The organism is Paradesertivirga mongoliensis (assembly GCF_024436395.1).
Taxonomy (GTDB): Bacteria; Bacteroidota; Bacteroidia; order Sphingobacteriales; family Sphingobacteriaceae; genus Paradesertivirga; species Paradesertivirga mongoliensis.
In genome coordinates, this window is the sequence record NZ_JAFMZO010000001.1 from 717,552 (window position 1) to 775,222 (window position 57,671).

General features: G+C 42.8%; 45 protein-coding genes (2 of these 45 cut by a window edge). 30 read left to right on the forward strand and 15 right to left on the reverse strand.

Features of this window, described 5'->3' with window-relative positions:
• Window positions 1-133: the end of a carboxymuconolactone decarboxylase family protein gene (locus J3P43_RS02800; RefSeq protein WP_255898775.1), read on the forward strand. 452 nt of this gene lie to the left of the window's left edge; only the last 133 of its 585 coding nucleotides appear in the window; the start codon falls outside the window, past its left edge; the stop codon is at window positions 131-133.
• Between the two features lie 242 nt (window positions 134-375).
• The gene (locus tag J3P43_RS02805) at window positions 376-558 is read left to right on the forward strand and encodes a hypothetical protein (protein WP_255898777.1); all 183 of its coding nucleotides are present in this window, start codon (window positions 376-378) and stop codon (window positions 556-558) included.
• Between the two features lie 125 nt (window positions 559-683).
• On the opposite strand, the gene cphA is transcribed toward J3P43_RS02805, so the two are convergent.
• On the reverse strand, window positions 684-3,308 hold the full coding sequence (gene cphA, locus J3P43_RS02810; RefSeq protein ID WP_255898779.1) for a cyanophycin synthetase: 2,625 nt from the start codon (window positions 3,306-3,308) through the stop codon (window positions 684-686).
• A 210-nt stretch (window positions 3,309-3,518) separates the two neighbouring features.
• Here cphA and J3P43_RS02815 point away from each other — a divergent pair, with 210 nt between their 5' ends.
• The 9 genes from J3P43_RS02815 (at window position 3,519) to J3P43_RS02855 (ending at window position 15,637) form a co-directional block, all read left to right on the forward strand.
• Window positions 3,519-4,427 (forward strand): cyanophycinase, encoded by a 909-nt coding sequence (locus J3P43_RS02815; RefSeq protein ID WP_255898781.1) that lies wholly within the window; start codon window positions 3,519-3,521, stop codon window positions 4,425-4,427.
• A gap of 1 nt (window position 4,428) precedes the next feature.
• Window positions 4,429-5,277 (forward strand): isoaspartyl peptidase/L-asparaginase, encoded by an 849-nt coding sequence (locus J3P43_RS02820; RefSeq protein ID WP_255898783.1) that lies wholly within the window; start codon window positions 4,429-4,431, stop codon window positions 5,275-5,277.
• Complete coding sequence (locus J3P43_RS02825; RefSeq protein ID WP_255898785.1) at window positions 5,277-6,509, forward strand: tetratricopeptide repeat protein; 1,233 nt, start codon at window positions 5,277-5,279, stop codon at window positions 6,507-6,509. The genes J3P43_RS02820 and J3P43_RS02825 overlap by 1 nt, the downstream gene beginning before the upstream one ends.
• Window positions 6,510-6,566: 57 nt before the next feature.
• A complete protein-coding gene (locus J3P43_RS02830; RefSeq protein WP_255898787.1) occupies window positions 6,567-7,631 on the forward strand; it encodes a tetratricopeptide repeat protein in 1,065 nt (354 codons plus the stop codon).
• A gap of 154 nt (window positions 7,632-7,785) precedes the next feature.
• Complete coding sequence (locus J3P43_RS02835) at window positions 7,786-10,023, forward strand: carboxy terminal-processing peptidase (protein ID WP_255898789.1); 2,238 nt, start codon at window positions 7,786-7,788, stop codon at window positions 10,021-10,023.
• A gap of 92 nt (window positions 10,024-10,115) precedes the next feature.
• Window positions 10,116-11,198, forward strand: a complete 1,083-nt coding sequence (locus J3P43_RS02840; protein ID WP_255898791.1) for a ligase-associated DNA damage response exonuclease — start codon at window positions 10,116-10,118, stop codon at window positions 11,196-11,198.
• Complete coding sequence (locus tag J3P43_RS02845; protein WP_255898793.1) at window positions 11,195-12,805, forward strand: ATP-dependent DNA ligase; 1,611 nt, start codon at window positions 11,195-11,197, stop codon at window positions 12,803-12,805. The genes J3P43_RS02840 and J3P43_RS02845 overlap by 4 nt, the downstream gene beginning before the upstream one ends.
• Window positions 12,806-12,841: 36 nt before the next feature.
• The gene (locus J3P43_RS02850; RefSeq protein WP_255898795.1) at window positions 12,842-15,325 is read left to right on the forward strand and encodes a ligase-associated DNA damage response DEXH box helicase; all 2,484 of its coding nucleotides are present in this window, start codon (window positions 12,842-12,844) and stop codon (window positions 15,323-15,325) included.
• A gap of 120 nt (window positions 15,326-15,445) precedes the next feature.
• The gene (locus J3P43_RS02855; protein ID WP_255898797.1) at window positions 15,446-15,637 is read left to right on the forward strand and encodes a hypothetical protein; all 192 of its coding nucleotides are present in this window, start codon (window positions 15,446-15,448) and stop codon (window positions 15,635-15,637) included.
• A gap of 59 nt (window positions 15,638-15,696) precedes the next feature.
• Here J3P43_RS02855 and J3P43_RS02860 read toward each other — a convergent pair whose 3' ends face one another.
• The 3 genes from J3P43_RS02860 to J3P43_RS02870 form a co-directional block, all read right to left on the reverse strand.
• Window positions 15,697-16,227, reverse strand: coding sequence for a C40 family peptidase (locus J3P43_RS02860; protein WP_305121706.1), 531 nt, complete (start codon window positions 16,225-16,227; stop codon window positions 15,697-15,699).
• A gap of 252 nt (window positions 16,228-16,479) precedes the next feature.
• Window positions 16,480-17,325 (reverse strand): transglutaminase-like domain-containing protein, encoded by an 846-nt coding sequence (locus tag J3P43_RS02865; protein WP_255898800.1) that lies wholly within the window; start codon window positions 17,323-17,325, stop codon window positions 16,480-16,482.
• A complete protein-coding gene (locus J3P43_RS02870; protein WP_255898802.1) occupies window positions 17,322-18,074 on the reverse strand; it encodes a proteasome-type protease in 753 nt (250 codons plus the stop codon). Before J3P43_RS02870 ends, J3P43_RS02865 begins: the two co-directional genes overlap by 4 nt.
• A 153-nt stretch (window positions 18,075-18,227) precedes the next feature.
• Here J3P43_RS02870 and J3P43_RS02875 point away from each other — a divergent pair, with 153 nt between their 5' ends.
• The 14 genes from J3P43_RS02875 to J3P43_RS02940 all read left to right on the forward strand — a co-directional run bounded on the left by J3P43_RS02875 (window position 18,228) and on the right by J3P43_RS02940 (window position 34,887).
• Window positions 18,228-18,446 (forward strand): hypothetical protein, encoded by a 219-nt coding sequence (locus J3P43_RS02875; protein WP_255898805.1) that lies wholly within the window; start codon window positions 18,228-18,230, stop codon window positions 18,444-18,446.
• 257 nt (window positions 18,447-18,703) lie between these two features.
• Complete coding sequence (locus J3P43_RS02880; RefSeq protein ID WP_255898807.1) at window positions 18,704-20,086, forward strand: undecaprenyl-phosphate glucose phosphotransferase; 1,383 nt, start codon at window positions 18,704-18,706, stop codon at window positions 20,084-20,086.
• Between the two features lie 97 nt (window positions 20,087-20,183).
• Window positions 20,184-20,951, forward strand: a complete 768-nt coding sequence (locus J3P43_RS02885; RefSeq protein ID WP_255898809.1) for a polysaccharide biosynthesis/export family protein — start codon at window positions 20,184-20,186, stop codon at window positions 20,949-20,951.
• Between the two features lie 8 nt (window positions 20,952-20,959).
• Window positions 20,960-23,314, forward strand: coding sequence for a GumC family protein (locus J3P43_RS02890; protein WP_255898812.1), 2,355 nt, complete (start codon window positions 20,960-20,962; stop codon window positions 23,312-23,314).
• Between the two features lie 144 nt (window positions 23,315-23,458).
• Window positions 23,459-24,988, forward strand: coding sequence for an O-antigen ligase family protein (locus J3P43_RS02895; RefSeq protein ID WP_255898814.1), 1,530 nt, complete (start codon window positions 23,459-23,461; stop codon window positions 24,986-24,988).
• A gap of 58 nt (window positions 24,989-25,046) precedes the next feature.
• Complete coding sequence (locus J3P43_RS02900) at window positions 25,047-26,585, forward strand: hypothetical protein (RefSeq protein WP_255898816.1); 1,539 nt, start codon at window positions 25,047-25,049, stop codon at window positions 26,583-26,585.
• A 2-nt stretch (window positions 26,586-26,587) separates the two neighbouring features.
• Window positions 26,588-27,778: a glycosyltransferase family 4 protein gene (locus tag J3P43_RS02905; protein ID WP_255898818.1), complete on the forward strand. Its 1,191-nt coding sequence runs from the start codon at window positions 26,588-26,590 to the stop codon at window positions 27,776-27,778.
• A gap of 21 nt (window positions 27,779-27,799) precedes the next feature.
• On the forward strand, window positions 27,800-28,864 hold the full coding sequence (locus J3P43_RS02910) for a glycosyltransferase family 4 protein (protein ID WP_255898821.1): 1,065 nt from the start codon (window positions 27,800-27,802) through the stop codon (window positions 28,862-28,864).
• A gap of 39 nt (window positions 28,865-28,903) precedes the next feature.
• Window positions 28,904-30,091: a glycosyltransferase gene (locus J3P43_RS02915; protein ID WP_255898823.1), complete on the forward strand. Its 1,188-nt coding sequence runs from the start codon at window positions 28,904-28,906 to the stop codon at window positions 30,089-30,091.
• Window positions 30,092-30,177: 86 nt separating this feature from the next.
• Window positions 30,178-31,140 (forward strand): aldo/keto reductase, encoded by a 963-nt coding sequence (locus tag J3P43_RS02920; RefSeq protein ID WP_255898825.1) that lies wholly within the window; start codon window positions 30,178-30,180, stop codon window positions 31,138-31,140.
• 16 nt (window positions 31,141-31,156) lie between these two features.
• Window positions 31,157-32,767: a GMC oxidoreductase gene (locus tag J3P43_RS02925; protein ID WP_255898827.1), complete on the forward strand. Its 1,611-nt coding sequence runs from the start codon at window positions 31,157-31,159 to the stop codon at window positions 32,765-32,767.
• Window positions 32,768-32,777: 10 nt separating this feature from the next.
• Complete coding sequence (locus J3P43_RS02930) at window positions 32,778-33,353, forward strand: LbetaH domain-containing protein (RefSeq protein WP_255898829.1); 576 nt, start codon at window positions 32,778-32,780, stop codon at window positions 33,351-33,353.
• A gap of 10 nt (window positions 33,354-33,363) precedes the next feature.
• Window positions 33,364-33,984, forward strand: a complete 621-nt coding sequence (locus tag J3P43_RS02935; RefSeq protein WP_255898831.1) for a class I SAM-dependent methyltransferase — start codon at window positions 33,364-33,366, stop codon at window positions 33,982-33,984.
• A gap of 12 nt (window positions 33,985-33,996) precedes the next feature.
• Window positions 33,997-34,887 carry a glycosyltransferase family 2 protein gene (locus J3P43_RS02940; protein WP_255898833.1) on the forward strand — a complete coding sequence of 297 codons (891 nt, stop codon included), beginning with the start codon at window positions 33,997-33,999 and terminating at the stop codon, window positions 34,885-34,887.
• Here J3P43_RS02940 and J3P43_RS02945 read toward each other — a convergent pair.
• Both J3P43_RS02945 and J3P43_RS02950 read right to left on the reverse strand, forming a co-directional pair.
• A complete protein-coding gene (locus tag J3P43_RS02945) occupies window positions 34,880-35,962 on the reverse strand; it encodes a glycosyltransferase (protein ID WP_255898835.1) in 1,083 nt (360 codons plus the stop codon). The two genes, J3P43_RS02940 and J3P43_RS02945, sit on opposite strands and share 8 nt — an antisense overlap.
• 1 nt (window position 35,963) lies before the next feature.
• The gene (locus J3P43_RS02950; RefSeq protein ID WP_255898837.1) at window positions 35,964-36,932 is read right to left on the reverse strand and encodes a glycosyltransferase family protein; all 969 of its coding nucleotides are present in this window, start codon (window positions 36,930-36,932) and stop codon (window positions 35,964-35,966) included.
• Window positions 36,933-37,103: 171 nt separating this feature from the next.
• Here J3P43_RS02950 and J3P43_RS02955 point away from each other — a divergent pair, with 171 nt between their 5' ends.
• Together J3P43_RS02955 and J3P43_RS02960 are read left to right on the forward strand one after the other, a co-directional pair.
• On the forward strand, window positions 37,104-38,468 hold the full coding sequence (locus J3P43_RS02955; protein WP_255898839.1) for a lipopolysaccharide biosynthesis protein: 1,365 nt from the start codon (window positions 37,104-37,106) through the stop codon (window positions 38,466-38,468).
• A 95-nt stretch (window positions 38,469-38,563) separates the two neighbouring features.
• Window positions 38,564-39,820 (forward strand): DUF418 domain-containing protein, encoded by a 1,257-nt coding sequence (locus tag J3P43_RS02960; RefSeq protein ID WP_255898842.1) that lies wholly within the window; start codon window positions 38,564-38,566, stop codon window positions 39,818-39,820.
• Window positions 39,821-39,860: 40 nt separating this feature from the next.
• On the opposite strand, the gene J3P43_RS02965 is transcribed toward J3P43_RS02960, so the two are convergent.
• From J3P43_RS02965 to J3P43_RS02975, 3 genes are all read right to left on the reverse strand, one after another.
• Window positions 39,861-40,265 carry a GtrA family protein gene (locus J3P43_RS02965; RefSeq protein ID WP_255898844.1) on the reverse strand — a complete coding sequence of 135 codons (405 nt, stop codon included), beginning with the start codon at window positions 40,263-40,265 and terminating at the stop codon, window positions 39,861-39,863.
• A gap of 79 nt (window positions 40,266-40,344) precedes the next feature.
• Window positions 40,345-41,385 carry a UbiA prenyltransferase family protein gene (locus J3P43_RS02970; RefSeq protein WP_255898846.1) on the reverse strand — a complete coding sequence of 347 codons (1,041 nt, stop codon included), beginning with the start codon at window positions 41,383-41,385 and terminating at the stop codon, window positions 40,345-40,347.
• A 102-nt stretch (window positions 41,386-41,487) separates the two neighbouring features.
• Complete coding sequence (locus J3P43_RS02975; RefSeq protein WP_255898848.1) at window positions 41,488-42,219, reverse strand: HAD family hydrolase; 732 nt, start codon at window positions 42,217-42,219, stop codon at window positions 41,488-41,490.
• A gap of 228 nt (window positions 42,220-42,447) precedes the next feature.
• Here J3P43_RS02975 and J3P43_RS02980 point away from each other — a divergent pair, with 228 nt between their 5' ends.
• A complete protein-coding gene (locus J3P43_RS02980) occupies window positions 42,448-43,902 on the forward strand; it encodes an HTTM domain-containing protein (protein ID WP_255898850.1) in 1,455 nt (484 codons plus the stop codon).
• A gap of 93 nt (window positions 43,903-43,995) precedes the next feature.
• Entirely contained in the window at window positions 43,996-45,444 is a 1,449-nt protein-coding gene (locus tag J3P43_RS02985; RefSeq protein WP_255898852.1) for a phytoene desaturase family protein, read from the forward strand.
• A gap of 9 nt (window positions 45,445-45,453) precedes the next feature.
• Here J3P43_RS02985 and J3P43_RS02990 read toward each other — a convergent pair whose 3' ends face one another.
• The 5 genes from J3P43_RS02990 to J3P43_RS03010 all read right to left on the reverse strand — a co-directional run bounded on the left by J3P43_RS02990 (window position 45,454) and on the right by J3P43_RS03010 (window position 55,841).
• The gene (locus J3P43_RS02990; RefSeq protein ID WP_255898854.1) at window positions 45,454-45,879 is read right to left on the reverse strand and encodes a twin-arginine translocation signal domain-containing protein; all 426 of its coding nucleotides are present in this window, start codon (window positions 45,877-45,879) and stop codon (window positions 45,454-45,456) included.
• Between the two features lie 3 nt (window positions 45,880-45,882).
• Window positions 45,883-47,319 (reverse strand): GMC oxidoreductase, encoded by a 1,437-nt coding sequence (locus tag J3P43_RS02995; RefSeq protein ID WP_255898856.1) that lies wholly within the window; start codon window positions 47,317-47,319, stop codon window positions 45,883-45,885.
• 244 nt (window positions 47,320-47,563) lie between these two features.
• On the reverse strand, window positions 47,564-48,106 hold the full coding sequence (locus J3P43_RS03000) for a hypothetical protein (protein WP_255898858.1): 543 nt from the start codon (window positions 48,104-48,106) through the stop codon (window positions 47,564-47,566).
• A complete protein-coding gene (locus J3P43_RS03005) occupies window positions 48,103-49,302 on the reverse strand; it encodes a glycosyltransferase family 39 protein (RefSeq protein WP_255898860.1) in 1,200 nt (399 codons plus the stop codon). The genes J3P43_RS03000 and J3P43_RS03005 overlap by 4 nt, the downstream gene beginning before the upstream one ends.
• 296 nt (window positions 49,303-49,598) lie before the next feature.
• Window positions 49,599-55,841, reverse strand: a complete 6,243-nt coding sequence (locus tag J3P43_RS03010) for an Ig-like domain-containing protein (RefSeq protein WP_255898862.1) — start codon at window positions 55,839-55,841, stop codon at window positions 49,599-49,601.
• A gap of 424 nt (window positions 55,842-56,265) precedes the next feature.
• Between J3P43_RS03010 and J3P43_RS03015 the strand changes: the two genes are divergently transcribed.
• Window positions 56,266-57,534, forward strand: coding sequence for a WcaI family glycosyltransferase (locus tag J3P43_RS03015; protein ID WP_255898864.1), 1,269 nt, complete (start codon window positions 56,266-56,268; stop codon window positions 57,532-57,534).
• A 5-nt stretch (window positions 57,535-57,539) separates the two neighbouring features.
• Here the strand turns inward: J3P43_RS03015 and J3P43_RS03020 are convergent, their stop codons facing one another.
• Window positions 57,540-57,671: the 3' portion of an LCP family protein gene (locus J3P43_RS03020; RefSeq protein WP_255898866.1), read on the reverse strand. The gene runs 867 nt beyond the window's last position; only the last 132 of its 999 coding nucleotides appear in the window; its start codon lies beyond the right edge, outside the window — the gene reads right to left on this strand; the stop codon is at window positions 57,540-57,542.

The following is a 57,671-nucleotide window of genomic DNA, read 5'->3' on the forward strand; positions in this document are numbered from 1 at the left end:
GGTAAACGGTTGCGAGATGTGCGTAAATGCACACGAAGATTCATTGATAAAGCTGGGCACAACCGAGGAGCGTATTTTTGATGCTGTAAGGATAGCTTCTTTGATAACGGCAACAGGTAAAGTTATTTTTTAATGTTTAAACAATTTCTTACCTTAGTAGCAAGGTTAACCGTGTTTAAAGCATTATAAAATTTCCCAATTATTAATCCAGGCGATTGCTTGCGATGGGCTTTAAAGAAACGGATTTTTTAATTGTATTTTTAGGGATGCCGTCGTATATCAAACTATACGACGGTTTTTTTTGTCCCGGCTTTATTATTTTACCGGTGAAGGACATATTCAGAACAATTCTTACTTTTGAAAAAAATTAGAAAAATGGAACAGGAAAAAGATAATCAGGATTACGGAATATATTTTCTTTTGGCAGTGATTTGCGGAGTGGCTACTGCCTGGGTAGTAACAGGCTCAATCGGATGGGTGCTGCTGGGAGCCTTGCTAGGGTTATTAACCGCAGGATTCTTTGTAAACGTTATTGTAAAAGGCCAAAATAACCTCTAAAAATAAAGCGTCCCAAACTAGCCGGGACGCTTCAACCTAAACCTTATCACAATTAAACCAATTTTACTTGGTTTATATAGATAACGCGGTCTATTTCGATTTGTTTTCTAAGTTTTAAATTTTTTTCAAATTTTTTCAAGGAGCTCTGTTTCCTGGTGGCGTTTAACAGTTTGGTAAGCCTCAGCAATAGAGTTGCTGGTTATTGTCAAAAGCTCTCCCCGCTTTATTTTTCCAATTACATACTCCCAGGTTTGTTTGCTGTTTTCCATTATCCGGTACGTGATATCGGGCTTCACTTCCAATAAACCCTCTACCAAAAGGTTCATAATCTCGTCGTGGGTTCTGCCACGAAGGTATTTTTCCTGGCATATTACAACTTCGTCAAACATTTGAGCTGCTTGCCTGCCCATTTCGCGAATATCATCATCCCTGCGATCTCCCGTACCGGAGATTACACCTGTATAGAACGAAGCGTTTGCACTGTTCAGGAATCCTTGTAAGCCTTTTAAGCCGTCCGGATTATGCGCGTAATCGACCAGTATCCTGTAATCTTTGAATTCGAACAGATTCATTCGGCCGGGGGTGTGAGCGGGCGAAGGAACAAAAGTTTCCAGTGAGCTGCGAATGTCTTCCGTCTTAAAACCCCATAAAAATGCAGCCAGACTCGCCGCCAGCGCATTTTGAATCATGAAGCTTACGGTTCCATTAAATGTAATTGGAATATGTGTGGTTTTGGCAAGTTTGATCTTCCAATCGCCTTTCTTGATGGTAAAGTAACCGTTATCGCAGAAAGCCGCTACCCCGCCTGCCTTGCAATGTTCATCTATTACAGCATTATTTTCGCTCATACTAAAGTAGGCGACGTTGCAATGAGTCGTTTCTTTTCCAACTTTTACACAATATTCGTTATCTGCATTAAGGATGGCCCATCCGTCGTTTTTTACAGATTCTATAACCACTTGTTTTACTCTGGTAAGATCTTCCAGGGTGTGCACATCTGAAATTCCGAGGTGATCTTCCTGAATATTAGTTAACACAGCGATGTCGCATGTGCTGAAACCCAAACCGGATCTGAGGATTCCGCCCCGTGCAGTTTCAAGTACAGCAAACTCAACGGTAGGATCTTTTAATACGAATTCCGCGCTTACCGGGCCGGTGGTATCACCTTTTGTCATCAACGTATTCTGGATATAAATCCCATCCGATGTAGTAAATCCCACCCTGTATCCATTATTTTTAATGATGTGGGCGATCAGCCTTGTAGTAGTGGTCTTGCCGTTTGTGCCAGTAATGGCGATAATGGGGATCCGTGACGATTTTCCTGGCGGATACATCATGTCAAGAACCGGTGCGGCAACGTTTCTTGGTTGTCCTTCGCTCGGAGCTAAATGCATTCTGAATCCGGGTGCGGCGTTTACTTCCAGAACCACTCCGCCTGTTTCTTCCAGCGGCTGCGAGAGGCTATCGGCCATAATATCAATTCCACAAATATTCAGTCCGATTACTCTTGCTATTCTTTCACAGACGAAAACATTATGAGGATGAACAATATCTGTTACGTCTATGGAGGTGCCGCCGGTGCTGAGGTTGGCTGTTGATTTAAGATAGACTATTTCGTCCTTAGCAGGAACGCTGTCCAATGTATAATTGCACTTTTTTAATAAGTCAAGAGTGTCGCGATCTACGCTGATCAGAGTAAGCACATTTTCGTGCCCATATCCCCTGCGGGGATCCTGATTTTCGATCGATATCAACTCCTGGATGTTTTTTTCCCCGTCGCCGATCACATGTGCAGGTACTCTTGTAGCCGCCGCCACCATTTTATTGTCGATCACCAGAACCCTGAAATCGTGGCCAGACACAAATCGCTCTACAATAACCCGTCGGGAGAATTTCTGTGCATGTTCGAAGGCTTCGTAAGCCTCAGATTCCGTTTTCACATTAATGGTTGCCCCTTTACCATGGTTTCCATCTAAAGGCTTAAAAACAAGAGGAAATCCAAGCTCTTCTATCACTTGTTTCAAGTCTTCCTCACGACTTATGGCCCTTCCATCGGCAACGGGAATAGCTTGTTCTGTAAGCAAACGCTTGGTATCATCCTTGTTGCCCGCCAGATCGACGGCAATGCTGCTGGTTTTGTCGGTAAGCGTTGCGCGGAAGCGAACCTGATTTTTGCCGTAGCCAAGTTGTACAAGCGATGCAGAGTTTAGTCGGATAAACGGAATGTCGCGGGCGACAGCTTCGTCTACTATAGCGCCCGTACTGGGGCCAAATCGCTCCTGGTCGCGCATTTTACGCATCTCGATAATATCTGCTTCCAGCGGATAGTCTTCTCCGGCAATAAGTGCTTCGGCTATTCCTACTGCTTTTTTTGCAGCATAGATACCCACCCGCTCTTCCACATATGCGAAAACAACGTTATATACTTCCTTGGTCTTTGTGCTGCGGGTTCGGCCAAAGCCTGTGTCCATCCCCGCCAGGGTCTGGATCTCAAGTGCGATATGTTCGATCACGTGTCCCATCCATGTACCTTCTTCTACCCTCTCAAAAAAGCCTCCGTCGTAACCAGGCGAGCAGTGGTGGGTATATAAACTCGGAAGAAGCTTTTCAAGGCGATCACGGAAGCCTGCGATTTCATTTGTCGGTCGATATTCAAGGTCCTCCAGATCCAGACGCATCTGTATTAATTTTTGGCGCCGGATAGACCAGATATTCGGACCTCTAAGGGCCTGTATGTTTAATATTTTCATCAGAGAGTGATTGTTTTTTCTGCCATGAAGCTTGCATGAGCGTTCTTGTTGTCACTATGAAAGGTGCAAGCGCAGGCCTGGTTCATAATATTGTGATTGGGATTTTCTTAAATAAAAGAGATAACCAAGCTGAATCATAAACAGTTTTACTAACCGTGTAAAAACTTATTGGGCTTAGATTTGATATATTTAGGTGTATAATAACATCATATGGTTCCAAAAGGAAAGCTGGTAATTATTGGAGGGGCGGTTGATTTAGGTAGTTCATTGAGCTATAACGAAAACATTAATCACCCGCATTATGTGAAATTTTTTGAAAAGGGGATTTTGAGGCGGATCATAACTGAGTCGACAAAAGGTTCAGATTCTGTGATTGAAGTAATCACGACCGCCTCCAAAATTCCCGAGTTGGTTGGGCATGAATACATCAAATCGTTTAATCAGTTACAGGTTAATAACGTTCATGTGCTTGATATCAGGACGCGTGAGGAAGCTAACGCCGCAGATGCGCTTGAGCGGGTTCGGAAAGCGGATGTAGTGATGTTTTCAGGAGGCGACCAGCTGCGGCTGAGCGCTATTTTCGGAGGAACTGAATTCTTACGGATCCTGAAATCACGTTATATGGAAGGCAATTTTGTGATCGCCGGAACATCGGCGGGCGCTGCAGCATCTTCTTCGAACATGATTTATAGAGGAAGCAGTAGTGAGGCGCTTATTAAAGGCGAGGTCCAGATCACCGGCGGACTCGGGTTTATTGACGATGTGATTATTGACACCCATTTTGTTCAGCGAGGCCGTATCGGACGCCTATTTTATGCCGTAGCCAGTAACCCCGGAATGCTCGGCATTGGTTTAGGTGAAGACGCGGGTTTATTAATCACAGAGGGCTTTTGCCTGGAAGCAATAGGTTCGGGTTTGACAATTTTGGTAGACGGGAGATACATCAGTGAAACCAGTATTTACGATGTTGAAATAGGCTCGCCCGTTTCTATCGACAATTTGAGGGTACATGTGATGTCTATTTTCGATAAATATGATCTTCATAAACATGAGCTTATAATCAACAAAGCCATTAAAGTAGAGGAGGATGTTTATCTAAAGATGAAAAATTACGATTGAGATGGAGGCAAAGGTGATTGTTCATGGAGGGTTTTTTAGTGAATCCTCTGATAGCGAAGAAGTAAAAATTGCTAAGCAGAATGCGTTGAAAGAGATTGTAGGCAAAACACATCAATACCTGCAAAACCACAATGCTTTAGAATCGGTTGTATACGGCGTTTCTTTGCTCGAAGATTGCGACCTTTTTAATGCAGGCCTGGGCTCGCAGATCCAAAGCGATGGGAAGATACGTTTAAGTGCTTCCCTGATGGATGGGGGCAGCAAAAAGTTCTCAGGGGTGATTAATATAGAAGATGTTAAGAATCCAATTTATGTAGCCCATAAGCTTATGGATTTTGATGACAAAGTGTTAAGCGGCCAGGAAGCACTGCACTTTGCGCGGAAAAATGGCTTTAATTACTTCAATCCGGAAACACCCCAGAGAAAAGAACAGTTTTTAAAAAAACTTAACGAATCTGTTCGCACTGGAACAGTTGGTTGCGTTGCAATTGACAAAGAAGGTAAACTTGCTGCCGCTACTTCTACCGGCGGAAAAGGTTTTGAAATCCCCGGAAGGGTAAGTGATTCTGCGACGGTTGCCGGCAATTATGCGAACGATTTTGTTGGAGTGTCGTGTACCGGTGTTGGCGAAGACATTGTAAGCGCTGCCCTGGCTGCAAAAATCGCTACCAGAATGATCGACGGATTTACATTGAAAGAAGCCTGTGATAAATCAATGCAGGAATTACAGCCTTTTCATGGTTTTGCCGGAGTAATTTGCATATCTTCAACTGGCGAAATTTATCATATAGACTCTCATCCATATATGGTGTGGGCTTATTTTGATAAGGAGCCGGTTATTTTTCCTTAATGATTCGAGTTTTTGTCTTTTTTCTTCTTGTGGTTTGGTATCCAGCTTTAAGAGCACAAGATGCTACCCCCGACACTGTATCTCAGACAGTAACTGTTGAAGCGAAAGACGCACTTTACTACCAGCGGCAAGCCAAGCGGACAAAGAATCCTACCGTTGCACTTCAATTGTTAAACAAGGCGCTTTCAATACGCAGCACTACCCAGGACGATAACTGGGTGGCCGATATCCGCGTGGAGATGGCACTCGCCTTGTTGAAATCCGGGAAAACTAAACAAGCATTTTCTGAGTTTCTGACTGCCGAAAAGATTTATGTCACTACAGGCAATGCTGTCTCGCGCGCCGATATATTGACACATATGGCCCGTTTCTATGAGAAAAATTCTGCATGGAAAGAAGCCAACCAGTATTATGAGTCAGCTAAAAAAATCCGTCAGTTAAATAAAGATGTAAGCGCTGCAGCAAATGCCAGCTTGCATCTGGCCGACATCGCACTTGTTCAGAATGATCTGGGTAAAGCCGGAACAAATGTGGCATACGCTATTAAGCAGTATCAGGCCCTTGAGAATAAAACCGGGCTCGCCTTGTCGTACGTAAAGCTTGCAGAGATCTACCGGCGGAAAAAGCAATATAAAAAAGGTGAGAGGATAATTATTGATAGCGCACTGCCATTTTTCCGTTCAACGGGATATCAGGCTGGGCGAATAGACTGTTTTGACGTGCTCGGAAAGATTTATTTTAGCCAGAAGCGCTACTCTGAAGCAAAATGGTTTTTTATTCAGGCAAACACCCAATCACGTGAGTTGAATGATGTCGAAGGTATCATCAGATCTCTGACTAGCCTGTCAAAAGTTAAAATCGCGATCGGCGATTACAATTTGGCTAAACGCGATTTAAAAGAAGCTCAATCGCTGGCTTCGAGGCGAGGCAACTTATTTTTACTGGCCAATGTTAAACAAGCATATGCTTCTTTATATCAAAAAGTGGGCAATGTAGACGGCTCTGAAAATGCCTCTGAAATTTCAGACGAATTGAAAGATTCGCTCAGCAATATTCAAATTGCACAGGCTGAGTCTGCCAGAGCTGCCCGGATCAAAGTTATCGTCCCGAAAAAGGAGCATACGCCGTCTGTTTCGGCAAAACAGGATAGCGGACTGCTTATCGTTCAATTGGTTGCAGCAGCGCTTGCTATTTTAATCGTAATATTATTAATTTTAAAACGGATAAAATAAGAGCAGCGCCAAGGCGTTCAAATCCTATCTTTACAGCAAGCCTGTAGATGTTTTAGTATGATGAAAAAAATTTTATGTATCGCAGCTTTGGCCGTTGGGCTACAACCCGTTTTAGCTATTGATACAGCTGCCCTTAAAAAAACGGTTTTAATCGGCCCTCCTGAATTAGTTCTACCGCCTCCGGTTGATTCCGCACTTCTAAAGAAATTGCTGGTTACCGAGAGGTTGAAAAAGAAAGTTAGTGAGGAAGCAGATTTTAAAAACCGCCAGAACCTGTTGCTGCTAAATTCTCTTCTTATACAAACCGAAACAGCAGTTGAGCCCGATGCGAGCCTGATTGGTACGCTTGAACAGGCGCTGACAGAATACATCAGAACCCGGGATGTTAAAAGCCAGGCACTGGTGTATAATACGTATGGCGTTTATTATGGCCGATACGGTCAGCCAGAAAAAGCGACTTATTATTTTAATGAAGCCCTGAAAATAAAAGAGTCGCTTAAGGATAATGCCGGCGTCGCTAAAATAGCAGAGAATCTGACCGCTATTTACAAGATAAATGGACAATATGATCTGGCCATAAAGTGTGCGGAATATTTCGTAGCAGCAAACATGGCTCAGAAAAAAACTGCCCTCGCTGCTAAAACTTATCTCGACATCGCTTCTATGAAGTTTAAGCAAAACAAATTCAAAGAGAGCGAATACTATATTTTAAAAAAGGCCTTCCCTTTATTTCAGCGTACCGGAAATAAGCAGGGAAGGATGAATTGTTTCCAGAGTCTGGCCGACCTTTACTTCCATCAGCAGCGTTATTCTGAAGCGAAGTGGTTTTATATACAATCTCAGATAATGGCCACCAAACTATTTGATAATCAGGCCATGATAAGCAGCCTGACCGGGCTCGGTAAGGTTAAAAATGCTTTAGGCGAGCATGCAGATGCTTTAGAAAACTACAGACAGGCCGAAAGGTTGGCGTTAAGAAATAACTACCTGGTAAAGTTGGTTGAAATTAATGCAGACCTGGGCGAAATGTACAGCCGGCTAGGCGATTACCCTGCGGCAGGTGCTGCACTAGACCAGTACAACAGATTTAGAGAAAACTGGATAAAAACAAACAAGCTTTAGCTGTCGTGGAAAAGCAATATTATTATTACTGAATAAATAATACTGTTTTTTAAATACTATTTTTGAATTATACTTGTTAACAGAAGAGGCAGTAACAAAACTGTCTCTTTTTTATTAATATATAGACTCTGTTATAAATCGAGAGTTCATACAAATGGATTTTAAATCGTTCAAAGAAATGCTGAATAAAATATTTTTGGCTTTGTTTATTGTGGTAGCCTTCGCATGCAAAGCAAATTTACCGATGGGCACAGACGTAGAAGGCTCAAATAATCTTTCTCCCGAACCGCAGCATCAGATAGTTGCTAAAGAGCTGGTTAAGGTGATGGAGAACTATAACTATAAAAGAGTTAAAATAGGCGATTCATTATCGGCTGTAATTTTCGACGGCTACCTTAACAGGCTCGATCCAACCCGCACCTATCTGCTTGCCAGCGATGTAAAAGACTTTGAAAAGCACCGCAGCAATTTAGATGATTATTTAAGAGAAGGTGATCTAAATGCATTTTTTCAAATATTTAATGTATTCCAGAAACGTTACCAGGAACGTCTTAAGTTTTCTATCTCTCAGATAGGCAAACCTATGGACTTCAGCAAAAATGAGGAATATGTATACAATCGTGAAAAGCTTCCATGGCTTGCATCAACGGCCGAGGCTGATGATTTATGGAGAAAGCGCGTTAAGTACGATTTGCTGAATCTTAAAATAGCTACCGGTTCGACTTCTACAGCAGAAAAGTCGGATAAGTCAGCTAAGGATTCAACAGCCCTTAAGAGCCCGGACGTTCTACGTAAACGTTATGAGAACCTTTTATCTCAGGCTTCAAAGACTAATAGTCAGGATGCTTTCCAAATCATCATGGATTCGTTCACCCAGGCAATAGATCCGCACACCAATTACTTGGTACCAACAAGGGCTCAGGAGTTTAATGAGGAGATGGCCCGAAGCTTTACAGGTATCGGCGCTACTCTTCAGCTAGAAAACGAAGTGGTAAAAGTGGCATCTATAGTACCAGGCGGCCCGGCTTTTAAAGCTAAAACCCTACATGCGGGTGATAGAATTATCGCTGTTGCTCAGGGAAATGACGAATTTCTGGATGTGATAGGCTGGAGGCTCGATAACACCGTTCAAAAGATCAAAGGCCCGAAAGGAACCACTGTTCGCTTAAAGATAATACCGGCCGGTCAGGAGCTTTCATCGCAGCCTAAAATAATTGCTATTGTAAGAGATCGCGTTATTTTGGAAGAACAGTCTGCCAAGAAGACCATTAAAACGGTGGTATCAGAAGGAAAGACTTACAAGATTGGTGTGATTGACGTTCCGGGCTTTTATCTGGATTTCAACGCATATAGAAACGGAGATCCTGATTACAAAAGCACTACCCGCGATGTACGCCGCATTATCGATACATTAAAGCAACAAAAGGTTGACGGCATTGTAATCGACTTAAGAAGTAATGGTGGCGGATCGCTGATCGAAGCTGTAGAGTTAACCGGATTGTTTATCAAGACGGGCCCTGTGGTGCAAGTGAAAGATATGCGCAAAACTGAGGTTAATCAGGATGACGACCCTGCCATTGCATGGACAGGCCCGATGGGTGTTATGATCGATCGTTTCAGTGCCTCGGCTTCAGAAATTTTTGCTGCCGCGATTCAGGATTATAACAGAGGGATTGTGATGGGAACCCAGACTTATGGTAAGGGAACAGTGCAGTCTGCGATAGAAATGTCTAAATTTATCAGTACCATAGACGAAATAATTTTGAAGGCCAAAGGTGGCACCGCTTCTAATTCAAAGGATGGCGGCTCTGGAACCAAGATCACTGTTGGTGGTTCATCTTCTGATACCGGCGCGCCTAAGTTTGGGCAAATAAACTTAACCATGGCAAAGTTTTATCGCATAAACGGAAGCAGCACTCAGCATAAAGGTGTAATTCCGGATATTCAGTTTCCGATGATCTACCCGGCAGAAAAATATGGCGAAAGTTCTGAGCCTTCGGCTCTTCCGTTCGATATGATCAAACCTGCGCCATTTAGCCCGGTATCGAATTTAACTGCGGTGAAGGCACAACTGGCAAGGCAACATGATCTGCGGATGAAATCATCTACAGAGTATAAATATCTCTTGGAAGACATTGAGCTTTTCAAAAAACGTGAAGCGGAAAATGCTGTTACGCTTAATGAAGCTCGTTTAAAGAAAGAAAGAGATGAGCAGGAGGCAATAAACCTCGCCCGAACCAATCAGCGTCGTGCATTGCAAGGCTTACCCGCATTAAAGAAAGGCGAGGTTGCACCAAAGCAAGACAATGACTTTATTCAGGACGAAAGCTTGAAAGTGATGGCCGATTTTATAAAACTGAAAGAAGCCGGAAAATATAGCCTGCATTTTTAAACAAGCAAAAAAACATAAAGAAAAGCCTGGCCATCATTTGAGTCAGGCTTTTCTTTTTGAAACTATCCGGTGATTTTACAGGTTTACTAATCATGGGTAAACCATTGCTCCAATTTAACGATTGCGGTATCTACTGCGCAGCCGGAAACTTTTATATCGATCCATGGAAGCCGGTTGACGATGCCGTTATCACACATGCACATTCCGACCACGCACGTTGGGGGAATAAGCGGTATTTGGCACATCATCTGTCGCGCGAGGTACTCAAGTACCGGCTTGGTACCGATATTCAGCTTCAGACGGTAGAATACGGCGAACGAATCCAAAAGAATGGCGTTACAATTTCTTTCCATCCCGCAGGCCATATTATTGGCTCGGCCCAGGTGAGAGTAGAGCACAAGGGCGAGGTATGGGTAGTTTCGGGCGATTATAAACTCGAAGACGATGGACTTTCTACGCCATTCGAGCCTGTGAAATGCCACACCTTTATTTCGGAGTGTACTTTTGGAATGCCTGTCTATAAATGGAAAGACCCTTCTCTGGTCCATCAGGATATTAACGACTGGTGGCGACTCAATGCTTCTGAAGGTAGGGCAACTGTAATAGCTGGCTACTCCTTAGGAAAAGCTCAACGTATTATGCATCACCTCGATTTGTCGATCGGTAATATTTTCCTTCATGGGGTCATAGCAAACACTCACGAAGCCCTGGAGCGAAATGGAATTAAACTTCCCGCGGCCACACGCATCACTCCCGAAGTAAGCAAGGACGAGTTTAAAACCGGAATTATTATCTGTCCTCCTTCGGCACTTGGATCGCCCTGGATAAAACGGTTCCAGCCTTTTGCGTTCGGTTATTGTTCCGGCTGGATGGCTCTTCGGGGCGCCAAAAGAAGAATGGCCGCCGACAGGGGCTTTGTGCTTTCTGATCATGCCGATTGGGACGGATTGATAAAAGCAATTGACGCTACCGGGTGCGAGTGCGTGTGTTTAACCCATGGCTACACAGCCTCTTTTTCGAGATATCTTTCGGAGCGTGGATATAACGCTCACGAAGCCCATACTTATTACGGCGGCGATGAAGCTACTGAAGAGGATGAGTTGCCTGTTGAAGTGTTGAACGAGCAAGGCGGAGTTATAGGTGGCACATCAAACGAAAGCGAGGAGGTTTTATGAGAGATTTCGCCCAGCTCTTCGCTTCCCTGGATGAAACGAATAAGACTAATGCTAAGATAAACGTTCTCAAAGATTATTTCATTTCGGTTCCTGCCGAAGATAAAATCCACACTCTGGCTCTTTTTACCGGAAGGAAGCCTAAGCGGCAGATTAATGCCACTCTTGTAAAGACATGGGCTATAGAGTTGGCTAACATCCCGCAATGGCTATTTGAAGAGAGTTACCAGGTGGTCGGAGATTTAGGCGAAACCATAGCCTTGTTGCTGCCCGACGGCGAAAGCACCCACGGAAAATCTTTAGCTGAGTTTATTCGGGAAATGAACGACTTAAATACTCTTACCGAGAATGAGAAAAAAATTTGGCTAATCGATTCCTGGACGTCGATGACCCGGCAGGAGCGCTTTGTGTTTAATAAGATCCTTACGGGAAGTTTCCGTGTGGGTGTGTCGCAAAGCTTGATTGTAAAAGCGCTATCGGAAATTTCAGGCTTGAATCCGGCGGTAATCACGCATCGGATAATGGGAAACTGGGATCCTGCTACTTTCAGCTTTCACGATCTGCTACAAGAAGAAGATGGTTCGGACGATGCCTCCAGACCTTATCCTTTTTGCCTGGCTTACGCTATTCAGGAAACTTCTGATAAATCAAAATCGGCAGAGGAGATAGCTCAGGATCTTGGCGATACCATAGAATGGCAGGCCGAGTGGAAATGGGATGGGATCAGGGCGCAGGTTATCCATAGAAAAGGTGAGATCTTTATCTGGACCCGGGGTGAAGAGCTGGCAACGGAAAAGTTTCCGGAACTTCATGATTTCATCTTGTCCCTTCCGGATGGAACCGTTCTAGACGGCGAAGCAATATGCTTTGCCGAAAACAAGCCGCTTCCTTTTAATGTTCTTCAGACCCGAATCGGGCGCAAAAATCTATCGAAAAAGATCCTGGCAGAAAGCCCGATGGCATTTATAGCTTATGATTGCCTGGAGTTTGCAGGTGATGATATCCGCTCGATGCCGTTTAAGCATCGCCGTTCGGTTCTCGAGAAGCTTCATCAAATTAACCCCCATCAGGATACCTTTCAGCTCTCTGCTATCGTCCAATTTGATACCTGGCAGGAATTATTTGATTTGCGACTTCAATCGAGAGAGAACCATGCGGAAGGATTTATGTTAAAGAAACTTGATTCCATTTACCAAACCGGCCGCAAACGTGGCGACTGGTGGAAATGGAAAGTTGATCCGCTGTCGGTAGATGCGGTGATGATCTATGCACAAAAAGGCCACGGCCGCAGGGCAGATTTGTATACAGACTACACCTTCGCCGTATGGGATGGTGATAAGCTCGTCCCTTTTGCTAAAGCTTATTCCGGTTTAACCGATAAAGAAATTAAGCAGGTAGATTATTTTGTGAAACGGAACACCTTAGAAAAGTTTGGTCCTGTGCGGACGGTAAAACCAGAGCTGGTGTTTGAGATCGGCTTCGAGGGGATTAATCGCTCAACTCGGCATAAATCTGGTATTGCGCTGCGCTTCCCAAGAATTCTACGCTGGCGACAGGACAAGAAAATCGAAGAAGCAGACACTTTAGAAACGCTGAGGGCGATGTTATAGATTTGTAATAAACCACCGTGTTTGCTATTTTCCAGAATGAAGGGCGAAGAAGTAATTTCAGAATGGTTCCGAAAAAAAGAATGGCAACAATTTGCCTTTCAAAAGGATATGGAATCTGCTTTCCTGGCGGGATATTCCGGCTTACTCAACGCGCCAACCGGAAGCGGAAAAACCTTCGCATTATTTTTGCCCTTTGTGGCGGATTATATCAACATGCATCCTCAGGATTATCAGACAAGAAAAAACAATGGCTTGTTAATGCTTTGGATAACCCCCCTGCGCGCATTAACCAACGATATCCGTAAGGCGATGCAAAGCGTGGTCGATGACATGCAACTCCCCTGGACGGTAGCCGCCCGAACAGGCGACACCTCTGCCAAAGAAAAGGAAGCGATAAAAAGGAGGCTTCCTGAGGTGCTGTTAACTACTCCCGAAAGCCTTCATATCATGCTGGCACAAAAGGATTATCCCCGGATCTTTGAAAACCTTCAGGTGGTTGTAGCTGATGAGTGGCACGAATTGTTAGGGACTAAGCGCGGTGTGCAGCTTGAACTCGGCTTGTCGAAATTGAAGTTCTTAAACCGCTCTTCCCAACAGGGCGGTGCAGAAGGTGTCAAACCACCGCTCAGAATCTGGGGGATTAGTGCTACCATTGGAAACCTCGAACAGGCCGCTCAAGTACTTCTGGGGAATGATGTTCGCAATGATAATGTGAAACTTATCAGGGCCCAACTTGATAAGAAAATAGAGATTCAATCAATAATTCCCGAAAATATAGAAGAATTTTCCTGGGCCGGGCACCTGGGAATCAAGCTGCTTCCGCAGGTGATGGAAATTGTGGCCAGAAGTAAAACTACGCTCATTTTTACCAATACCCGCTCCCAAACCGAAATCTGGTACCAGAATATCCTCGAAAAGTATCCTGAATATGCGGGTATCATGGCTATGCATCATGGTTCACTGGATAACGAGTTGCGTGGCTGGGTAGAGAATGCGTTGCACGCCGAAATGCTCAAGGTGGTGGTATGCACCTCGAGTCTTGATCTGGGAGTAGATTTCCGTCCGGTGGATACGGTAATCCAGGTGGGCAGTCCAAAAGGTGTTGCAAGGTTTATGCAGCGGGCTGGCCGAAGCGGTCACCACCCTGGAGCTGTGTCGCGCGCATGGTTTGTACCCACGCATTCGCTGGAACTGCTCGAGGGCGCAGCCATAAAACAGGCAATTATCGAAGAGGTGTTTGAAAGTCGCGACCCCGTACTACTTGCCATGGATGTCCTAACCCAATATCTTGTTACCCTGGCGGTGTCTAACGGATTTCGCCCACAGGAAGTATTTAAAGAAATTAAAACCACCTATGCCTTCGCCGATCTGAGTGAAAAGGAGTTTCAGCAAACCCTCGACTTTATCACTAAAGGTGGAAAAACGCTCTCTGCTTACGATGAATATTTAAAAGTTGAGGTAGAAGACGGACTCTTTAAGGTGAACAGCCGGAGGGTAGCCATGCGCCATCGCTTAACGATGGGAACCATTGTGGGGGATGTAAGTATGCGCATCAAGTTTTTATCTGGCGGTTACCTGGGATCGATCGAGGAAGACTTTATCGCCCGATTGAAGATTGGTGATGCTTTCTGGTTTGCCGGCCGTAGCCTGGAACTGGTAAAAGTAAAGGATATGACCGCCTTTGTGAAGAAATCGCCCAAGCGAAATGGCCGGATCCCAAGCTGGATGGGAGGCCGCATACCCTTGTCATCTCAACTATCCGCAATGTTTAGGAAGAAGCTGGATGAGGTAGCCCACCATAAGGAAAAGGATGTTGAAGTAAAAACGCTTCGTCCTTTATTTGAAATGCAGGCTGCTTTATCTCATCTTCCCAAAAAAGAAGAGTTTTTAATTGAGCGTTTTGATTCACGCGACGGATATCACCTCTTTTTTTATCCATTTGAAGGCCGGCTGGTACACGAGGGAATGGCATCCTTATTTGCCTTCCGCTTATCCAGAATCCGAAAGGCAAGTTTCTCAATCGCCATGAATGATTATGGGTTCGAGTTATTGAGTGATGAGGAAATTCCGCTTGAACAAGCGCTGCAAGCTAATTTATTTACATCAGAAAATTTGCTGGAAGACATTCAACATAGCTTGAATGCGAATGAGATGGCCCGGAGGAAGTTCAGAGATATTGCCCATATTGCGGGTTTGGTTTTTACCGGTTTTCCAGGAAGGGCGATGAAAAATCGTCATCTTCAAGCTTCAACATCGCTTCTGTTTGACGTTTTTAGCGAATACGAGCCTGATAATGTGCTGGTGCGTCAGGCTTATAACGAAGCACTTCAGTTCCAGCTGGAAGAGTTTCGATTAAGAGAAGCGCTAAAGAGGATTCAAAATCTTAAAGTAATTATAAAGCAAAGTGCAAAGCCTACTCCTTTTGCATTTCCTATAATGGTAGATCGCTTGCGCGAGAAGCTGACTACCGAGTCGCTGGAGGAACGGGTTGCAAAAATGACCCGGGGTTATACGTCGTAACTCTTTAAGGACATGAAAGTGTAGGGCATTAAATACACTAATGCATTTATATCGATGTTTTCAATCGTTTTAGGCCTTGGCAGGCGCTTTGCATTGAATGGTGTAAATACTTAAACACCTATGAATTTAAAAAGAACCTTCGGGACTATTCTAACCATACTAGGTATCGTTGGATTAATATATGCGGCAGTTGGATTTGCTCAAAATTCTGAAACGGCCAGAGAACTTATTGTTTTTGCAGTGTTAGGAGTGATTTTCTTCTTTACTGGAATCGGTCTAGTTAAAGATACCAGAGACGTTGCAAAAATGTAGTTTAGCATATCGTTAAACAAAAAAACCCGCAATTTGCGGGTTTTTTGTTGACAAGGTTATTATAATTTGTCGCGTAAGGATTGAAGCAACCGTCCGCCTTTATAATAATATCGTTTCCAGTAAGGCGCATTTAGATTACTAATCATAACCCCCCGGCTGCTGGATGCATGTGCAAATTTGTTGTCGCCCAGATATACTCCTACGTGAGAAATTGCACGGCTGTTAATTTTGAAAAATACCAGGTCTCCTTCCTGTAGCTCATCTTTGCTTACAGGGTTTACTTTGCTGAAAATGTTTCTTGAGTTGTTACCGATAACGGTGTTGAACACCTTATCGTAAAGTTGATAGGCAAATCCAGAACAGTCAATCCCGCTTTCGGAGGTGCCTCCCAATCTGTAAGGCGTACCTAACCAATCGTAAACAAATTGATAAAGTTTAACATTTGACGTTGCTGAAACCGCAACACCCATTATTTGAGAAAAATAATCTTTTGCCAGATTATCCGGATCTTCAGTAGATTTTTTTGTTTGAGCCTGGGTTGACACAGACGATAACACAACTACTATTGCTAGTAAAAATTTCTTACCCATTTTTTTTCGTTTATCAGTTAAACAACAAGACTTATAAACGCCCTCTTACATTGATGTTCTAATGCCGAGCATTGCAAAACTAACTATTTAAAACTTTTGTGCAAGTGTTTCTGTCTTATTTTCTGAACTCTTAACGGTAATCGTATAGCAGAAAGTACAAACACATAGAAATAAGATAGTTGAATTCCATACTACGGCTGTGCCAAAGTTTGGTTACAAAAAAGGATATAAAATATGATGGGCCTCAGGGCTTTAAAGGTAATTAAGCCCTTTTAGCGTATCGGAGGTGTAAAAAAATGGTTCGAATTTTTTTTCCATGCATTGGGTGCTTACGCTGATGGCGCCACAAACTACGCTACCGAAAATACTTGCTATTGCGGTATCGGCAGCATCGCGGCCACTTGCTATTTTTACCAGTCCATTTAGGGGAGTAAGTCTGGTAGCATCAAAGACGATCCATTTACCTCCGAGATAAGCTTCAAAGCAGGCATGGAAATCTGGCGGATCAAGTTGAAAAGCGTAGCCTGTGAAATACCTTGCCGGGATGGTAAGTGCCCTGCACAAAGCGATACCCAGGTGGGCAAAATCTCTGCAAACACCTGCCTGCTCAGTAACGGTGTCGTATGCCGAAGTTTGTGAATTGGTAGATCCGCTAAGGTATTCCACGTTGCGATAAATCCAATCCGTAATTTCTACCACTTTAATATAAGCGTTTTGAATATGTCCAAATTTGTTATTGGCCAGCCTGTAAAGCTTATCCGACTGGCAATACCGGCTAGGATACAAATAGGGTAGTATGTCTGCGTCCAATTCCGCGACCGCAACATCGTCCAGATATTCATGGTCTATGAATTCGATGACGTTATCTACCTCGGCGCTGTATTTAATTTTAAGAGCACACGGCTCGGGGACTTCTACCCGCACAAACCGGTTTTCTCCCTGCGCAGTGATCAGCTCAACATGTTCAAGATGCGGGGTGATAGATAATGATTCTTTGTATATAGTCTGGTGGGGTGTTTTAAGCGCATGAATATTTAAAATCAGGGTACTGGACGAAAATACCTCGTATTCCATTTGGCTTGTTACCGAAAATCTCATAGGGGCTTAATGTTTTCGATGTTTTTTACCGGAAGCTTATTAAACACAAGGTCCATCCACTCTTCAGGAATATTGACAAGGGCATTTTTTAATTCTTCTGCCCATTGAGCCGATATGTGCTGCAGATCACGTTGTTCATAGCGATGTTCGACCATGCCATAGGTGTCTTTTTTATAAAGAACAACATCGATCGGAAAATCTACGTCGTTTGCGCTCGCTCGTGTCGAGTCGAAAGATAGAAATCCGGTTTTTAGAGCCAGTTTCATGCTCGAGTCGCCGTCGAGAGTACGTTGCAAAATGGGTTTGCCATGTCCGCTGTTGCCAATAATTACAAAAGGGGCACCCTGATCGAGCTCCACCCAATTTCCTTCAGGATATAATAAAAAGAGCTTATGTTCCTCATCGTCCTTCAACTGTCCGCCAATTATGGTATTCAGGTTGAATTTAAATCCCGACTTTTCCAGGGCCGCCCGATCTTCATCCGCCACCCGGCGCACTTGTTCGCCGAAGGCATTCACCGCCTTATAAAGTTTGTTATGCTCTGCACCCTCCTCTACAAGTTCACGGAAATATAAAATTGCTTTATCGCGAACAGAGCGAAGGCCGCTGCTCATGATAAACAGTGAATAGTGATCTTTCTGTTCAATTAGGATCTTCTTTTTAATAGTTGTATCGGTGCCCGAGGTGATACGGGTATCAGAAATTGCAACCAATCCTTCTTTAACTTTTATAGCCAGGCAGTAAGTCATAGCATTTCAATTATCGAGCAGCCAAGGTAATTAATTAAAAAGTCAGTTTCAGTTACATCCTTTAAACGGTCAGCATCATGGTTTGCTTTTAAGGATATATTTTTAATATCTTTACTGTCTAACCGTATAAACTGAGTAACACATACTGCTAAAATGAAAAATAATCCGTCTGGTAAATGGAACCTTACTAAAAAATGGCCGTATAAACGGGACATGAAGAAGACTCCATATTCCCAGCTAAAGGATTATACCGAATCTCTTAATCAAAGCTCTAACACATTCCTTTCGAGAGTGGTTGTTGTATCTGTTCTTGTATTCGGTAATCTCATCGTTTGCCTCCTCTTTTTACTGATCTATCTGGTACTAAAATAAGATTTCCGAAAAGTTCCAAATCATCTTCTGTCAATCTTTCTAACCATTTCATTCTAAATTAATTATCCTTTCTTGAGTGTTGCAAAACCAGGCGCTTTTGCAATTGTTCTTAATACTATACATTTCGGTGTCTGAATTTTCCGAAAGTGAGTAGTTTATTGCTCATTTCGTGTTAAAACCCTATTTTTTTTAAAAATATCTTAAAAAAAATAAACAAAGCTTATTAAAGCATGTATTAATAAGTACTTAATGAAAACATGCAAACGAGATACCTCTACCTACTAAGGTTCATTCTAGGATTGAGTGACCTGATACTAATTAACATCTGCTTTTTTGTCGGCTTTCATTTAGCCGACAAGTTTGGAAATGGTGTAGATGAAAGTATTTACCGACAGAACATTTTAACCTGTAACCTGATCTGGTTTGTAAGCACGAGTATGTTCAGGTTATACGGGCAGTACACCATTTATAAGCTCGAATTAATTTACCGGGCAACCTGGCGGAGTATTGCTGTACATGCATTTTTATTCCTTACCTACCTGTTTTTTACTAATCATATCGATTTCCCAAGGCAGTTTTTGGTGGGGTTCTACAGCTTGGTAACACTTGGTTTCATTTTAAGCAGGTTTACAGGCACATATCTTCAGGAGATGCTGATGCAAAACTTCGATATCAGAAAAGCAGTGGCAGTACTGGGTATGAACCCTGGCGGTTTAAAGCTTGCGGCCTATCTGGAACAGCAAAGCAGCGTAAACTTTGTTGGTTTTCTGGGCGACGAAGGATTTTATGTTGACCCAAACGGGCAACTATTACCCGCCGCGTCAGAACAATTGAAAAATGCAGCTAACGCCGGTGTAAAGGAGGTTTTCGTATCGCTCACTCCCGACAGAATGGAAGATATTCCACATCTTTTAAAAGAGGGGGAGAAGCAGTGCGTACGACTAAAATTTGTGCCAGATCTTACTTCCGGTTCTGCTTCCTTTAGAATCGATCATATGGGCGGGTTTCCGGTGCTGTGCGTGCGCAAAGAACCTCTTGAGGATATCGAAAACAGGTTTAAGAAGCGCTTTTTAGATGTCGTGTTCAGCCTGTGTGTAATAGTGTTTGTATTTAGCTGGCTGTATCCGATACTGGCCATACTGATCAAGCTGCAAAGCCCGGGTCCGGTTCTGTTTAAGCAGCTAAGAAGCGGACGCGACAACAAGCCTTTCTGGTGTTATAAATTCAGAAGTATGCGGATGAATAGCGCCAGTGATAAAAAGCAGGCTACAAAAAATGACGACAGAATAACCTCGATCGGCAGATTTATGCGCCGTACCAGTCTTGACGAACTTCCACAGTTTTTTAATGTGTTACTGGGGCATATGAGTGTGATCGGTCCGCGGCCGCATATGCTAAGTCATACCGAGCAATATCGTGCCCTTATCGATAAATATATGGTCCGTCAGTTCTTAAAACCAGGGATAAGCGGATGGGCGCAAGTAAACGGGTTCAGAGGAGAAACAAAAGAGCAGTGGTTAATGGAAAAACGTGTTGAGCACGATATATGGTACATGGAAAATTGGTCAGCGATGCTTGATATCCGGATCATTTTCATGACTGTTATCAACATTTTTCGTGGGGAAGAAAACGCTTACTAGAGGATGGGTGAGGTGTTTAGGTTTAGTTAACAAACTTTATTTCAACGATTGTGTTCCATATCAACATTCAATTCATAATTAACTTAAAGAAATTCATATGAAAATTCATTCTACAAAAAAAGCTTTTGTGAACAAAAGCCTCCTAGCAATCACCTTATTATTTGTATTGTCATCCTGCAGGTCTTACAGAGAGATCCCTTATTTCCAGGAAGTGAACCGAAATACTGTGTCTCAGGAAGATATTACTAATTATTCGCCGCTAACTATCCAGCCCGACGACATAATTGGTATCAATGTATTGAGCCTAAATGCGGATGCGTCTGCGGCATTTAACTACAATGCAACGAACAATCCTAACATCGGATATGTGGTAAACCAAAGAGGCGAAATCAAACTTCCGCTGGTTGGTAACATGAAGGTATCAGGACTTACTACCGACGAGCTGCGTACCCAGCTTCAGCGCACCCTGCTTACCTATTTAAGAGAACCGACGGTAAACGTTCGAATACTCAACTTTAAGGTATCGGTTTTTGGAGACGTGTTACGCCCGGATGTGTACTCGGTTGCCAATGGTGAGCGGTTAACTCTTCCTGAAGCTTTAGCTATGGCAGGAGATTTGAACATTACTGGATTGCGCGAAGTATTGCTGATCAGAGAGCGAAACGGAAAAAGGGAATACGTTCCACTTGATTTGAAATCAAAAAACATATTCAATTCCCCTTATTATTATTTGAAAAACAATGATATGATTTACGTACAGCCGCATAAAACCAAACTTGCTATTGTTGAAAACAGTAAGTTTAGTGTAGGCCTTACAGTTCTGTCTATCCTTGGTTTTGCACTAACACAAGCTTTAATACGATAATGTTAACTATGAACGCACCGCATTCAGAGACCTATCCGGTATTTGAGAATGAAAGTTCCTCCAGCTTTAGAGAAACTCTAGATAAGTATTTATTTCACTGGCCATTATTTGCCATTGGCTTGGCCTTCACCCTTTTATGCGCTTTCATCTACCTGAGAACGAGCGATCCCGTTTTCGAAGCGAGAGCAACGTTGCTAATACAGGATGAAAAGAAAACAAGCCAGGAAGAAGAGGCCTTGAAAGAGATCGATGCTACCAGCACCTCAAAGCTGGCGGAGAACGAAGTTGAGATTTTAAAATCCAGGCAGCTGATAAATCTGGTTATTAAAGATTTACAACTTGCAACAGTATACACCAAGAAGAGAAGGGTTACTGATGAAGACTTATATGGAAAAACTCCTGTGAGGTTAACACTAATAAGATCATCGGGCGACTTGCACGGACAGGTTCTTAAAGTTGTTATTAAGGATAAAAATTTCTTCTACCTTAAAAACTCTGACGGCAAACTTAAAGCGTTCAGGTATAACAAGGCTTATAAAAGCAGCTTTGGAGTATGGAAGCTGGCGCCGACCGATTTAATAGGTGATTTTAAGGATTCTGAAATAAAGATCACATTAAATAATCCGGAAGACAAGGCAACTGAAATCCAGGGAGAATTAAATGCTTCTTTACTAAATAAGCAAGCCCCGGCAGTTAGTTTAACGATTACCGATCCCGTGGCTCAGCGTGGAAAAGACATCTTAAACCACTTAATTACTCATTACAACCAGGCTTCTCTTTCTGAAAAGAACCGGATTACACAAACCACTCTCAGCTTTATTGACGACAGGCTTGATTCTTTAGCTAAAGAATTAAATGCGGCTGAAAGAGAAGTGGAAGGTTTTAGAAGTAGCCGGGGGCTTACTGATATCTCTTCTCAGTCACAGGTTTATCTTGAAAATGTTCAGAGCAATGATAATAAACTGAATGAAGTTAATGTCCAGCTTAATGTTGTGCAAGGGATAGAGCGATATGTTAATTCATCCAGAAACTCTAATAATGTCCCTTCCACATTGGGTATCGAAGACCCTGCTCTAAACAGCGCCATCGGGCAATTAGCAGAACTGCAACTTAAAAAGCAGGAATTGCTGGCCACTACTCCTGAAGGAAGCCCTTTGTTTGAACCGCTAAACAGACAGATTCAGACGACTAAGAGCGCAATCCGCGAAAGCGTACGAAATATAAAATCGTCCTTACAAACTGCTCGGGGGCAGCTTCAATCGTTTAACTCACAATTTGAGTCATCGATAAGAAGCGTTCCGGGACAGGAGAGACAATATGTTGGCATGAAGCGCCAGCAGGGAGTTAAGGAAGGATTATATATTTATTTGCTTCAAAAACGTGAAGAAATATCGTTGAGCTATGCTTCGACCTTAGCCGACGCGCGTGTTGTAGATGATGCTTATATAGGAATGGTAAAACATCCCAAAGCGCCTATGATATACGGTATGGCCTTTTTATTAGGTCTGGTATTACCTGCGTCGTTTATGTACGGCCGGGATAAAATTCATAACCGCATTACCAACCGTAAGGAAATTGAAGAGGTTATCGGAAATCCCATCCTAGGCGAGTTGTCTTATGAGAAAACCAGATCTCCTATCGTTGCTTTGGATAAAAGCAATTTTGTGATCGGAGAAGAGTTTCGAACCCTTCGTACCAATCTGCATTTTCTTCATGAGAAAAAGCAAAGTGGGCGCGTAACTCTATTCACGTCGAGCATTGCGGGCGAAGGAAAGAGTTTCGTGAGTAGCAATCTGGCGCTTACTTTGGCTGCATCGTCAAGGAAAACCATCCTGCTTGAACTGGATTTACGCAAACCGAAAGTATCACAAATGTTTAAGCTTCCGCATGCACATCCGGGTATAAGCAATTACCTCAACGGCGGATCCTCTATCGAGGATATCATTCAGCCATCGGGAGTTCACCCTAACCTGGATATTATTGGCAGCGGTCCGTTTCCATCTAATCCGTCGGAGTTGCTTGAACAGCCTGAAGTGGATATTCTTTTCGCCTGGTTGCGCGCAAATTACGACGACGTGATTGTGGATACTCCGCCGGTAAACTTAGTAACGGATGCGATGATTTTGTCTCGGGTAACCGACGTTACACTTTATATCGTACAGCAAGCTTATACGTATAAATCGTTATTGCCTTTTATTAAGAAACTATTTACAGACCAACATTTCCCTAAGATGAAAGTTGTTTTCAATGGTATTGAAAAAGGCAGATATGGGTATGGTAAAAGCTATGGAAATAATTATTATCAAACTGAAGATATAAAGAGTCGGAATTTCATCTTTAAAGATTTCGCTAAGCGGTTTTAACAGATCTCATCCAATATTTGTAAAGCTTTAACACATTATCACTCAAGGGTGATGATGTGTTTTTGAATCCTGCAGTTTCAAAATAAACTTCCGCAGGCGATTCAGTTTTTCTGAATTTTTTTAATTCAATCTATTACTTGATAAATGCACTATTCAAATGATATAATCGCCCAGCCTCTTCCAATCAGGCAGAAAGTCCATTCTGCTCAGGCCGGAGACTTAAGTGCTTTAAGCGAGCTGAAAAAAATAGCTATATCATGTCTATATGCTCAGTTTGGTGCATCATTTATTTATTTCTTTTCGTCGCTTTTTTTTCCCGATTCACATACCATGGCGGTCACCTGTGGCGTCCTGGCTATTTTCATTTCACTGACACCGCTGTTTTATGCAATCTCGAAAAAGCGATTTCAAACCCTTTTTAGCTGTATCAGTGTTTTCAACATTGCCCCAATTTGGTTTCTTTACTTAGAGGCGGTGTTGCCAGGATACGATGCCTTTGTTTACACGCCACCTGTATACAGAATGGAGGTGTTTTTCTGGGTTTCGGTATTCCTGATTTTTGCAAACCTATTTTATCTGTTTTTTTGGAAGACAGGAAGTAAACTCTCCATAAGAGCATTTTCATTTTTGGGCCAGCTTAAATTCAGCGCTTCATTGTATGGATGGCTAACGATTCTGGCATTTGTGATACCTCTTAGTGGGTTTTATTACTATTATGGTTCTGCCGAAAAACTATGGATTTGGTTGACGGCAGGCCGGTCTGAAGCGGGGCAAGAGCTGATTTCTGCATCTGTGGGCGGTTCTGGAGCCTTCTTGAATCCGCTTAATTATTTGCTGATGCTCGTCCCGATGTTTGGTGCGATAGCCTTCGTTGCGGCCAGAAAGCGCAATCGTGTGATGCCCGTATTAGCTCTTATACTTTCGTTTACGGTGATCTTCATTTTCTTTCTAAGTGGATCAAGGGGGATTATGATGTTTGTGGCAGCCCCGGTACTTTTCTTTGCCTTTTACTATAACTGGCATAAGGGTCTTGCTTTCTGGATTCCTGCCATTCTATCGCTTTTTATGCTTATCGGGGTAATGGAGTTCCAGGTTAGGTTCCGTGGAAATTTATTGCAGGTGATGGCCGATCCTGAGAAAGCTGCCAGAGAAAATGATCTGAAGTCTGTGACGACTTTCGACCCATCCGAATCTCATCGGGATAACAATACATACCTTCTTGGTTTGCTCGTCAAGGGTTATCCTGATAAGTATAAGTTTCAGGGGTTTGATGGTCTCCTGGCTATTTTGGTGAACCCCATCCCGCGAGCAATCTGGCCAGACAAACCGGTATTAGCCGGAGCTAAGGATCAACAATCACAGTTTATACTTGACGGCCCTCTTTTTATGGGTACTACCAGTTTGACTTATTCGGTTGTAGGCGAGGCGTATAGAGCTAAGGGCATCTGGGGTCTGTTGGTTTACGGTATTATGTACGCCTTTTTCCTGCTCTTTTTTGATGGGGTGGTTTATTACACCCGAAACAGAGAACCCCTGGCGGCCGGTATGTTGGGCGTAGGCGTTTTTCTGTCGTTTTGGGGATTTAGGTCATTCTTTGCCCTGATGTCATTTCTGTATCCTGTTATTATGGTGATCCTGATTTTGCGTTTTGCAAGGATGTTAAAAATGTTTTAAACTTTAAGTGCGGCTGCAATGAGTGAGTATCTGAAACATCAATTAGTGAAGATTTAAAATGGAAGCTACAAAGCATTTAATTGGCATGCCCTCTTCTTTTGCTCTTCCTGTAAACCGGAAAAGATCTGGCGGTGTTTTAGATTTGCAGGAACTAAAAAAACTTTCCAAATCTTGCCTGCTGGCCCAATTTTGTGCATCTTATGTTCACTTTTTCTCATCGTTGCTTTTCCCTGGATCGCATAGCCTGGCCGTTACCTGTGGTGTTCTTGCAATTCTCATATCTTTAACTCCCGTTTTTTACGCGTGGTCAAAAGGTCGTTTCCAGATACTTTTTAGTTGCATCAGCGTTTTCAATCTTGCGCCTATCTGGTTTCTATATTTAGAAGCAGTATTGCCCGGATACGATGCCTTTGTGTATACTAAGCCCGTATACAGAATGGAGGCGTTTTTTTGGGTTTCTGTGTTTATGATTTTCATAAACTTTTTCTACCTGGTGCTTTGGAAGCACATGACCAAAATTTCTATTAAGTCGTTTTCCTTTTTGCAGGACATCAAGTTGAAACCGCCGGTGTATGCATGGCTTACCATCTTGGCATTCGCCATACCCATGCTTGGATATTATTTCTATTATGGTTCTGGAGAAAAGCTCTGGATATGGCTAACTGCAGGTCGCTCTGAAAAGGGAGAGGAATTAACTGCTGCAGCCGTAGGAGGTATAGGTGCATTTACCGAGCCACTAAAATGGGTAATGCAATTAACACCGATGTTTGGGGCCATTGCTTTTGTATCCTTTAGAAATAAGAAACATTATCTACCTGTAATATCGCTTATACTTTCTGTCCTGGTGGTTTTTATATTTTTTCTGAAGGGCTCCAGAGGAACGATGATGTTTGTTGCTGCGCCGCTTCTTTTTTTCCTGTTCTATTATAATTGGCACAAAGGCATAAAGTTTTGGATAACAGCGGGTTTGATGCTGTTTATGATTATCGGGATAATGGAGTTTCAGGTTAGGTTCAGAGGAAATCTTCTGGACGTAATTGCCAATCCCGAACAAGCAGCAAGAGAACACGACCTGCAGTCGGTAACAACTTTCGACCCTTCTAAATCGCATCGCGACAATAACACATACCTCTTTTGTCTCATGTTAAAAGGTTATCCTGATAAGTATGAGTTCATCGGATTCAATGATTTGCTTGCCACTCTTGTTAACCCAATTCCACGGGCGATATGGCCCGGAAAACCTGTTCTCGGGGGATCGCAGGACCTGGACCACCAGGCACAATTTATTTTGGATGGTCCGCTTACTATGGGAACTACCAGTCTCACGTTTTCGGTTGTGGGCGAGGCCTACATGGCCAAGGGGTTCTTTGGATTAATGGTATACGCCCTGTTATTGAGTCTGTTTATGCTCTTTTTTGATGGAATTGCATACTATACTGCTGGCAGGGGACCTCTCGCAGCAGGAATGCTTGGGGTTGGGGTGTTCCTTTCTTTCTGGGGCTTTCGCTCCTTGTTTGCCCTAATATCCTTCTTATACCCCATTGTGTTTCTTATAGTGGCGATCCGCATGTTCCGAATGTTAAAAAAAGTACTCTAGTAATGAAAATCACTTATACCGCACCAAACAGATCGCATCACTATCCTTATGCCGAAGCGTTGCATCGCGCAGGCCACCTATTTAAGCTCGTTTCAGGATTTAGCAGATTCAGCCCCAGAGCAGGTTTACCTTCGGTTGGAGATAAGATCACAAGACATGATCTGATAAAGAACATTCATCTCGCCTGCCTGAAGTTTAAGGTTCCTTTTCCTCTTACGTCATTTATCGATAAGCTATCTGCTTTAGAACTGGATTATGCTTCATATAAATGGGCAAATCAGTCTGATGCTTTTATCTATTACCGTACCGACGGATACAAAACTACACAACGGTTGCGTAAAGAAGGATCCTCAACGCTATGCGTGATGGAAGAAGTAAACAGCCACGTTGAATTTGCGAATGAGATTTTAGAAGAGGAGTATAAAAGTTTAGGATTGAAGGGCCGGTATTATAAAGAGTCGGATTACGACCTGCGTCTAAAAACGTATGAAATTTCCGACTGCATTTTATGTCCCTCCGAGTTTGTAAGAAGTTCCTTTATCACAAAGGGGTTTTCGCCAGAGCGGCTTCTGAAGGTTAACTTCGGTTTTCCGGCCATTGAAATAGCCGATCAGGTTAAGCCGGTAAATGAAACATTCAGGGTACTGTATGTTGGCCAGATTCATTATAGAAAAGGCTTACGTTATGCCTTAGAAGCATTCAAAAAATTAAAACATCCTAAAAAGGAATTCATAATAGTTGGCCCAAGCACGCTTGTAACAGGTTTAGAAAACATTACAGTGCCCGATGGTGTTACTTTTACAGGTTCCTTAAAAGGCGAAGATCTTAAAGATCAATATCGAAATGCTAGTGTATTCATTCTCCCAAGCCTGGAAGAAGGCCTGGCATTAGTACAAGGCGAAGCACTGGCTTTTGGCTTACCTGTGCTGATCACAACAAACACAGGCGGAGCAGACTTTATAGAGAATGGAAGGGAAGGGTTTATAGTTGCTCCCGGCAAAACAGAACCTCTGGCCGAGTGTCTTCAACAAATGGCCGATGACAAATTGCTTTTGCAAGAAATGTCAGCAGCTGCTTTACATACCGCTAAAACTTTAGGGAGTTGGGATATCGCTGTAGAAAAGCTGATTGCACAACTAAAAGTGTTGACAGACGGTGAAAATAAGACTGAAATCAAAGAATTATTAATTTGAAGAAATAAATACCCGGAGACTTTGGAAAACAAAAAATTACTCCTTTTATGGGCACCTCTTGCCGATTATTCGGTAGCTTGTTTAAGGCAATTAGCTACCACGAAAGACGTTGATTTGCATATCATCTATCAAGGCGGCGAAAAGGACGCACCTTACGATCAGTTTGACCTGTCGTTCTGCAAAACGGCAGTGCCTTATTCAAAAGAAAAAGAAGCAGAACTATTCAGTTTTTGCAGCTCTCTGTCGCCCGACGTAATCATTATGTCGTCATGGAACTATGTTTTTTACATGTCGGTATCAAAAGCTTGCCGCAAAGCGGGCACTTATGTAGTTTCTACTTTTGACGGCCAATGGGCAGAAACATTAAAACAACGCTTAGGAATATTGTCTTCTCCGTTTTTCCTGAAACCTTGTATCGATAATTTTTTTGTTCCCGGTGACCGGCAAGCCAACTTTGCCCGGAAACTTGGATACAAGAATCCATTTATGGGTTATTATAGCGCCAATACCGAACGCTTCAAAGAACTTCCCGCTAAGCCCCGCAATAATAAGTTCGTTTTTGTCGGGAGGCTTGTTCCTGTTAAAGGCATTCAATTTCTGATGAGTGCTTATGAAAAATACCGTAAATCGGTTAAAAATCCATGGGACCTTATGATTTGCGGAAAAGGTGAATTACAACACCTCTGCGAAAATCGCAAAGGAGTGGAAATACATGGCTTTACCCAGCCATCAGAATTGCCTCAGCGTTTAGCGGAGGCCCGTTGCTTAATTCTGCCGAGCATATTCGAGCCTTGGGGCCTGGTAGTTCATGAAGCCGCTTTGGCAGGGCTGGCAATCATCTCATCCTATGCTTCCGGCGCTTCAACTTTTTATGTGCGGGATGGTCAAAACGGATACATAATTAATCCGGATGAAGAATCATTATTGCGCGCCATGATTTTAATGTCGGAGGCCGGAGAAGAGAAGCTCGATGAGATGTCGTCAATAAGCAGAGAGCTGGGCTTGCTTTGGACCACCGAAAAATGGGCCGACTATGTTTACCGATATATCTGCTTAAGAGAAAATCAATTACAGGCCGCAGTATAATGCGGGTCTTGCTATCTACTATTAACTATATCCATTAAGATGAAAGTACTGATCCTCGGAAGCACAAATTCCAGAAATGCGGGCGGTGTTTTTAACAGCGTAAGAATGCTCGGGCACAGTCTTAATGCTTTGAATGAAGCCGAGATCAATTTCCTGATGCACGACGATGAATACTCGGCCGAAGACAGGAAATATTACGCGCCGATGAACCTTTATAACTACACCATTAAGGGCCCAAGAAACCTCGCGTTCTCTACCGATATGTACCACCAGCTCAGTACTATAAAACCGGATGTGATACATACGCAGGGAATCTGGATGTACTTTTCATGTATAAATAAAAGATATCATTCAAGAACCAAAACTCCGTACGTGGTAACACCGCACGGCATGCTGGATCCTTGGCAGCTTAAGCAATCGTTCTCAAAAGATCTGAAAAAGAAAGTGGTACTGTACTTATATGAACAGAAGCACTTGCAACAGGCTTCGTGCATCCAGGCGCTTTGCAAATCTGAGTACGAATCCATCAGAGCCTTCGGTTTAAAAAATCCGGTTGCAATCATCCCTAACGGCATTGATCTTCCGCTGCTTACTCAACGGACTCCAGATCATAATCCACCGCGTAGGTGGGAATCTGCTGAAAAACGTAAAACTTTATTATTCTTAAGCAGGATTCATCATAAAAAAGGCCTCGATAATTTATTAAAAGCCTGGGCGCTTACCAAACCAGAGCAGCATAGCTGGCAGTTGGTCATAGCGGGAGAGACGAAGGATACAGAATATATGCAATCCCTGGTTGATGCCGCTTCCAAACTAAATATCTCAGACACAGTCAAATTTATCGGTGGTCAGTTCGGCGCTGATAAAGAAACATGTTTTATCGATGCCGACGGGTTTATTTTGCCTTCCTTTAGTGAAGGGCTACCCATGGCTATACTCGAAGCCTGGGCCTACAAATTACCTGTAGTGATGACTCCCTTTTGCAATATTCCCGAAGGTTTTGAGAAAGAAGCCGCGGTACAGATAGAACCGAACCCTGAGAGTATTTGCGCCGGAATTAAACACCTTATTTTGTTACCTGACAGTAAAAGACTCAGAATGGGTGAAAACGGCTACGCGCTGGTAAAAGAGAAGTTTACCTGGGAGCAGGTTTCTGCATCGACTATGCAATTATATAAATGGTTAACCGGCAAAGGCAGCAAACCTGATTTTGTTATTTCAGATTGAGTGATGCTCATCTGAAAAGAGTTTAAACTATGGAAAGCTCTCACTGTTAAGAATTTAAAGTTTAACTGTTGCAAAAATCATCTTACATGAAAATTGATCTACCACGACTTGGCTTTGGCCTCTCAAGTATAGCCGGAAGCGGAAATTTTTCGCACCAGGAAAAGCTTATCCGAACCGCAATTGATTCGGGAATTACCCATTTCGATGTGGCTCCCTATTATGGCTCGGGTGATGCAGAGCGTATTCTCGGTGATATCCTGGTAAATTGTAAGGAACAGGTAAGTATTACCACCAAGTTCGGTTTGACGCCTTTAAGCGGAGGTGTCGGCGGAAGTATGCTTCGTTCGTTATTGAGGCCGGTTTTCAGACGAATGAGCGCTCTTAAAAAAATTGCATCCTCGGTAGTGAGCAAAACACATCAGCCGAAACCATTGGAGTATAAAGCCGGCGACCTGACAAACTCGATGGATGCCAGTATTAAAAAGCTTCGCCGGCCCGTTGATATTTTTCTGCTTCATGACCTTGAAATCGACCTTGCCAGGAATACAGATTTATTAGAAGAACTTCAGACTATTAGAACGGATAGTAAAACGCGTTTAACAGGAATATCCGGCGAGTCGGAAACATTGCTTCAAATGGTAAAATGGCGCCCGGAAGTTTACGAGGTTGCTCAGCTCGAAAACAGTTTGAAGAGCCCCGCTCCGGTAGAGATTTTGGAGGCGGCAGGGGCAGATGTTATCACGCACCGTGCTATTCAGGGAGGCCTGGAAGAGTTAATATTTCTTTTGAAGAATCGCCCCACCTTCAAAACGGTTTGGGAGAGAGAAATTGATATAGATCCCTCAGGTAAAGAAGATATCGCTCATGCACTCATCGAGCTGGCTCTTTATGAAAATCCCGGGGGGACAATTCTTTTCTCCAGCACCAATCCCGAACGGATTAAAAAGGTGGCGAATGTATTGCACACACCAAAGTTGGGAGTAGTAGGATGTAATAAGTTGCGCAGCTTGTTTAGTGAAGTATATGCACCACAGGAACGAATTGCTTAATTAAACTTCAGTCTAAATGTATATCGATTTTTCACAGACAAGCCAGGTTGAGTTTGAAGCAGATATCTGCGTAATTGGAGCAGGAGCGGCCGGATTTACATGTGCGCTAAGCCTGTTATCTTCTGATTTAAGAGTACTGGTCCTGGAGGGGGGATTGAAGAATGTAGATTCTAAGGCTGCCGACTTGCACAGGGGAGACGTAATAAACCACCCCCACCTCGGTATACATGAAGCCAGAGAACGCATTGTTGGGGGAACCACTACCAAATGGGGCGGTCAGGCATATCCTTTTTTGAAGGAAGATTTTGAAGAAAGAAGTTACATGAATGTGAGTGGATGGCCTCTTACTTATCAGGATTTAGAGCCTTATTATAAAAAAACGGAGGAGGTTCTCGGAACAGATTCTTTAGTGCCTTTTCAACATAAGCCCTGGAAAGAGGGAAATATTAATGAACCTGCTTTTACTGATAACACCATTGAGCTATTTGTAACCAAATGGTGTAAAATTCCAAATTTTGCTTTACAGCATGGCGAAAAAATTGAAAAGTCTGACCGCGTGACTTTGCTTCGGAATGCAAATGTGATGGAAATTTTGCCCAACGCAGAGCGTAATGCTGTTGAAGCTCTCAGGATTGCTACCCTGGATGGAAAAGAGGGACTGGTGCGCGCAAAGTATGTCATTGCAGCCGGAGGTGCAATGGAGACGGTGCGTCTGTTTCTTTCGTCAACAAAATTTGCTGCTGAAGGATTAGGAAACTCTTATGGTTTAGTTGGCCGTTATTTTCAGGATCATTGCGCGGCAATAGTAGGCCAGATTGTTCCCGCCTCCCGCAAGATGTTTCACGCCTTGTTTGATCCTTTTTATAAAAGGGGCTTTAAATATTTCCCGCGCATCAAGCTCGACCCTTCTTTTGCCAACAAGTCAAAAATAATGCATGCATCTGCGCAAGTTGTTTTTTGTGCACCAGAAAATAGTTTGCTTCAGCAAGCCAAGGAAGTTATCGGGACTTTAAGAAAAAAACAGATGCCAAAATTTGATCAGATTAGATCTCTGATTAAACCTGGCGAGTTTTTATCAATAGCGAAGGCAGCCTGGCGCTGGAAGGTGGGTAACAGAGGAACCTCTGCTGAAACGGGGCCAATATGGTTGGAGATCCATAGCGAGCAGGAGCCCGTTTATGAGAGTTACGTATCCCTGGGAGACCGTACGGATGCGTTAGGTATGCGGCGAATTGCTCTTAAGTGGAAAATTTCTGATTTGACAGTTAACACTATAAAAAAGACCGCGACATTAATAAAAGAAGAATTTGAACAGGCGGGCATCGGAAAAGTGGTACTCGAGCCTTGGGTTACAACTAATTCAAATACTGCACGGCGTTGGATCGGAGATACTTTTCATCAGGCCGGCGGATTAAAAATGGGCTTTAATGAACAGGAAGGAGTAGTAGATTCATCCTGTAAAGTGTTTGGTGTGGAGAATTTATTTGTAGCAAGCTCTGCTGTATTTCCAACTTCCAGTTTTTCTAATCCTACGATGACCACTATCGCTTTGGCAATACGCATTTGCGATACCGTGAAGGAGAGAATCAAACAAGGCATGGAAAATCCTGTTCATATTACTGGATAACATATTTATTATGCACAACCAAGACACTTTTACAGGACCATCTTTCTCACTGCAAAGCCGGATATCAAGGGCCATTTGGGGAATTGTAGAGTCGACCATTTTCAGGTTTTCTCCAAAGCCCTTACACTCCTGGCGATCATTTTTATTGCGCTGCTTTGGTGCTAAGGTTGGTAAGGGTGTGCACGTTTATCCCGGAGTTAAAATTTGGGCGCCCTGGAACCTGGATCTGTCGGACGAATGTGGCATTGCGAACGGAGTGATCCTTTACTCGCAGGGCAAAATTAGTGTCGGTAAGCGGGCCATCGTATCCCAGGGGTCACATTTATGTGCCGGGACACATGATTATACGAAAGAAGGACATCCCCTGGTAACCAAGCCCATCCGTGTTGGAGATTATGCCTGGATTACGGCAGAAGTGTTTGTTCATGCCGGGGTAAGCATAGGCGAAGGCTGTGTAGTTGGAGCCAGATCTGTGGTAACACGTAGTATGCCGGCCTGGATGGTTTGCTCGGGTCATCCCTGCGAACCGATTAAGGAGAGAAAGATGGAGCAAAAAAAAATTAAAGCAGAACTGATTTATAAATAGATAAGATTTAATGGTGACACAAGTAGTACCCAAATTCGGATGGACTTCAAACGGTGCTGAGCAAAGCCATTCATACTTATTACCGGCAACGCTTAGATTGCTTGAAAGACACCATGTAGGATCTCTATTAGATATTGGAACAGGTAACGGCTCTAATTTGCCTGCCTGGTTATCAGGTACTGAACGTGTAGCGGCGATGGAGCCTGATGAAGAAGGGTTTAGCTTCGCAAGAGAGTATGCTGATGCAGATGTCCGTAAGATTGCTGTGGGAGAGGAAATTCCAGCTGACTGGAGACATGCATTTGAGGCAATTGTATGTCTTGAAGTAGTAGAGCATCTATTTAACCCGGCCGATTTAGTTAAAACAGCAAGACAAACCCTGAAAAAAGACGGTATTATTATCATTTCTACTCCTTACCATGGCTACCTTAAAAACCTGGCTTTAGCTGTAGCTGATAAATGGGATCATCACCATCACCCTACTAAAACAGGTGGTCATATTAAGTTTTGGACACGGAACTCCCTGTCGCAGTTATTCGTAAGCGAGGGGTTCAGAGAAATACATTTTGAAGGTGTTGGCAGATTGCCTTACTTATGGAAATCGATGATAATGGTATTTCAAATTGATTAACAGACGAAATTAATGGTATCAGTATTAATATTAACAAAAAACGAAGAACAGGATCTTCCCTCATGCCTTGCATCGGTTAAATGGTGCGACGATGTGCATGTGTATGATTCATTCAGCGACGACAGAACAGTAGATATCGCGATGTCTGCAGGTGCTAAGGTAACTCAGCGGAAGTTTGATAATTGGTCGGCACATCAAAACTGGGGCCTCGCAAATATCAACTTTAAGTATCCATGGGTGCTTTATATTGATGCTGACGAACGCGTTTCGCAGAGCTTATACAATGCTTTAATGACATTCAACCCTGATAGTAAAGAAGCAGTTGCGTATAATATTTTGAGAAGGGATTTTGCCTGGAACGGAACATGGTTGAAGCATGCCCAAATTTCGCCTTATTATATGCGACTTTTTCGTCCCGAAAAAATGCGCTACGAGCGGTTGGTCAACCCCGTTTCTATTCCCGACGGCCCGGTAGCTAATCTCGACGGGTTTTTAGATCACTATCCTTTCAGCAAGGGATTTAGGTTTTGGATTCAAAGACATTTAGGATATGCCGATTTAGAAGCGTCCACCCGTCTTAAGGATATTGAAGGAGGAACTACCTTCTCTCTTCGGAAAGCCTTGTTTGATAAAGAATTCAGCACCCGCAGATATCATCAAAAAGGAATTTTTTATAAGCTTCCCGGAAGGCCGCTAATTAAATGGCTTTATATGGTTGTTGGAAGGAGGGCTTTCTTAGATGGCTCGGCTGGTATAACCTATGCTACACTACAAGCTATCTATGAATATTTTATTGTATTGCGTACAAAAGAACTTTTTAAGGAAAGGGATAAAGCGCAAAAAAGCCAGCTCCTAAAAACTGGCCCGCCAAATAAAGACTTTGTGCCCGAAGCTGTTAAGTAATCAGCTTCTTAATCACCTGCTTAGATTTATGGTGCAATAAACCGTAATTCCTGATTAGATAAAATCTAAGGCGCTCGTATTGCGAGCGCTCTTTCCAAATTCTGTAGCGCTTGGCAACAGAATTAGTTAGAACGTCTTCCCATATTTTGGTTATCGTGTCCTGATTATAGATTAAAGCTTTTTTTCTGCCTTTTGAGGTTAGTTCGTCATATAAGGCAGGGTCATTTTGAAGTTTTAGGATGGCTTCTAATGCTTCCTGTTGCGTTTTAACCAGAAGATAGTCTTTACCCGGCTCGCCCACTTGTTTGTAGGCAGAGTCGTATCCTCCGATAAAAGGAATTCCGGCATGCCATGCATTAAAAAGCTTGCTTGGTGGCTTATTGTTAAAAGGCTTTGAATCAAAGCTCCTGATGCCAATCAAGACATCAATTTCGCTAAGGTCGTGCCATGATTCATTGGATAATGTTACAAACTCTATCCCGTAAGGTTCAAGTAATTTTTTCCAGGCTTGCTCTGAACCTGCAAGGTTCTTATTAAACGTTTGGCCAGAATAGGCAACTCTTTTAACACCCGTTCTTGAAGCATTTCTTTTTATCAGGCCGGGTTGTACCCAATGGGGGATATACGAAGTGTCGCGGAAGACCTGGTTCTTATTCTGCACTATATGATAGTGTGACCATTGTCTCCGGGGGTAATCGGCTTGCACGCAAACTATAAAATGCCGGTCTCTCCCCTTAAAATCTAACAAGGTGTCAGAGTGAATAATATTAATAGAATCTTCGCACAGCGTGTTTGAGCACTTTAAAGACAAAGATCCTGATCTGGACAAATTCAGGAATGTTTGCAGGCACCATGTCAGGTCGCCATTGGCTACTATCCTGGCAGCCGTTCTGATATCTTTGGCGGCAGCTTCTGCAATAGAACCTAACTTTATAAATTCGGAAATTTCTGAATCCGGGTAATTAATCACAAAGTTAAAAGCAGGGCTGTTTTCGAATGATAAAGTGTTTGGCACGAGACTATCCTTTTTTATTCTGAAATCCCTTCTGTCGTGTTTAAGCTTAGTGTTTATCATTTTAACCAATATGTATCAGACGTTTAATAGCTCTTTTTAGTTCATGCTCTGTTATTCCAATATTTTGTTTCAGATTAAACTGCCGGCATTCATAGCCAGGCCGCGCTTTCCATTCCTCATATCTGCTCGTAACAGGGCCGGTTAGAATATTAAGCCATTCTTCCGCAATGGTACTCTCGTTATATTCCAAACCCTTCTTTTTTCCGGTTTCCACAAGTCTTTCGTATAAATCATCATTGTCCCTTAGCTTCAATACTGCGGCTACAGCCTCTTCTGGTGTTTTCGCCAGCAAATAATCTTCACCAGGCTTGGCTACCTGCATAAAGGCAGAGTCATTGCCACCGATAAACGGGATGTTAGCGTGCCATGCACTGAAAAGCTTTGTAGGCGGCTTGGTATCGTATGTTTGAGAGCTAAAACTTCTTATACCTATCAAAACATCAATATTTTTAAGGTCGTGCCACGTGCCTCCTTCCAATACCACAAATTGAATATTATGCGGACGGAACAACTCTCGCCAGGCACTGACCGAGCCTGCCAGGTTGCCATTTTGAATTTCTCCGGCATAAGCAATGCGTGTTACTCCTTTCCGGCTTTCATCACGTTTAATTAGTCCCGGTTGCACCCAATGCGGAACGTATGATGTGTTTGCGTCTAATTGTTTTTTATTTTGGACTATATGATAATGGGCCCATCTTCTTTTAGGATAGTCTGCCCGCACACAAACAAGAAACTGGGAGGGCCGGCCCTTTAACCTGAGCAACTGATCTGAATGGACAAGATTGATCGAGTTGTCGCAAAGTTTGTTAGAACATTTTACAGGGATCTTATTTTGCTTTGACAAAATAAAATAAGTTTGAAGGCACCAGTTTAAATCACCTCGTGTAAAAACTCTCACAGCGTCCTCCGGAGGCATTTTCAGATAGTCGTTAAGTGCCGAATCGGAGCAGTCTATTACAAAGTTGAACATGGGCAATTAGCTACGAAGTTTTCAAGATATATGCTTTTCATTTGAGAGTTTTATAACAAAAATTAATTTTTAATAGAAGTATCGAATTATGTAAAAACACTTTTTGTGGTTTTATGTTTCCTAATAAATTACTTTAGGTCATATAATAAAGACATTTACTTTCATATACCCTTGGAGAGTTCTTTCAATAAAATTTTTAAAGCATCAGGCGCAGCAGCTTTTGGCCAGATTATCAATATCGTTAATCAGCTTCTTCTGGTTCCCATCTATATTAAATTCTGGGGGCCGCATTTATATGGCGAGTGGTTGATCTTAAGTGCAGCACCGTCCTTAATAGCGATGGCCGGCGATTTAGGCTTTGGCACTGTGGCGGCTAATGAAATGAATTTATGTGTCGCGAAGAATAACAGACTCGGGGCTCTTAAATCGTTCCAAAATACCTGGATCGTTATCAGTACCTTCTCTGTTATTTTTTTATTAGTTGCCTTTACGGGAATATATTTGTCTCCTATTGACCGCCTTTTGAATATTACAGACATAGCGGAAGGTGATTCGAAACTGATCCTGGTATTGTTTCTTATAAACATTTTAGTGATACAGCAAAACAGTTTGTTGTTAGGCGCACTAAGATGCGAGGGAAACTATGTTATCGGGATGAATATTGGCAATTTCAGCAAAATTGCCGAACTATCGCTAATTATTATTTCCTTGACTTTTTTCAGCGCAGGTCCGGTTTTAATTGTTTCGATAATCCTGTCAATGTCAATCATAGCAGGTTTTATTCACCGGATAATCCTTGCTAAACGGAGTTCCTGGATCTATTATGGCGTCAGACACTTTTCTTATAAAGCAGTAAAAGAGCAGCTGCCGCTCGCTCTCTCGTTCTTGTCATTTCCCCTCACTCAGGCATTTTCGATCCAGGGAGCAGTAATTATTGTGGGCTCTATTCTGGGACCTGCGGCCGTGGTAATTTTTTCTACCACCCGAACCTTTATGAACGTTATTAAGCAGGTAGTATCCACTTTGAATTTGGCGATCACGCCCGAACTAACTACTGCATACGGCAAAGAGAATTTTGAAAAGTTTAAACGCATTTTTATTTCTTCCATACAGGTCCTGGCCGTCGTACTTATTGGCTTTAACTTGTTTGTGTTGGTTTTTGGCAAGCCATTGTTTCATTTCTGGACTAAAAACAAAGTACAGGTAAGCGATTTGTTTTTCTACTCATTCGCCATAATTACATCTGTAAGCGCTGTATGGAATTTGTTTGGAATTGTCCAGGGATCGACCAATAAGGCGAAAAAATATGCAGTTTACAACTTGATTAGTATAGCTATTTTAATCATTTCTGTAATTGTTTTAACGAGGATTTTGGGCCTGAACGGCGTGATAATAGCCATGCTCTTATCAGAGCTGTTTATGTTGCTGTTCGTTGTAAAAGATGCGTTTGGTATTTTGAAATACAGCTCGGCGAAGTCGTTTTTTGCTCAGTTGTTTACGCTTAGGCTACCGGCAATAAAGTTCTTAAATACCTGAAGTATCTAAGAATAAAATAATTAATCCGCATCCCAGGAGATGTGTTGTTTAACACTCCGACACAGCAATTTTGTTGATGGAGTAAAGTTTTTATCATGAGCAATAGTACTGGTCCGTTGCGTATTGAAACTGTCGATGCCCTTCGCGGATTTACTCTGTTTGGTATAATATTGCTTCATAATATCGAGCATTTTGACCACTATTCTTCACCAGAAGGTCAATCTTATTTGCTGACGCTCATTGATCTGGCAATCTGGAAAATTACAGTGTTTTTGTTTGCCGGTAAGGCCTACGGAATATTTGCACTGTTATTTGGGTTTACCTTTTACCTGCAGTATAGCCGGAAAAATAATTCTGTTCTGACATTCAAGGCCAGGTATCTTTGGCGGCTTTCTGTTTTGTTCCTCATCGGAATATTCAATACCATATTTTATCCCGGAGATATATTGGCACTTTATGCGGTCCTTGGAGTCTCGCTGCTATTGGTTAGCGATTGGAACAGCAAAGCAATCTTCGTCCTGGCGGTAATACTTCTGCTGCAACCCTTTCTGTTACTATCCCTTTTCCAAATTATAAACGATCCTGCATACTTGCCACCCAACAAAATGTCGGATTTTTATTTTAATATGGTCAGAACAAAAGCACCTCTTTATACTTTTTCTGAGAAAGCAATTGAAAACTTAACCCTTGGAAAACTAGCCGTAGTTTTCTGGTCGCTCGAAACCGGAAGGATATTTAAAACGATAGCCCTCTTTATGATAGGTCTGTTACTCGGCCGGCAAAAGCGCTTTAGCTATAATGAGGTAAATGTTCGATTTTGGAGAAGAGTGCTTGTCATTTCGGGGCTCGTCTTTATCCCCCTCTTTACATTTAAAAGTGCCTCCACCAGAATTTTTATGGATGAGAACCTCTCCGGAGCATTGAGACAAGTTTTTAATTCATGGTCTAATTTTGCCCTCATGCTGGTAGTGCTTGCTTCATTTGTACTGGTTTATACAAAATTCGACACATTCCTCAGCCGTTTCGCAGTGGTTGGCCGTATGAGTCTCACAAACTACGTAATGCAGTCCATTGTCGGCTCGTTCATTTATTATGGATACGGACTTGGTTTGTATAAGTATGCAGGTGCAACAGCCTCTCTTTTAATAGGCTTAATTTCTTTTATTCTTCAATACTTTTTTTGCAGGTGGTGGCTTAGAAGCCATAAACATGGGCCCTTGGAGTCCATTTGGCGGTGGGCATCATCTATTTGGTATCCCGAACCTCTTAGTAAACCCAGCGTTCTGCCAAATCTGGAAGCTAAAGCGATCCTTGTGGATAAAGAACAGTTAAATCAAAACCACACGCGATAGCCTTTAAAGGACATAATGCTAAACCAGCCGGGGCGCCCACTTAAAATACAAAATACTTTTTAGTAAGGAAGTTGAAGATTGCGACTATGGCAACTGCCAGAACCTTACTGCCTTTAATGTTGAACTCTAATTGCTCTACCATCAACAGAAGCAAATATTGATTTAGCACAACCCCAACCAACGTAAAAGTCAAAAACAGAAAAAAGGTCGTCCTTGCATTGTGCTTCAGCGGCTCAAATACATACTTTCGGGTTAGGAAGTAATTGCATATAATCGCGGTGGCCATAGCCGGTATATTTGCATACTGATAGTTAATGTGAGCTACGTCTACTAAAAAAGCAAAAACTCCAAACTCAATTAAGAAGGATACCACACCTACTATCAGGAATCGTATTATCTGGACCTTTGAAAATTCTTTTACAGCGCTTATTGCCGAACTAATCATATAAATTCTTGAGGATGTTCCATAAAAAACGGGTATCCTGAACTGAGTTCACCGATACCCGAAATCTGTATTTTGCTTCTTAATTAGCGTATTGAAAAGATTGTTTTAAGAACCATTGCAATGGAGGTATATCAATATACAATAATGCCATAAGCAGAATGGTAAACGCTACCACATAAGCCATAAACTTTTTCTCATGGTGTAACTTTTCAGGGCCCTGTACAACAGAATCTTGCCTTAAGCCGATTTTGAGGTACCATACAAACAGTAATGCAAAGAACGGAAAGCTGATCAGTAACTCAATACGGTGTTTTATCAGAAAGATCCCTAAAAAGAAGGTAGCGGTAAGCGCATAAAAGAACATCGAGAGCAGCAGATTCTGTTCGGTATAATACTTAAACGAACGGCGATAGAGGCCCGCCCGCTCAGGGTCGTTAATGAAGCGATACTCTGCAAATCGTTTTGTTGCCATCAGAAAAGCACCTCCCATCCAATAAGCCAGGATGATACTGGCAGGAGGGATAATGCTCCAGAGGGTATCTGATGAGTCGCCTGTAAGCAATGCCGCAGGTACAAAAATAAACCAGCCGAGCGCGAGACGAATAGGATTATTTACCGATTCGGAAATTACATCGAGGTACACCCTGTCTTTGGTGCGAAAAGGCTTAACATTATACATAATCCCCATAAAGAGCAGAAAAGCTTCCGTAAATAAGAACTGAATGTTAATAAAATAAGCTATTACCAGGCCAACGGCAGATAAAACGAACCATTGGAGATACACATATGCCGGGTTTAATTTGGTTTGAACAGCCGATCTTTTATTCTTAACAGGATGAAAGCGGTCAAATTCAGCGTCGAGATATTCATTAATTACATAGTTTGCCGAAGCAATTAAACAGGTACTGGTAACTCCGGCCACCACTTTGAAAAAGAAATCAAAATCAATCGGAGTTTTATAAATCAGATAGGCAAAAAGCATTCCCGGCAACATGAAAATGTTTTTAAACCAATGGTCTGGCCGGGCAATGGTTACATATTCTTTAAATCCTGCGTTTCTTAGAATAACAGGTGCTCCGGCATCCAGCGCCGCCGTTGGGGTGGTAGAATTTTGATTCATAGGTACTTATTTTAAATTTTATCAGGCAGCGTTTAACTTTCACTCTAAGCGTTCGTGCCTGGATGGTTACTTGCGGACGATGGTCCTTATCTTTTCAATTCTTTACGACTCCTGTAAAGTAGTTGTTTGATTTACAGGTGCTTTGCTCGGTAATTCCCGCTCCAGATTGGTATAGAAATCAAAGGTTTCGAACGATTTTTTCTCTACAATAAGATATTGCCATCCTGCATTAATTGCACACTGACCATCCAGCTCTTGCCTGTCGCCAATAAATAAGCACTCTTCAGGTTTCAGACCGAATTCTCCGGCGATATAATGAAGCGCTTTTGGATCGGGTTTTAACCGGTCGATATGTGGATCCGTCGAACTAACAACCAGATCTGCATTTAAGTTCATCGCCTCAAGCTTATCTGTGGCTTTATAATCAGAGTAAATAGCTATTAAATAGCCCTTTTGTTTCAAACTGGCGAAGAATGATTTGGTACCGGGATACATGCATCCCCGTAAGTATTGGTTTGGAAATTTGAACATCCAATGTTCCACAATTTTCTTCAGTTCTGGGATGGAGTAGTTTCCCTTAGCAGCGCACCAGGCATACTGGGCATTCTCCAGGTCCTCGCAAACAGATCCTGACCTCTTTTCGCGCTCGCTTCGAAAATCGCGGAGCATTTTTAATTCTTTGATGCGCCAGGGCCGAATCAGATAATAAGAAAGCAATGCAAACAGCATTTTCTTTCTCATTTTCGATTGTGTGTATAAAGTGCCATCAACGTCAAAAGCAACCGCCTTTACTTTGTTCCAGTCTATAGGTTGCGTTTGTTGTATTTGGCTCATGATCTTTAATAGGCTACGTAAAGTCTTAACCGTTTGGTACTTATTTTTGTTTGCTAACTTGCTGAAAAATCGGGTGCCCGGCGAACGAAACTCTATTAATAAAATAACGATTAAATTCTAATTAAACGTGCTTTCGTCTGAGTAAAAACAAGGCTCTTCAGAAATTGTTCTACACTTAAATTGACCATCTTAAAATGCAGGATCTATTTCTAGTCTGATCAGGAGAGTATGATAAAAACTATACCCACAAACGAGATTACACCTGGTACTTTGTTACAACATACACCATCAAAAGTGGTTCCTGAGCCTGACAGGCGGTATAATATCCTTGTTGTTTTGTGGAGTATTGCTGCACTCTTTCATATGGCGCAGAGCAGGACCTTTTCTTACGGACTCCATTTCGCCATCCTAACTATTGCAGCTGCCGTACTTATCGGTAAGCCATCATCGGTGTCACGTTTTCTGATCTTTCTGGCTGTACAGCTGTCGGTGAGTTTAAGGGTATTTCCGTATGTGTCTAATCATGAAATATTTGTGCTGTTTGCAGATCTCAGTATTTTACACGCACTGGTGTTTTATGTATTCAAAAACAGGACTTTCAATATCAATAAGGCAGACTTATTTAACACCTTTGCACCTATCCTCCGGGCCGAGTTGATCATCCTTTACTTCTTCGTGGTTTTTCATAAGCTAAACACATCATTTTTTAACACCGATGTAAGTTGTGCCTCTGATTTTATTAATGCTCAGTTATCAGCTGTATTCAAATCACCAACCATTTTCCTGTCGCTGACAGCTTACTTAACTCTAATTGTAGAAGCTTTAATTCCCCTGTTTCTGTGTTTTAGAAAAACCCGGAATATGGGCTTATTCATCGGCCTTATATTTCATTGGATCATTGCTTATAATCCAATAAACGGATTTTATGACTTCTCATCGGCCATCTTCGCCTGTTATTTTTTATTCGCGTCGCCCGAACTGGCGGATACAGCTGTTAGAGTTTTTAATTCATTTAAAACGCGGGCCATAAATATTCAAGCTCAGCCTTATAGTCACCAGAGGCTCTTATTTTTTACGCTTACTTTCCTGGGAGTTATCCTTGTGATATATGGGGTATCTAAAAAGGTTGAAGATTACTTCCGCTTTGTTTTTTGGACCGTTTTCAGTCTATTATGCATCTGGATCTTCATTCGTTCTTTAGCTCATAAAAAAGCTAACCATAGCGGGGGATTCCGTGTTGCTCATTGGTCATTATTAATACTTCCGGTCATTGTTTTTATCAACGGACTCTGTCCCTACCTGGGATTAAAAACTGAAAGCTCTTTTGCTATGTTTTCAAATTTGCGTACCGAGGGCGGCATTTCGAACCATCTTATTGTTCCTGCGAGTATACAGATATTTGATTTTCAAAAGGATTTGGTAGAGGTTACTTCATCTTCGGCTAAGGAACTGCAGGAGCTGGCCGACCGGAAGCAGTTGATCCCATTTTTTCAGTTTAAAGAATTAGTGAGCACATCACAACCTAAACAACTCGAATACATTAGAGGTGGTAAAAACCATAATTTTAACACGGCGAGTGTCTCTGAAAAGAATGAGCTTTTGCAGGGAAACCCTTTCCTATTGAAAAAGGTCTTAAGATTTAGGGCTATCAGCAAGTACGAGCCGCAACCTTGCAGTCATTAACTCTGGTGATAAGTATAAAACATGTATAAATTTATTAAGTTGCATAAATACCGGGTGAAGACATTCATTGCTCATTTTTTAATTTAAAATAAATTGGCGAAAAGTGATTATGATGCTGTAGTAGTCGGGTCGGGGCCCAATGGCCTGGCCGCTGCAATTACATTGCAGCAAACTGGTTTGTCGGTTTTATTGATTGAAGGGAAAGATACTATTGGCGGTGGCTTGCGAACCGCAGAGTTAACCTTACCCGGCTTTTTACACGACGTTTGTTCGGCTATTCATCCGCTTGCCTTCGAATCGCCATTCTTCAAATCTTTACCACTGCACTCGCATGGATTAGAATACATATATCCTGAAATTGCCGCAGCCCATCCCTTTGATACCGGCGAAGCCGCGGTTTTAAGGCCATCGTTGAGTGAAACTGCGAGCGCATTTGGTAGTGATGAACAGTCATATCAAAATTTAATTGGTCCGCTAGTTAAGAGCTGGCCCAATCTAGCCGGCAGTATTTTAGGGCCTTTGCGTATCCCCAAACATCCTATAGAGATGGCCCGTTTTGGGTTAAATGCAATTCAATCAGCGCAAATGCTGGGGAATAGCCGATTCATCACCCAACAGGCAAGGGGCTTATGGGCAGGTATGGCGGCTCATTCAATACAGCCGCTTTCCAATGCGGTTACGTCAGCGATCGGACTTGTTTTAATGGCAATGGGGCATGTTAACGGTTGGCCTTTCCCGAAAGGAGGCTCAAAACAGATCTCTGCTGCCCTGGCATCCTATTTCATCTCTTTAGGAGGTAAGATAGAAACTAATTTTTATGTGAATTCATTAAGCCAGCTCCCTTCCTGCAAAGCATTGCTTTTTGACGTAACTCCTCAGCAACTTTTTCAGATAGCAGGGCACAAGTTCTCTAGTTTATACAAGTGGCAGTTGGGCCGTTATAAGTACGGAATGGGAGTTTTTAAAATAGATTGGGCTCTTTCAGATCCCATCCCTTTTACCGCTTCCGAATGTAAGCAGGCAGGCACCGTTCACCTGGGAAATACATTTGAGGATATTTCTGCATCTGAAAAAATGAGTTCGGAGGGAAAGCATCCCGAACAGCCTTTTGTATTACTTGCTCAGCAAAGTGTGTTCGACCCATCCCGGGTACCCGAAGGAAAGCAGTCGGCCTGGGCATACTGCCATGTACCAAATGGCTCTGAAAAAGATATGACGGAGGTAATAGAGAAACAGGTTGAAAGGTTTGCGCCCGGATTCAGAGATACAATTTTGGCCAGACATACCATGAATACTGTCCAAATGCAAACCTATAATCCGAACTATATTGGTGGCGATATTAACGGAGGAATTATTGACATTTCGCAATTGTTTACCCGGCCAGCGCTCAGACTTTCGCCATACCGCACTTCGTCAAAGGGCATTTATATCTGTTCTTCATCAACGCCGCCGGGCGGAGGAGTGCATGGTATGTGCGGATATCATTCGGCCCGAAGGGCACTAAAGGATGTTTTCAATATCAAACCAACGGTGTCTCTTTGATCGGTTATTTTAACTGGAGATGTTCTGTTGAGGATAATACATGAACGAAAAAGGATTTGCGCAGGGTTGTTTGTAAGGGTTGTATAAGCTGATGTACTCAACCGGCTTGGTTTCATCCATCTTGTTCATGAAAAAGTTGGTAGACAGCAGGAAGCCCTTCACTAACATTTCTGATCTTACAGTTGCTATGTTAAAATAGTGGTGAATTTTAATTTTCATTTGCCAGGGTGTACTTTCTTCAACAGGGTGGAGTTTATAAAAGTCATCCACATACTTCACTACTTCTTCACGGCCAATCTTCAGAAATTTATACTCATCTAATATTAAGTCGACAGCACAATCCCTTGACGAAGCATAATACAACGAAAACCCTGGAAGCACTGCCAAAGCAGCGGCACCAATTGAGGCAAACTTTAAAAAATTCCGTCTTTTCATAGGTTAAAATGCATGGTCTGCTGAATACATGGATAAGGCTGATAAGGTAAGGGTCGGGTTGGCAGGGCTGAATGTGGTGAAGCTTCCACTCCCCAAAACAAACAGGTTACGATACTGATGATGGATCAGGAGCTTGTCCACTACGCCCCCGGCAGCTGAGTTACTCATTCGGGTTGCGCCCAGAATATGTGCTTCAGAAGGGTAGGCGTCTTTATAGATAATCTTTTCTACAGGTAAGCAGGAAAGCACTTTCGGTAAACTTTTCTTCATTGCCTCCACCCCTTTAAGCGTATACTCAGAATGGCCTTTGAAATGCACTTTTGGCTTCAATCTGTCGCCGGTTGTAGAGATATAGTTATCCGGATCGGGCAGATCTTCGAAGACCATTCTAAAGCTTGCCATATTTCTCCATTTCCCAGACTCGGGTCTGAAGAAGGGTTCATTGCTTGATTCCATCAGGCAGGCTGCATAATCTTTTCTATGGTCGCCGTCATAAAGCATATAGCCGTTGGCATTAACCCATGTGCTTCCACCTACACTTTGCATGTCATCAAGATAAACATGTACCTGCATCCCCAATTGTTCTCCAACCCCTTTTCCTGTGTGTGGATTTGTGTCTCCCGAGTTTAGAAGGATATTTGCATTGAAAAACGGATTCGTTCCAAGAGCAATTACTTCGCCGCCTATTTGGAGTTCTTTGTTGTCCTTAACGAAGTTCACTTTACGAGCCATATTCTGCACTAATTCCAGACTGTAAACTGCCGCTCCATATTCTATCTCTACCCGTGGGTCCTCATAAACGTTCAAATTCGAGTTTTCGATCGTAAACTTTGCATTTACCGGACAAACATTACAAACGGTACTCGCACAGCACACTCCCCTGCCGTTAACGGCCACGCGAGACCGGGCAGTTGGCTGACTGATATATTTGTTGCCGTATTCTTTCTTTAATTTTTTATCAACCGCCGTGAATAAATGCGGAGGCTGAGGATAGGGTTTTGTACGGCGGAACGGCGTGTCTGCCGGCCCGGATATCGACATAAGGTCTTCAACTTCTGTATAGTAGGGGTCAAGGTCATCGTAGGATACTGGCCAGTCGTTTCCTACGCCATACAGGGTTTTCATTTTAAAATCTGATGGCAGAAAACGCGGAGTACATCCAAACCAGCAATTTGATCCGCCACCGAAGCCTATGCTAAAGTGCCAGTCTTTGGAATCGTTTGTGTTTTCAAAAGTGTCAATCGCGAGGGGATTGAGCGAAGCGAAGGCTGTTGCTTCGCCACGTTTTTCTTTCACCCGTTCAGCATGAGGATAAAGATGCCCTCTCTCCAATACGAGTATTTTTGCTGTGGAAGGTGCTTTGCTTAAGTATTTTTTTAGAAAGAACGTGGAGGCAAAGCCAGAACCTATTACTATAAGATCATAAGATGTATATTTCATGCATATCGGTTATACAGCTCCCCCGGGCTGTTGAATTTTATTGCGAAAAGTTTCAGGGCGGCCAAGTTTATGTCGTTTACAAGAAAGTGATTTGCATAATTCAACAATTGGCAATTACTGTCAGTAAGGAAAAAAGCTATGAAAAAAATTGCCACATAAATAACACTCGGTTTATCTAAAGGTTTTCTACCCGCCGGATTATGATGTTTTGATGGAGCCTAACCCGTATATACTGTAAGATCGACTATTTTTTAACTTCAAAAAGATACAGGTTAAGTTCTTCTTTGGTTCGGTAAGTGTCAATTTGTTTCCCGATAGAATTGAACGCAGCGTGTTTCATCTGCAGGTGATTCGGGGTGTTGTAATACCAATGTGGATCGTTGTCGTAATCTCCAATGTTTACAAAGAGATGCTTGCCGTATATTACCCAAACACGCTTATATTTTCGTAACGCATTCATGTCAGTTTTTATCTTATTAAGGTAATCCTCATAACTGGTCGATTGAAAGCGGTGATCCTTGGCTGCAAATGGCTTAAATTTGTACTTATTCAGATTTTTGTAGTAATCATATCCAATTTGTACGTTCCAATAAATATAAACTGCATCACCCTCTTTAAAATTCTCATCCAGATAATCCAATAACTCCCGTTGGTGCCAATGTTTGTAAAATCCAAAATATTCAGTGTTAACAATACCAGCTACCGAATGTACCAAAGGTCCTATAAGCACCATAAAAACAAGGATCAGGCCCCATTTAGAGTTTCCTTTAAAAGATAGTAGCGTCATTCTTTTACAGATTGTGGTAAATACTCAGGCTCAGGAAGTGCTGATTGTTTATTACTGACAGATGTCGCTTTGGGACGGAAAAACAGAAGCATCCGTTCTGAACCAAAGGCGATAAGCAAAATAAATAATGGTGAAAGATATACAGTAAGCCGTTCGTAAAAAGGATAGACCATAATCGACGCGGCAAACAGATGCAAAAGAATAGGAGAAAGTAATATCCAAAATGCGTGTATGTTTTTCTTGAAGGAATAGATTACCCCGAGTATTATGAGTAGTAAATGGAAAATCGCCATTCTTACCAGGATTAGGAGAGGAGCGATATGATGATACCTTTCGGGCAGAGGAAACCACGACAGGCCAAGCGGGAAATTCAATAAGGTGAAAATCTTTTTTGTCAGCCACAGCACACTTCCTTTTAAAGATAGGGGCATAAATCCTTCACGGTATTTGAACCACTCAATGAGCCAATCAGATTCGGTATGCTTATTCGTAAAAAGAAAGAAGTTCAAGCCGAAACTCACCATCCAAATGACAAATGGAATGAGATAAAGCGAAAATGCACGCCAGTCTTTTTTATACAGGTGATATAAACTAAGGCCACCCGCCATTCCAGCTAAGACAAAAATTGACGAGAACGCAAACCAGACAAGTAATCCTCCTGCAAGTCCCCAGTAAATGAGTGATTTAAGATCAGAGCGGTTATAAAACCGGCTATAAAGATAGAGCGCCAAAATGGTGCATAACACTTCGGTACTATACTGCTTTGCTTCCACCGAGTGATAAATCAAATGCGGAGATAGAGCCAGTATTCCGATAGATATAATTACACCAAGATCTGACAGAAATTTTTTAGCAACAAATACAAACAGAAATAGAGAAGCGATTCCGCAAAGTAAGGGGAAGAGGCGCATGGCTTTATCTCCATTTCCGAACAGGGTAAGGCACAATTTTACCGACCATAAAAATCCAATTGGCGCCTTTTGTTCGTATTCAAGCGGGACGGTAGCAAGCTGTAGAAAATCGTATTTCACCAGACTTACCGAAAGGAACATTTCATCCATCCATTGCGAGCGGTTCTGAAAGAAATGAAAAATCCTAAAAAATACCCCAAATCCAGTTAATGAATAAACTATATTATTCGATACTTTGGAGTAAGTAACTAAAGAATTATTTTGGTGCGTGGACGTTTCAGCCATAGAGTAAAATAAGAACCTGTCCGGAAGTAAATGAAACGTCTGCACATTTCAAATTGTTTGGTTCGCTCTTAAATTATAGTTAAAAAAATAAATTCCTTAACAATAATTTTACAGCTGCTCGCGCCTGGCGCCAGGCTGAGGAGTTAAATGCCTTATAACTTGCCAAAAGTTCCAGACTTTTGGCAAGTCAGCCAGACACGTTGCAGGTAACTCCCCGACGCATAGAGCAGAAAAGGGGCGATATCTTACCTACGACATGGACGAGATGTAACAAACGTCCCAAAGGCCTTTTCTCTTTATTTATTGAGGATTATTAATTTCGAGATCGCTTTATTGCCGTAGGTTAATCTGCACAAGTAAGTGCCATTAGGGTATTCATTGCCATTAAAGCGATGTGTATATGTCATATTTCCCTCCACTTTGCCTTTATATAACGTTTTTAACAGGATTCCCTGAAGGTTAAAAATTTGAAGATTAACATCCGTAGCTTCTATTCCTGTAAACTCGAGGTTGATGTATTCTGCAAAAGGATTCGGGAAAGCAGTTAAAGTCGGACCTGCAGTGCTTGATAGCCGGGCATCAACGGTAACTTGTAAATGATCCGAAACCGACGAGATTCCCAAATTATTTGTTGCTTTAGCGGTAAGAATATGCAATCCCGGAGAGATATTTCTCCATACCACTGAATATGGTTTTGTATAAGATTCGCCGATTTTAATGTCTCCGGCATAAAACTCGACCTTTTGAATACTTCCATTCGGATCGCTGGCCTCTGCTGTTATTGGAGTAGCAATAGGGGCAATCGTTGCATTTTCTGTAAATGAGCTGATTGAAACAAGAGGAGCCGAGATTTCTTCAAACGGAATAAGATGAGCTCCTTTTATTGGCCGCTGTAAAGATCCGTCAGGGAGTTTCCATCCTACAGAAACAAAATCGTTGGCTCCGTAACCCTCTTTATGAAGCGCTTCTATATAATAGCGCTGATTCGCCTTCAGTTCAATTGAAACAGATTGTTGTGCTTTGAACTTGTCGTATTGGCCTAGGTTGGTCCAGCTATCAGAGTAAGCAATTTTCTTTTTGTTTACAGGATTTCCATCTGTACTTAACCATAGTTCGGCCCGGTCGTCTCCTGCAATATAAAAAACATAGGTTCCGCTTACCGGCGGGCAGATATAACCACGAATACGTGCACCGTAGTAATCTCCAAACTGAACCGGGGAAGCAAAACTTGTTAGCGTTTTTGTACCGGTAGCTTTGTTTCCAAGCGGAATCAAGTTTACCATGGTCCCTGAAATATTCGACCAGTATTCCCATACAATGCTTCCGGTTCCAGTGCAGGCAACTACAGGTTCGGGTGCATTAACATTAAAGCTAAGGGACGATGAAGTGGTGCTAAGTCCGGAGTTGTCGGTTGCTTTAGCGGTGATTGTATAAGATCCGGCTGTTACATTGCTCCATGCATATGTGTAAGGGCTGGTCAGATCTTCACCGAGCTTCGTTGTGCCAGAGAAAAATTCCACTTTGCTGATCGTACCGTCCTGGTCGGAAGCTGTTGCGGTAATGCTAACCGAAGCCGGTGCCGTAAACGTGCTGATAGCGGATGGTGCCGTGATAGCAATAGCGGGTGCAACTTGCGCAACCGGGGCGCTTACGCTGATATTAACCGTAGCAGAAGTTGTACTCAAGCCCGAATTGTCGGTAGCTTTAGCAGTGATGGTATAAGATCCGGCTGTTACATTGCTCCATGCATAGGTGTAAGGGCTGGTCAGATCTTCACCCAGTTTCGTTGTGCCAGAGAAGAACTCCACTTTGCTGATGGTCCCGTCCTTATCGTTTGCACTGGCAGTGATAGTTACTGAAGCCGGTGCGGTTAAGCTGCTATTATTAGCAGGTGATGAAATTGCAACTGCCGGAGCTATAGCAACAGGCTCGCTGATAACGGGTTCTTGAAACGGAATCAGGTTTGTTCCGGGAATAGGGCGTTGCAAAGATCCGTCAGGAAGTTTCCATCCTATGGATAAATGATCAAGAGTACCTCCTCCTTCTTTATGCAAAGCTTCAATATAATACCGTTGTCCGGCAACCAGGTTAATCACAGCCGATTGTTGGGTAGGATACTTGTCATACTGCCCGGGACTGGTCCAGTCGCCTACAGAAGCTATCTTTTTTTTCGATGATGGATCGTCATTGCTGCTTAGCCATAGTTCGCCGTTATCATCACTGGCGATGTAAAACACGTAGTTTCCGCTTACCGGAGGGCAGATATAGCCCCTGATACGGGCTCCGTAGTTATCACCAAACTCCACCGGAGCGGAAAAGTTGGTTAATGTTCGTGTGCCAGTTGGAGTAGTGTTAAGCGGTATGGCAAAAATGTTGTTGCTTCCTGTAATGTTCGACCAGTATTCCCATACAATGCTTCCGGTGCCAGCACAGGCAACGATAGGTGCTGGTGCATTGATAGTAAGATTAACCGTAGCAGAAGTTGTACTCAAGCCCGAATTGTCGGTAGCTTTAGCAGTGATGGTATAAGATCCGGCCGTTACATTGCTCCATGCATAGGTGTAAGGGCTGGTCAGATCTTCACCCAGTTTCGTTGTGCCAGAGAAGAACTCCACTTTGCTGATGGTTCCGTCCTGATCGTTTGCACTGGCAGTGATCGTTACTGAAGCCGGTGCGGTTAAGCTGCTGTTATTAGCAGGTGATGAAATTGCAACTGCCGGAGCTATAGCAACAGGCTCGCTGCTAACGGGTTCTTGAAACGGAATCAGGTTTGTTCCGGGAATAGGGCGTTGCAAAGATCCATCAGGAAGTTTCCATCCTATGGATAAATGATCAAGAGTACCTCCTCCTTCTTTATGCAAAGCTTCAATATAATACCGTTGTCCGGCAACCAGGTTAATCACAGCCGATTGTTGGGTAGGATACTTGTCATACTGCCCGGGACTGGTCCAGTCGCCTACAGAAGCTATCTTTTTTTTCGTTGATGGATCGTCATTGCTACTTAGCCATAGTTCGCCGTTATCATCACTGGAGATGTAAAACACGTAGTTTCCGCTTACCGGAGGGCAGATATAGCCTCTGATACGGGCTCCGTAGTTATCACCAAACTCCACCGGAGCGGAAAAGCTGGTTAATGTTCGTGTGCCAGTTGGAGCAGTGTTAAGCGGTATGGCAAAAATGTTGTTGCTTCCTGTAATGTTCGACCAGTATTCCCATACAATGCTTCCGGTGCCAGCACAGGCAACGATAGGTGCAGATTCAGGTGCAGATTCAAGCGCTGGTGCAGTAACATTAAGTTTAATTGCTGCAGAAGTTGTGCTAAGGCCCGAATTATCCGTTGCTTTAGCGGTTATAGTATAAGATCCTGCTTTTACATCTGCCCATGAAAAAGTATAAGGACTGCTTACATCCTCACCCAGTTTAGTTGTGTCAAAGAAAAACTCAACTTTGCTGATGGTTCCGTCCTGGTCAGTAGCAGTTGCGGTGATATTAACCAATGCCGGTGCGGTAAAGGTGCTTGCTGCAGAGGGCGATGTTAACGCTACACTCGGAGCTACAGCCACTATCGGGTTGGTTAGTTCAATATTAATGGGGGCCGAAATAGTTGAATGCCCGCTATTATCGGTTGCTTTTGCCGTAAGGGTATATGTTCCGGCTACCGTGTTACTCCATGTATATGTGTACGGACTAGTCAAGTCTTCACCCAATTTCGTCTCACCCGAATAGAATTCCACTTTGGTAACTGTTCCATCCTGATCACTGGCATTTGCCGTGATAGCTACCAAAGCAGGTGTTTTGAAAGTGCTGTTAACGGCCGGAGATGTGATGGCGATTTGAGGAGCATTAGATGCGCTCAGGTTAAGTATGACCGTGTATTTTTTAGTGTGATTGCCAGCAATAGACGTAATGGTGGCAGTATGTCTTCCGGCTGAAAGTGCCGAAGTATTTGCGGTTAGAGTGATGTTTCCACTTTTCCGTTCGTCAGTGATCACACCTGTTGTATCAGAGAGTTTTAACCATGAAGCATCGCTTGACGCTTTCCAGTTTATTGATGTTATTCCCGAGTTCCAGATAGAAAATAGCTCAGATACATTGCTGCCTGTGGTTCCTTTTATTTCAATTACACGTAATGGCGCTTCAATAACGGGTTCCCGCAGTAGCCCCGAATAATCAGCGGCAAAGCCGGTAAATGTATTTTCCCGTAAGGCCACAAATGGTGTAACGGTGATGCCCGAAAGATTGCTGCTTGAACCAAAGTTGTTTTTATAAAATAGCTGGTGAGCAATACCTGTGCCGTCTGAAGGAAAGCCATTTGGAAGTCCAAGATCTCCACCGGTAGAAAATGCGGTTCTTACGTTGTCAAACTGATTGTGTTCATAAACAAAGTTTTCAAGTACTGGTGTGCTGGTTGCCATGATGGTATTGATAATACCCGATTGTAAGGTTGTACCTATCGTGTTTTTTCTGAAGATGGAACCCAATAACGCTGTCTCAGCAGGTCTGTGCATATCCAGTCCGTTTTGAACGGCCCACCGACATCCTATAATTTTGTTGTTTGTGTATAAGCTGAAGTAATTAGGGTCAATGCCGGTAAAATGCTGAGTTGACCAGTTGGCTATCGCTGCTCTGACTTCCGAGATGGTGTTTCTGTCCGCTATAAAATTTAAAACCCCACCGTATGGCTCTATCCCGGCAGAAGCGCTCGGATTCGGGCTGGTCACGGCATAGCTCTTTCCATCGATGTAATTGTTATACATCACAATTTTATCAGCATAATGCCCGACCGCAATGATACTGCTCGCATCCGGAGGCAGATTCCAGGGAGTTTCCAGAGTAAGTGAGGTTCCTGTAGCTGCAATCACACGTCTTGACTGTCCAAGCCCTTTTCCTTTAATGATTACTGCAATTTTAGCTTTCTCTAAGGTTTCGGTAAATCCGCTAACGTTTGTAACCATGTTTGAAGACGATATTACAGGTCCGGACCATCTGGAAGAAAATCCCTCCCATAAAAATTGCTCTCCCGAGTTTTGGTCCACCGAACTGTTCTCCCGAACGGTTAAATCATATGTGCGGTTATTCCCCAAATAGGTTTGGCCGCCGCTTCCGGTGTTGCCGGTTGCCACAAAGAATCGTCCCTTGCCCCAGCCCGCACCATTGTTAGGGTCTGAATTATTTAAATCGCGGCAAGTTGAATTGGTGATGCTTATACCTAAACCGCCCCATGAATGCAAGGCAAGCTCGGTATCATTGGTCAGATAAAAGTGGCAGTTATCGATAAACAATTGAGATGCAATTCCAAGGAATGAGATCTTACCAATTAACTTCGAATTAGTTAAAGTTACTCCGCGGGTATTATCCAGCTGCATTACATCGTAATTAGCGAAAGACAATGTTACATTGTTCACTTTTACGTCGCGGCTTCCTCTCAGGAAAAATGGAGAAGAGTGGATGGCCCTATAGTTGTTATTGGTATCAAATGTGATGTCGCTTACTTGAAACGTAGATACAATACCGTAAACCATGGCATCGTTTCCAGAACTGAAGCTGGCATTACATTTTATAAAGGTTTTATCTTGTCCTGCGCCTTTCCACTGTGTATTGTTAGAAGGATTAAGCATTCTGCTGATCATATAGGTTCCTGCAGGGAAATATACTGTTGAACCATACGACTGCTTGGCAGCTGCGAACGCCCGGTAAATAGCATCTGTATCATCAGTCAGGCCATTACCAACTGCACCAAAATCGGCTACATTGAAAGTGGTGGTAGTCCATTTGGCCCCATCATTAATATTAAGCTTCAAAGGACCGCTCCACCCGTATTCACCCCCATGGCCGTTATGTGTCCATATTTCATAATCGCCGTTAGCGAGGCCAGCCGGGACAGTGAAATCAACTTTGTAAGGATTAACTTTTGTAACGGTTGCCCACTGACCTGCACCGGTAGACGATTTGATATACACATAAGATGCAGTCGAATCATTATACTGTGAAAGATTCCGTCCGTAAATAGATACTGAACTGCCTCTGGTGGCTTTTTCCGGGCCAACCCACCATGCATCAGTTTTGTTAACCGCTATGGGAGCTCCATAACCTGCATCATTGGCGGGCCATACAAGGTACATAGACCACGACGGAATATTTTTATCAAGAGTAATAACGGTCTTACTGCGCTCTAAGCGTTGAATACTGGCATCCTTCTGTAGTCCTGAACTGCTGTAAACTGTGAAACGTGTGTCTTTTCCTTCGTCTGCACCACTATGACGCGTAAAGTTTGCCCCTGTGATCACCATCGATTCGTCCCGGCCGGCTGTACGCGTCCATTCGGCGCAAACCGGAGTGTTTGCTGCTGCAGTATTGCCTGACATTGGCGGGTTAAAACTTTCACCAGGTGCACCCGGTGAAGGAGAGGGGGTACTGTAACCAGTATATTTTGGAAGAGCTGTTTGAGCCATCGAGTTGTGGCTAACAGTAATTACAATAATGCTTGTTGCTAATAAAAATTTCCGTATCCGTCTTGAGTTAACTATCCTGTTCACCATTATATCTTTTACTATTCGAACTCCCTATCGCCTTCGTTAAAAAACTGAAATATTGTAGTTGAGATTTGTGTGTTCTTTCAACCGTAGGTGCGGAGTTTTACGGGGAGGTACAGAAAAAGGTTTGTGACTTTTTTAAATTTCAGATTTCAGCCGAAGATTTTGACAAACCTTATCACTTTGTTAGCGTTCCTGTATAAAGTTGTGCAGATAGAATGATCTGCCATATTAGGAGGGTGTTTCAAAAGTCGGGTGCTCATTTTGAGTATCCCGAAAGATGTTACTACGAAGTTTAAACGTCTGCCTGCTGCCCTCAGCTTAATGCTGTGGGTCAAGGAATTTGACAATCTGATTACACCTTTCTGGTCCGCAATTTATTCAAGAGATGAGTGGGATAGTAGCATAGCTAAATTAAATGTGCAATCCAATGAACAAAAAGATCTTATTAATTAGTTACAATTTTAGTCCCGAACCAACAGGTATTGGAAAGTATAATGGTGAAATGATGGAGTGGCTGGCAAAAAATGGATACGAGTGCTCAGTGCTTACTACTTATCCATATTACCCTTACTGGAAAGTTCAGGAGCCATATAGAAGCAACCGGTTTGGGTATAAGACTGAAAAACTGCTCACCTCAGGCTCCAACATCACCGTCTACAGGTGCCCTCAATATGTTCCGTCTGTACCATCCGGACTTAAAAGGATCCTTCAGGAAATATCATTTTTTATTTCCTGTTCATTTAAGTTATTATCCCTGTTTGGGAACAAAAAATTTGACCTGGTAATTACTGTAGCGCCATCATTTTTAATGGGTGTTTTAGGCGTTCTTTGTAAGAGAGTTTGGAAGGCTAAATTACTGTATCACATTCAGGACCTTCAAATAGAAGCCGCCCGCGACTTGAAGATGATTAAATCTCCCAGTCTCCTCAATGCCTTGTTCAAGCTGGAAAAATTCATTTTCAAAAAGGCCGATCATGTGAGCAGTATATCGGAAGGTATGGTTTCGAAAATACAGGCGAAGGCCGAAAAAGAGGTGCTTTTCTTTCCTAACTGGGCGGACACCAGTTTATTTTATCCCATTGCTGATAAACAGCAATTAAAAAAGGAGTTCGGCTTTGCTGAAACTAATAAGATTATTCTTTATTCAGGTGGCATCGGCGAAAAACAAGGCCTAGAATCGATTTTATATGCTGCACGAGATTTAAGGAAGTATTCGGACCTGAAATTTGTGATCTGCGGTTCAGGGCCATACAAATCCCACCTGAAGGGAATGGCGCAAAATCTGCATCTCGATAATGTAATATTCTACCCATTGCAACCTATAGAGAAATTCAATCAGTTTTTGAATATGGCCGATGTGCACCTGGTGATCCAAAAGGCAAACGCCAGCGATTTAGTGATGCCGTCAAAGCTTACCACAATTTTAGCAGTAGGAGGTCTTGCTTTAATTACTGCAAACGAAGGCTCCGGCTTGTATGCTTTATCAAAGAAATATGATCTTTCAATAGTGGTTGACGCTGAAAATCAAGAGGCCCTGAACCGGGGACTACTTCAGGCGATTATGAATGATAATGATGGGATCACCAAAAATGCCCGTGCCTATGCTGAAAGACATCTTTCGATAGATAACGTCATGCGTGATTTTGAAAATGCGGTTCTAACGCAGTATAGCGAGGTTCCTGCGCTTACAGTTTAACGAGTTTATTCGGGCCTGGTTCCCTCAAATATAAAGTTGTATAAAGATTTTGACGTGCTTTTTAAATCTGGTACCAGATACCAAACACCGTTAATAATCTTACCATGGCTTTCCGTATGGGAAGGGAATCGCCGCTC

What these genes read in the sequence shown, in the direction of transcription:
- J3P43_RS02805 (WP_255898777.1), top strand. Translation starts at nt 376, where the DNA reads ATGGAACAGGAAAAAGATAATCAGGATTACGGAATATATTTTCTTTTG.
- cphA (WP_255898779.1), bottom strand. Translation starts at nt 3,308, where the DNA reads ATGAAAATATTAAACATACAGGCCCTTAGAGGTCCGAATATCTGGTCT.
- J3P43_RS02815 (WP_255898781.1), top strand. Translation starts at nt 3,519, where the DNA reads ATGGTTCCAAAAGGAAAGCTGGTAATTATTGGAGGGGCGGTTGATTTA.
- J3P43_RS02820 (WP_255898783.1), top strand. Translation starts at nt 4,429, where the DNA reads ATGGAGGCAAAGGTGATTGTTCATGGAGGGTTTTTTAGTGAATCCTCT.
- J3P43_RS02825 (WP_255898785.1), top strand. Translation starts at nt 5,277, where the DNA reads ATGATTCGAGTTTTTGTCTTTTTTCTTCTTGTGGTTTGGTATCCAGCT.
- J3P43_RS02830 (WP_255898787.1), top strand. Translation starts at nt 6,567, where the DNA reads ATGATGAAAAAAATTTTATGTATCGCAGCTTTGGCCGTTGGGCTACAA.
- J3P43_RS02835 (WP_255898789.1), top strand. Translation starts at nt 7,786, where the DNA reads ATGGATTTTAAATCGTTCAAAGAAATGCTGAATAAAATATTTTTGGCT.
- J3P43_RS02840 (WP_255898791.1), top strand. Translation starts at nt 10,116, where the DNA reads ATGGGTAAACCATTGCTCCAATTTAACGATTGCGGTATCTACTGCGCA.
- J3P43_RS02845 (WP_255898793.1), top strand. Translation starts at nt 11,195, where the DNA reads ATGAGAGATTTCGCCCAGCTCTTCGCTTCCCTGGATGAAACGAATAAG.
- J3P43_RS02850 (WP_255898795.1), top strand. Translation starts at nt 12,842, where the DNA reads ATGAAGGGCGAAGAAGTAATTTCAGAATGGTTCCGAAAAAAAGAATGG.
- J3P43_RS02855 (WP_255898797.1), top strand. Translation starts at nt 15,446, where the DNA reads ATGAATTTAAAAAGAACCTTCGGGACTATTCTAACCATACTAGGTATC.
- J3P43_RS02860 (WP_305121706.1), bottom strand. Translation starts at nt 16,227, where the DNA reads ATGGGTAAGAAATTTTTACTAGCAATAGTAGTTGTGTTATCGTCTGTG.
- J3P43_RS02865 (WP_255898800.1), bottom strand. Translation starts at nt 17,325, where the DNA reads ATGAGATTTTCGGTAACAAGCCAAATGGAATACGAGGTATTTTCGTCC.
- J3P43_RS02870 (WP_255898802.1), bottom strand. Translation starts at nt 18,074, where the DNA reads ATGACTTACTGCCTGGCTATAAAAGTTAAAGAAGGATTGGTTGCAATT.
- J3P43_RS02875 (WP_255898805.1), top strand. Translation starts at nt 18,228, where the DNA reads ATGAAAAATAATCCGTCTGGTAAATGGAACCTTACTAAAAAATGGCCG.
- J3P43_RS02880 (WP_255898807.1), top strand. Translation starts at nt 18,704, where the DNA reads ATGCAAACGAGATACCTCTACCTACTAAGGTTCATTCTAGGATTGAGT.
- J3P43_RS02885 (WP_255898809.1), top strand. Translation starts at nt 20,184, where the DNA reads ATGAAAATTCATTCTACAAAAAAAGCTTTTGTGAACAAAAGCCTCCTA.
- J3P43_RS02890 (WP_255898812.1), top strand. Translation starts at nt 20,960, where the DNA reads ATGAACGCACCGCATTCAGAGACCTATCCGGTATTTGAGAATGAAAGT.
- J3P43_RS02895 (WP_255898814.1), top strand. Translation starts at nt 23,459, where the DNA reads ATGCACTATTCAAATGATATAATCGCCCAGCCTCTTCCAATCAGGCAG.
- J3P43_RS02900 (WP_255898816.1), top strand. Translation starts at nt 25,047, where the DNA reads ATGGAAGCTACAAAGCATTTAATTGGCATGCCCTCTTCTTTTGCTCTT.
- J3P43_RS02905 (WP_255898818.1), top strand. Translation starts at nt 26,588, where the DNA reads ATGAAAATCACTTATACCGCACCAAACAGATCGCATCACTATCCTTAT.
- J3P43_RS02915 (WP_255898823.1), top strand. Translation starts at nt 28,904, where the DNA reads ATGAAAGTACTGATCCTCGGAAGCACAAATTCCAGAAATGCGGGCGGT.
- J3P43_RS02920 (WP_255898825.1), top strand. Translation starts at nt 30,178, where the DNA reads ATGAAAATTGATCTACCACGACTTGGCTTTGGCCTCTCAAGTATAGCC.
- J3P43_RS02925 (WP_255898827.1), top strand. Translation starts at nt 31,157, where the DNA reads ATGTATATCGATTTTTCACAGACAAGCCAGGTTGAGTTTGAAGCAGAT.
- J3P43_RS02930 (WP_255898829.1), top strand. Translation starts at nt 32,778, where the DNA reads ATGCACAACCAAGACACTTTTACAGGACCATCTTTCTCACTGCAAAGC.
- J3P43_RS02935 (WP_255898831.1), top strand. Translation starts at nt 33,364, where the DNA reads ATGGTGACACAAGTAGTACCCAAATTCGGATGGACTTCAAACGGTGCT.
- J3P43_RS02940 (WP_255898833.1), top strand. Translation starts at nt 33,997, where the DNA reads ATGGTATCAGTATTAATATTAACAAAAAACGAAGAACAGGATCTTCCC.
- J3P43_RS02945 (WP_255898835.1), bottom strand. Translation starts at nt 35,962, where the DNA reads ATGATAAACACTAAGCTTAAACACGACAGAAGGGATTTCAGAATAAAA.
- J3P43_RS02950 (WP_255898837.1), bottom strand. Translation starts at nt 36,932, where the DNA reads ATGTTCAACTTTGTAATAGACTGCTCCGATTCGGCACTTAACGACTAT.
- J3P43_RS02960 (WP_255898842.1), top strand. Translation starts at nt 38,564, where the DNA reads ATGAGCAATAGTACTGGTCCGTTGCGTATTGAAACTGTCGATGCCCTT.
- J3P43_RS02965 (WP_255898844.1), bottom strand. Translation starts at nt 40,265, where the DNA reads ATGATTAGTTCGGCAATAAGCGCTGTAAAAGAATTTTCAAAGGTCCAG.
- J3P43_RS02970 (WP_255898846.1), bottom strand. Translation starts at nt 41,385, where the DNA reads ATGAATCAAAATTCTACCACCCCAACGGCGGCGCTGGATGCCGGAGCA.
- J3P43_RS02975 (WP_255898848.1), bottom strand. Translation starts at nt 42,219, where the DNA reads ATGAGCCAAATACAACAAACGCAACCTATAGACTGGAACAAAGTAAAG.
- J3P43_RS02980 (WP_255898850.1), top strand. Translation starts at nt 42,448, where the DNA reads ATGATAAAAACTATACCCACAAACGAGATTACACCTGGTACTTTGTTA.
- J3P43_RS02990 (WP_255898854.1), bottom strand. Translation starts at nt 45,879, where the DNA reads ATGAAAAGACGGAATTTTTTAAAGTTTGCCTCAATTGGTGCCGCTGCT.
- J3P43_RS02995 (WP_255898856.1), bottom strand. Translation starts at nt 47,319, where the DNA reads ATGAAATATACATCTTATGATCTTATAGTAATAGGTTCTGGCTTTGCC.
- J3P43_RS03000 (WP_255898858.1), bottom strand. Translation starts at nt 48,106, where the DNA reads ATGACGCTACTATCTTTTAAAGGAAACTCTAAATGGGGCCTGATCCTT.
- J3P43_RS03005 (WP_255898860.1), bottom strand. Translation starts at nt 49,302, where the DNA reads ATGGCTGAAACGTCCACGCACCAAAATAATTCTTTAGTTACTTACTCC.
- J3P43_RS03010 (WP_255898862.1), bottom strand. Translation starts at nt 55,841, where the DNA reads ATGGTGAACAGGATAGTTAACTCAAGACGGATACGGAAATTTTTATTA.
- J3P43_RS03015 (WP_255898864.1), top strand. Translation starts at nt 56,266, where the DNA reads ATGAACAAAAAGATCTTATTAATTAGTTACAATTTTAGTCCCGAACCA.